Annotated in this window: 23 protein-coding genes and 1 rRNA gene; 12 read left to right on the forward strand and 12 right to left on the reverse strand. The window is 65.2% G+C overall.

From position 1 onward, the window contains the following. The coding region (locus AD664_RS26595) for a transposase (protein ID WP_157061614.1) at window positions 1-237 on the forward strand (237 nt) is incomplete at its 5' end. 121 nt (window positions 238-358) lie between these two features. On the opposite strand, the gene AD664_RS26600 is transcribed toward AD664_RS26595, so the two are convergent. Beyond that, window positions 359-1,123 carry a GntR family transcriptional regulator gene (locus AD664_RS26600; RefSeq protein ID WP_042728046.1) on the reverse strand — a complete coding sequence of 255 codons (765 nt, stop codon included), beginning with the start codon at window positions 1,121-1,123 and terminating at the stop codon, window positions 359-361. Between the two features lie 272 nt (window positions 1,124-1,395). Here AD664_RS26600 and AD664_RS26605 point away from each other — a divergent pair, with 272 nt between their 5' ends. After that, the gene (locus AD664_RS26605) at window positions 1,396-2,586 is read left to right on the forward strand and encodes a benzoate/H(+) symporter BenE family transporter (protein WP_053151585.1); all 1,191 of its coding nucleotides are present in this window, start codon (window positions 1,396-1,398) and stop codon (window positions 2,584-2,586) included. 160 nt (window positions 2,587-2,746) lie between these two features. On the opposite strand, the gene AD664_RS26610 is transcribed toward AD664_RS26605, so the two are convergent. Beyond that, on the reverse strand, window positions 2,747-3,091 hold the full coding sequence (locus AD664_RS26610; RefSeq protein WP_053151589.1) for a YggL family protein: 345 nt from the start codon (window positions 3,089-3,091) through the stop codon (window positions 2,747-2,749). Between the two features lie 232 nt (window positions 3,092-3,323). On the opposite strand from AD664_RS26610, the gene dacB reads away from it, so the two are divergent. Further along, on the forward strand, window positions 3,324-4,790 hold the full coding sequence (dacB, locus tag AD664_RS26615; RefSeq protein ID WP_053151592.1) for a D-alanyl-D-alanine carboxypeptidase/D-alanyl-D-alanine-endopeptidase: 1,467 nt from the start codon (window positions 3,324-3,326) through the stop codon (window positions 4,788-4,790). A 393-nt stretch (window positions 4,791-5,183) separates the two neighbouring features. Here dacB and AD664_RS26620 read toward each other — a convergent pair whose 3' ends face one another. From AD664_RS26620 to AD664_RS26635, 4 genes are all read right to left on the reverse strand, one after another. Beyond that, window positions 5,184-6,134, reverse strand: a complete 951-nt coding sequence (locus AD664_RS26620; protein ID WP_053151595.1) for an alpha/beta hydrolase — start codon at window positions 6,132-6,134, stop codon at window positions 5,184-5,186. Window positions 6,135-6,184: 50 nt separating this feature from the next. Continuing rightward, the gene (locus AD664_RS26625; RefSeq protein WP_083454270.1) at window positions 6,185-21,232 is read right to left on the reverse strand and encodes a non-ribosomal peptide synthetase; all 15,048 of its coding nucleotides are present in this window, start codon (window positions 21,230-21,232) and stop codon (window positions 6,185-6,187) included. Continuing rightward, window positions 21,232-33,585: a non-ribosomal peptide synthase/polyketide synthase gene (locus AD664_RS26630; protein ID WP_053151598.1), complete on the reverse strand. Its 12,354-nt coding sequence runs from the start codon at window positions 33,583-33,585 to the stop codon at window positions 21,232-21,234. The genes AD664_RS26625 and AD664_RS26630 overlap by 1 nt, the downstream gene beginning before the upstream one ends. A 248-nt stretch (window positions 33,586-33,833) precedes the next feature. Then, on the reverse strand, window positions 33,834-34,568 hold the full coding sequence (locus AD664_RS26635; RefSeq protein ID WP_042731904.1) for a thioesterase II family protein: 735 nt from the start codon (window positions 34,566-34,568) through the stop codon (window positions 33,834-33,836). 145 nt (window positions 34,569-34,713) lie between these two features. On the opposite strand from AD664_RS26635, the gene tam reads away from it, so the two are divergent. Both tam and AD664_RS26645 read left to right on the forward strand, forming a co-directional pair. Then, the gene (gene tam, locus AD664_RS26640) at window positions 34,714-35,484 is read left to right on the forward strand and encodes a trans-aconitate 2-methyltransferase (RefSeq protein ID WP_053151600.1); all 771 of its coding nucleotides are present in this window, start codon (window positions 34,714-34,716) and stop codon (window positions 35,482-35,484) included. Between the two features lie 80 nt (window positions 35,485-35,564). Further along, window positions 35,565-36,698: a cupin-like domain-containing protein gene (locus AD664_RS26645; protein WP_053151603.1), complete on the forward strand. Its 1,134-nt coding sequence runs from the start codon at window positions 35,565-35,567 to the stop codon at window positions 36,696-36,698. A gap of 31 nt (window positions 36,699-36,729) precedes the next feature. Here the strand turns inward: AD664_RS26645 and AD664_RS26650 are convergent, their stop codons facing one another. After that, complete coding sequence (locus AD664_RS26650; protein WP_053151607.1) at window positions 36,730-37,905, reverse strand: MFS transporter; 1,176 nt, start codon at window positions 37,903-37,905, stop codon at window positions 36,730-36,732. Window positions 37,906-38,064: 159 nt separating this feature from the next. Between AD664_RS26650 and AD664_RS26655 the strand changes: the two genes are divergently transcribed. Together AD664_RS26655 and AD664_RS26660 are read left to right on the forward strand one after the other, a co-directional pair. Further along, complete coding sequence (locus tag AD664_RS26655; protein ID WP_053151610.1) at window positions 38,065-38,865, forward strand: glucose 1-dehydrogenase; 801 nt, start codon at window positions 38,065-38,067, stop codon at window positions 38,863-38,865. Next, complete coding sequence (locus AD664_RS26660; protein ID WP_053151613.1) at window positions 38,858-40,681, forward strand: glycoside hydrolase family 15 protein; 1,824 nt, start codon at window positions 38,858-38,860, stop codon at window positions 40,679-40,681. Before AD664_RS26655 ends, AD664_RS26660 begins: the two co-directional genes overlap by 8 nt. A 135-nt stretch (window positions 40,682-40,816) precedes the next feature. Here the strand turns inward: AD664_RS26660 and AD664_RS26665 are convergent, their stop codons facing one another. Then, entirely contained in the window at window positions 40,817-41,176 is a 360-nt protein-coding gene (locus AD664_RS26665) for a DUF6124 family protein (protein ID WP_053151616.1), read from the reverse strand. Window positions 41,177-41,706: 530 nt separating this feature from the next. Between AD664_RS26665 and AD664_RS26670 the strand changes: the two genes are divergently transcribed. Beyond that, window positions 41,707-42,084, forward strand: coding sequence for a hypothetical protein (locus tag AD664_RS26670; protein WP_053151619.1), 378 nt, complete (start codon window positions 41,707-41,709; stop codon window positions 42,082-42,084). 28 nt (window positions 42,085-42,112) lie between these two features. Beyond that, the gene (locus AD664_RS26675; protein WP_053151622.1) at window positions 42,113-43,015 is read left to right on the forward strand and encodes an alpha/beta fold hydrolase; all 903 of its coding nucleotides are present in this window, start codon (window positions 42,113-42,115) and stop codon (window positions 43,013-43,015) included. Here the strand turns inward: AD664_RS26675 and AD664_RS26680 are convergent. After that, window positions 42,984-43,976: a GlxA family transcriptional regulator gene (locus AD664_RS26680; RefSeq protein ID WP_053151625.1), complete on the reverse strand. Its 993-nt coding sequence runs from the start codon at window positions 43,974-43,976 to the stop codon at window positions 42,984-42,986. The two genes, AD664_RS26675 and AD664_RS26680, sit on opposite strands and share 32 nt — an antisense overlap. Window positions 43,977-44,075: 99 nt before the next feature. Here AD664_RS26680 and inhA point away from each other — a divergent pair, with 99 nt between their 5' ends. After that, window positions 44,076-44,765, forward strand: a complete 690-nt coding sequence (inhA, locus tag AD664_RS26685) for an isonitrile hydratase (protein WP_053151630.1) — start codon at window positions 44,076-44,078, stop codon at window positions 44,763-44,765. A gap of 46 nt (window positions 44,766-44,811) precedes the next feature. Here the strand turns inward: inhA and AD664_RS26690 are convergent, their stop codons facing one another. After that, window positions 44,812-45,549, reverse strand: coding sequence for an SDR family oxidoreductase (locus tag AD664_RS26690; protein ID WP_053151633.1), 738 nt, complete (start codon window positions 45,547-45,549; stop codon window positions 44,812-44,814). Window positions 45,550-45,923: 374 nt separating this feature from the next. Here AD664_RS26690 and AD664_RS26695 point away from each other — a divergent pair, with 374 nt between their 5' ends. After that, window positions 45,924-46,868 (forward strand): AraC family transcriptional regulator, encoded by a 945-nt coding sequence (locus tag AD664_RS26695; RefSeq protein ID WP_053151636.1) that lies wholly within the window; start codon window positions 45,924-45,926, stop codon window positions 46,866-46,868. 486 nt (window positions 46,869-47,354) lie between these two features. On the opposite strand, the gene AD664_RS26700 is transcribed toward AD664_RS26695, so the two are convergent. Then, complete coding sequence (locus tag AD664_RS26700) at window positions 47,355-47,813, reverse strand: SRPBCC family protein (RefSeq protein ID WP_053151639.1); 459 nt, start codon at window positions 47,811-47,813, stop codon at window positions 47,355-47,357. A gap of 141 nt (window positions 47,814-47,954) precedes the next feature. Between AD664_RS26700 and AD664_RS26705 the strand changes: the two genes are divergently transcribed. Next, entirely contained in the window at window positions 47,955-48,356 is a 402-nt protein-coding gene (locus AD664_RS26705; protein ID WP_053151642.1) for a lysozyme inhibitor LprI family protein, read from the forward strand. 117 nt (window positions 48,357-48,473) lie between these two features. On the opposite strand, the gene rrf is transcribed toward AD664_RS26705, so the two are convergent. Next, window positions 48,474-48,589 (reverse strand): 5S ribosomal RNA (gene rrf / locus AD664_RS26710). Window positions 48,590-48,708 lie beyond the last annotated feature (119 nt).

Consider the following 48,708-nt stretch of genomic DNA (forward strand, 5'->3'; position numbering starts at 1 on the left):
AACGACGACAGTGGCAATCACAGCGGCAAACGTCAGATTTACGGAGGAAGAGCGCGGGTCAGACGTGCGCTTTATATGTCGTGCTGGGTTGTCATCCGCTATCACGCCGACTTCAAGGCCCGGTACGAAGCACTTCGAGGGCGAGGCAAGAGCGCGAAAGTCGCGCTCATCGCCTGCATGCGAATATTGCTAATCAGACTGAATGCCATGCTTCGAGACGGCACTGAATGGCGGTGACGGGTGACAGAGGTAAGACAGTTGCTCCCACATTTGATCCGCGTATGTCATGACAACACGGTCGAATGTGGGAGCGGGCTTGCTCGCAAAGGGGGGACTCGGTGCCGCTGACTCAACTCAATCAGAGCTTGGCCGTCGACCGTCCTGGCTTCTTGCTCTGCAACAGGTGCGAGAACACCGCATGCAGGTCATCCGAGGCGCTTTCTTCGTCGAGGTTGAGCTTGCTGTCGATGTGGTCCATGTGGTGCATCATCAGGTCCACTGCCAGCGTCGCGTCGCGCGCCTCGATGGCGTCGATCAACTGGGTGTGCTCGTCATAGGAGCAGTGGGAACGGTTGCCGCTTTCGTACTGGGCAATGATCAGCGAGGTCTGGGACACCAGGCTGCGCTGGAAGCTGATCAACGGCGCATTCTTTGCCGCTTCGGCCAGCTTGAGGTGGAATTCTCCCGACAGGCGGATGCCGGCGCCGCGGTCGCCCCGGGAAAAACTGTCGCGCTCGTCGTTGACCATCTGCCGCAGCTCGGCAAGCTGCTCGGCGGTGGCATGCTGCACCGCCAGTTCGGTGATAGCCCGCTCCACCAGGCGCCGAGCCATGAACACCTGGCGAGCCTCCTCGACACTCGGGCTGGCGACCACGGCGCCGCGGTTGGGCCGCAGCAGCACCACCCCTTCATGGGCCAGGCGCGACAACGCCCGACGAATGATCGTGCGGCTGACCCCGAAAATCTCCCCCAGTGCCTCTTCGCTCAACTTTGTACCGGGCGCCAAGCGTTGTTCGAGGATGGCCTCGAAGATATGCGCATAGACGATATCGTCCTGGGTACCGCTGCGACCGGCCTTACCGGCTCGCGGTTGTTTCTTGAGGGGCTGCAACTGTTCGTTCATGGGCACTCGAGTCGGGAAAACTGCGGCGAATTGACCGTGACTGTAATACGGCACAGCCGGTCGCTGGCAAGTATCGCGTAAAAAACACCTCGATTGTACACAACCTCTGATGGCAACACGACTGTACGGCTGTTTGCGGGCCTGGCTGTATTGCAATCGCTCACGGGGTTGAGTTTAGGCTTAAACCGCAACCCTGTGGCGAGGGCGCTTGCGCCCTCGCCACAGGGTTGTTCCAGGCTTTGCCAAATTTATAACAAGGATCATCGCCCGCCATGACCGAAGTCACGACTACGCCACTTCGTCCGCTCGCCGACACATCGCCTTCGGCCGTCGTCGCCGGGTTCATTGCCATGATGACCGGCTACACCAGTTCGCTGGTGCTGATGTTCCAGGCCGGGCAGGCAGCAGGGTTGACCAGCGGGCAGATTTCATCGTGGATCTGGGCGATTTCCATCGGCATGGCCGTGTGCACCATCGGCCTTTCGCTGCGCTATCGCACGCCGATCACCATTGCCTGGTCGACACCCGGCGCGGCGCTGTTGATCACCAGCCTGGGCGGCGTGAGCTACGGCGAGGCCATCGGTGCCTACATCACCTGCGCGGTGCTGGTGACGATCTGCGGCCTGACCGGCAGTTTCGAGCGCCTGGTCAGGCGCATCCCGGCGTCCCTGGCGGCAGCCCTGCTGGCGGGCATCCTGTTCAAGATCGGCAGCGAGATCTTCGTCGCCACCCAGCATCGCACCGGCTTGGTCCTGGGGATGTTCTTCACTTACCTGGTCGTCAAGCGCCTGTCGCCGCGCTACGCGGTGTTGGCCGCGCTGCTGGTGGGCACGGCGTTGTCCGGCCTGCTCGGGCTGCTGGATTTCAGCGGGTTTGCCCTGGAAGTCGCGACACCGGTCTGGACCACGCCACACTTCTCCCTGGCCGCCACCATCAGCATCGGCATCCCCCTGTTCGTCGTGGCGATGACCTCGCAGAACATGCCCGGCATCGCCGTGCTGCGGGCCGACGGCTACAACGTTCCAGCCTCGCCGCTGATCACCAGCACCGGCATTGCCTCGCTGCTGTTGGCACCGTTCGGTTCCCATGGCATCAACCTGGCGGCCATCAGCGCCGCCATCTGCACCGGCCCGCACGCCCACGAGGATCGCGACAAGCGCTACACGGCGGCGCTCTGGTGCGGGATTTTCTACGGCATTGCCGGGGTGTTCGGCGCCACGCTGGCGGCGTTGTTCGCGGCGTTGCCCAAGGAACTGGTGCTGTCCATCGCGGCCCTGGCATTGTTCGGCTCGATCATCAATGGCTTGACCATCGCCATGAGCGAAGCCCGGGAACGGGAAGCAGCGCTGGTGACGTTCATGGTCACCGCGTCGGGGTTGACGCTGTTTTCCATCGGGTCGGCGTTCTGGGGGATCGTGGCGGGGGTATTGACCTTGCTGATCCTCAATTGGCGCAAGGCCTGATCGCCTCTGAAGGCTTCGCGAGCAAGCTCGCTCCCACAGGGGCCATGTGAGCGACACACATCCAATGTGGGCGCGGGTTTGCTCGCGAAGGCGGCCTGGCAATCACCCGATAAGCAGGCACAAAAAAGCCGGCACCCCGAAGGGTTGCCGGCTCAGATCATCACGCCTTGGCGTTGATCGGCTTTTCCGGGTACCACACGTCCATCAGCGGGCTGACTTCAACGCTGGTCAGCTCAGGACGCGCCTTGAGCCAGGCCTCGACGGCCGCACGCTGCTCTTCGGAAACCGAGCCACGCTTCTGCAGGCAAACCAGGCCGTAGTCGTCGCCGCCCACGTAACCCAGGCCATTGGCTTCCATGGCTTGTTTCAGGAAGTCGTCGAGGAAAGCGTCAATAGCCTCGTCGGCCAGATCTTCTTTGAAATCCAGGTTCAATTCGAAACCCAGCTCTTGAAATTCATCCACGCACAGTTTTTTGCGCAGACGCTGGGAACGGTTAGTCGCCATTGGAACAATCCTCTTAAGTAATAACGGCCGGCACTTTACCAGTTTGGTGCATCAATTGCCCGACTGTTCGGGGGGATCGCCCTACCGTCGGTAAAAAATAGCGCTTCGAAGGGCCAGGGTATGGGCCAAGCCGTTGCAGCTTGGGGCATAATGCCGACACTTTCATGACCGTTGAGGGCGTTCATTTTCATGTCCTCGTCTTTTCCCCCTCGCCTGTAGGGTTTTATTTCAAATGATCAAATCTTTGCGTCCACTGCTTCTGGCCAGCCTTCTTCTTCCCCTGGCCCTCCCTGTTTCCACCAGCGCCGCCACGATCAACACCGCCTTGTCACCCAACGTGCAGAAGGCCCTCAAGACCAGCAAACTGCAAGACAACGCCTTGTCCCTGGTGATGGTGCCGCTCAACGGCCCCGGCACCCCGACCGTCTACAACGCCGACGTCTCGGTCAACCCGGCGTCCACCATGAAACTGGTGACCACCTACGCGGCCCTGGAGATGCTAGGCCCCAATCATCAGTGGAAAACCGAGTTCTACACCGACGGCACCCTCAACAGCGGGATCCTCAACGGCAACCTTTACCTCAAGGGCGGCGGCGATCCCAAGCTGAACATGGAAAAACTCTGGCTGCTGATGCGCGACCTGCGGGCCAATGGCGTGCAGCAGGTCACCGGCGACCTGGTGCTGGACCGCGGTTTCTTCATCCAGCCGCAACTGCCGGAGTTCAACGACGACGGCAACGACGAGAACAAACCCTTCCTGGTCAAGCCCGACGCCCTGCTGGTCAACCTCAAGGCCCTGCGTTTCGTCGCCCGCAATGACGCCGGCCGGGTGCTGGTGTCGGTGGAACCGCCGATCGCCAGCATTCGCATCGACAACCAGGTCAAGGCCATCAATGGCAAGCAGTGCACCGGTGGCGTGCGCTACAACCCGGTGCCCCAGGCGGACGGCAGCGTGACCGTGACCGTCGGCGGCCAGCTCGGCGAGGGTTGCAGCTCCCAGACCTACCTGTCGCTGCTGGACCACGCCACCTACACTGCCGGCGCCGTGCGGGCCATCTGGAAGGAACTGGGCGGCAGCATCCAGGGCAAGGATCGCCTCGCCGCGACTCCGAGCGGTGCAAAACTGCTGGCCCGGGCCTTCTCGCCGGACCTCGCGGAAATAATCCGCGACATCAACAAATACAGTAACAACACCATGGCCCAGCAGTTGTTCCTGAGCCTCGGCGCGCAGTTTCGCAATGAAGCCGACGGTGACGACGCCAAGGCCGCTCAGCGGGTCGTGCGCCAGTGGCTGGCCAAGAAAGGCATCACCGCGCCACACCTGGTGATGGAGAACGGCTCCGGCCTGTCCCGCGCCGAACGTGTCAGCGCCCGGGAAATGGCGGCGATGCTGCAAGCCGCCTGGCGCAGCCCTTATGCCGCCGAGTACATCAGCTCGATGCCGATCGCCGGCACCGACGGCACCATGCGCAAGCGCCTCAAGACCACCGCCATGGCCGGCGAAGCCCACGTCAAGACCGGCACCCTGAACACCGTCCGCGCCATTGCCGGCTTCAGCCGTGACATCAACGGCAACACTTGGGCCGTGGTCGCCATCCTCAACGACCCAAAACCCTGGGGCGCTTCGTCCGTACTGGACCAGGTCCTGCTGGACCTGTACCGCCAACCGAAACTGCCACAGACCGCCTCGGTACTCTGACCGGGGACCTTGACCGCCCCCGGCTGCCAATGGGTAGCCGGGGGCACGAAAAATCCGGAACTCACCCCAATCCAATGGTGGGTGGGCTTGCTCGCGAAAGAGGTCTGCCTGTGCCGGTGATGTTGGCTGGGCCGGCGCCTTCGCGGGCAAGCCCGCTCCCACAGGGATCTTTGCCAGGCACAGGTTTTATGGACATCCACCATTTAATGGTGGAGCGGGCTTGCTCGCGAAAGCGGTCTGTCTGTGCCGGTGATGGTGGCTGAGCCGGCGCCTTCGCGGGCAAGCCCGCTCCCACAGGGATCTTTGCCAGGCACAGGTTTTATGGACATCCACCATTTAATGGTGGGAGCGGGCTTGCTCGCGAAAGCGGTCTGTCTGTTCGGGTGATATTTGTCAGTGAGCAAACACTGCCATCAGCCGTTGGGCGATGTGTTGCTGGGCCTCTTCGGCGTCGTCGATGATGGCGCCCATGCGGATGAAGTCATGGGTCATGCCGGCATACACCTTGAGCTCAACCGCCACCCCGGCCTGTTGCAGGTGCTGCGCATACACCACGCCTTCGTCATGCAGAGGGTCGCATTCGGCGAGGATCAGCAGCACCGGCGGCAGGTTCGGCGGGATCTCGCCCAGCAGCGGTGAGAAGCGCGGGTCGTGGCGGTCGGTGGCGTCGCGTTGGTAATGGTTGTAGAACCATTCCAACGACGCCTTTTCCAGCAAATGACCTTCACCGTAGCGCTCGATGGACGGCCTGCTGCGACTGGCATCCGTCACCGGATAGATCAGCACCTGCAACAGCGGCGCAGTGTCCAGCGGTTGCGTCGCCAGCACCGTGGCCAGGCTGCCGCCGACGCTGTCGCCGCCCACCGCCAGGCGCCGAGTATCGATGCCGAGCCTGTCCGATTCGGCCACCAGCCACGTCCAGGCGTCCAGGGCATCCTCGACAGCGGTGGGAAAACGAAACTCCGGCGCCCGTCGATAAGCCACCGACACCACCACACAGTCGGCCATCGCCGCCAGGTTGCGGCACAGTGAATCATGGGAATCGAGGCTGCCGACCACATAGCCGCCCCCATGGAAATACATTAGCGCCGGCCGGGCCAGCCCTTGCTTCAGCGGCCGACTGCTGTACAGCCGGGCTGCGAGACGGTCACCGTCGCGGGTTGCAATGTGCAGGGGCTCGACCACCTCCAGCGCCTCACCACCGGCATCCATCAACTGCGACGACTGATCGAATTGTTCACGGGCCTGGTCCGGGCTCATCTGGTGCATGGGCACGCGCTTGCCACTGGCGCGGCCATTGCCCACCAGTTCCAGGAATGCAGCGATATCAGGGTTCAACGACATTGAGCACACTCTCCACGCCGACCGGGCACAACGCCCGGCCGGCCACAGGTTCAGGACAAGACTTCTGATTCAACGATCTCGGCAAGGATTTCTTCAGCCCTGGCCAGGAACCGTTCATCCCGGGGAATCTGGAAGTGACCGCAGTCGATCCGCTCACCCAGCACCGGCTGCCCCACCTGCGCAGCCAGTTCCAGCCCTTCGGCTTCGCGCCCCGGCGTCCACCAGCACGTCGGTTCCACCGCCACCGTCGGGCACCGGTCCAGTTGCAGCGACAGGTGCTTGAGGTGGCGGGCGACGCAAAAGACATGGGCCAGCTCATCGGCACCCAAAGCCAGGTAGGTGGAGGCAACGCCCTCGCCGGCCATCGCCGTCGCCAGCAACGCGCGCAGGTTCGTCACCGTTTCCTCGCCCTCGATCAACTGCGGCAACCTGGCGTCGAGCAACGTCACCCGCACGAAATCCCGCAGGTCGGCGCGCCAGTCATCCACTGCGTGGCGATCCACCGCGGCCGAAGGCACGAAGCTGTCGACCAGGCCGACAAACTCGACCTGCTGCCCTTCGCGCTCCAATTGCGCGGCCATCAACAAGGCCAGGGTGCCGCCCAGGGACCACCCCAGCAGCGAATACGGCCCTTGCGGTTGCCGTGCGCGAATCTGGGCCACGTAGGCGCTGGCCATCGCCGGCAGCGATGCGTCGCGCCACGCCGGATCCAGCAGCATCGCCGACTGCACTGCCAGCACCTGGCGCACACCGCTCAAGCGCCGCGCCAGCGGTTCATAGTCGAACACCGTGCCAAACCCGGCATGGATGCAGAACAGCGGTGCCGTGCCCCGCACCTCGGCGTTCATCGCCAACACAGTGGAAGGCGTCGAGGCTTGGCCCTGCAAACCCGCCACCAACTGGGCGATGGTCGGTTTCTGCATCAGGTCGCGCAGCTTAAGGTTCAAGCCCTGGGCCTTGAGCCCCCGACTGCGGGCCACCACTTGCAGGCTGAGGATCGAGTCACCGCCCAGTTCGAAGAAGTGATCGGTCACCCCGACCCGCTCGACTTTCAGCACGTCCTGCCAGATGTCCACCAAGGCTTTTTCAAGCGCGCTGTCCGGTGCCACGTAGCCCTGGCGCGCCGGATCGGCACCCGGCGCCGGCAGTGCCTTGCGGTCGAGCTTGCCGTTGGGTGTCAGCGGCAGGCGTTCGAGCAGCATCAGGTGGGCCGGCACCATGTAGTCCGGCAGGCTCGCCTTGAGCTGTTCGCGCAGACCCTCGCACCACTCCCCGGTCGATGTCGAATCGACGGGCAGCACGTAGCCGACCAATTGCTTGCCGCTGGCGCCGTCGCGCGCCACCACCGCCGCGTCACGCACCCCTGGCAGTTGCTTGAGGCGGGCCTCGATTTCCCCCGGCTCGATGCGGAAACCCCGGATCTTCACCTGCTGGTCGATACGGCCCAGGTAGTCAAGGGTGCCATCCTCGCGTTGTCGCACCAGGTCGCCGGTGCGGTACAGGCGGGCACCGGCGCCGCCGAATGGATCGGCGACAAAGCGTTCGGCCGTGCCGCCGGCACGCCCCAGGTAACCCCGGGCCAACGCCCCGCCCAGGTACAACTCGCCCGCCACGCCGACCGGCAGGCGATTGAGGTCGTGGTCCAGCACGTAGCCACAACGCTGGCCGACGAGCGTGCCGATGGGCGCATACGCCGCGCCGCACGTCTGCTCGGCGCCCGCCTTCCAGATCAGCGGCGTGACCACGGTTTCGGTCGGGCCGTAGCCGTTGATGATGTAGCGCGGCTTGAGGGCGCGCCTGGCCAGCTCGAAACTCGCTTGCGGCACGGCATCGCCGCCGAAGCAGTAGACCCGCACCGGCGGCGGGTTGCCCTGTTGCTCGGCGTGCTCGGCCAGTTGCTGCAAGTACACCGGCGGGAACGCCGCCACCGTCACGCCATGCTCATGCAAGGCGTTGAAGGTCTGCTCGGCAGTCCAGAGGTTGTCGTCGCGGATCAGCAACCGCGCACCATGGGTCAACGGGGTCAGCCAGCGCTCATGGGCACCGTCGAAGGCGAACGACATGAAGTGCAACTCGCAATCGGCCGTGCTCATTTCATAACGCTGGCCGATGGCCTGGCAGTGCATCGCCAGGGCACCATGGGCCACGCCCACGCCCTTGGGCAAACCGGTGGAGCCGGAGGTGTAGATCACGTAGGCAAGGTTTTCCGGCTGCACCGTCACCTGGGGCGCCGTGTCCGGCAGGTCGTCGAGGTCCAGACGGTCCAGCGTCAGTACATGAAGATTGGCCCGGGTCGGCAACACCGCGTCCAGGCGCGAGTCGCTGAGCAACAGGGCAATGCCCGAATCGTCCATCAGGTAACTCAGGCGCTCCCGTGGATAAGTGGCGTCCAGCGGCACGTAGGCACCACCCGCCTTGAGCACCGCCAGCAAGGCGACGATCATTTGCTCGCTGCGGGGCAAGGCCACGCCGACCCGCACCTCCGGCCCGACCCCTTCGGCTATCAAGGCGTGGGCCAGGCGATTGGCCCGGGCCTCGATCTGGCCGTAGCTGAACCGCTGGCCGTCGAAGATGACCGCCGTCTGCTCACTGTCGCGGGCAGCCCATTGGCCGATGCGCACGTGCACCGGCACTGGCGCCGACGATGGCTCGGCCGCCGGGGCCGCCAGTGCCTGCCCGGTGACCAGGCCGAGACGGCCCAGGGGCCGCGCGGCGTCCTCGCACAGCGCCGCCAGCAACCCTTCCATGTTGGCGCGGATGCCTTCCACCGTGGCCCGGTCGAAATGCTCGCGCAGGAACATGTATTCGATCACCAGCCCGTCTTCGAGGGTGACCATCAGGTCCATCGGGAAGTTGGTCAGGCCGGCGGCGCTGCTCTCGCCAAACTTCAGCGAGTCATCGCGCCACTCGCGCAGCGCCTGGTCGATGGGGTGGTTCTCGAACACAATGATGCTGTCGAACAGCGATTGCCCGGCGCGCCCGGCCCAGCGCTGGACGTCGGTCAGCGGCGTGTATTCGCGCTCGCGCATGTCCAGGTTGTAGTCCTGCAGGTCACGCAACCACGGCCCCACCGGTTGCTCGGCGCACACCTGCTTGATCACCGGCAGGGTGTTGATGAACAACCCCAGGATCGATTCCGACGCCGGCAGGCTGGCGGGACGGCCGGCCACCGTGGCGCCGAACGCCACGCAACGCTGGCCGCTGTAGCGACTGAGTAACACCAGCCAGGCGCCTTGCACCAAGGTGTTGAGGGTGACTTGCTGGTCCCTGGCAAACGCCTTGAGCTGTTCGGTCCGGGCTTCGCCCAGGCGGCTGTAGAGCGCTTCATGCCCCCTGCCCTGCCCCTCATCCTTGCGCGGCACGGCGTCGGCCAGGTAGGTCGGTTCGTCGAGTTCGGCCAGGTGCCGGCGCCAGAAGCGTTCCCCGCCGCTGGCATCCTGTTGGGCGAGCCAATTGATGTAGCGACGGTACGGCACCGCCTCGGGCAGATCGCGCCCCGAGTAGTGGCTGAGCACCTCACCGATCAACTGCGAACTGCTCCAGCCGTCGATCAGGATGTGGTGGTAGGTCCAGATCAGCTGATAGCTGTCCGCACCGATCCGCACCAGCAACAGGCGCTGCAACGGTGGGCGATCCAGGTCGAAGCCCCGGGCCCGTTCACGGTCGGCCAAATCTTGCAGGGCCTGGGCTGAAACGTCCTGCTCGCGCCAGTCCAGCAGGCTGATGGGCAACGGCGCATCGGCGAGGACGAATTGCAATGGCTCGGCCATGTCCTGCCAGAGGAAACCGCTGCGCAGGATGTCATGGCGCCGGCTCACCGCCTCCCAGGCAGCCTGGAAACGCGCCGGCTCCAGGCCCTGGACCGGGATGCTCAACTGGTTGATGTACAGGTCGGCTTCCGGCGAATTCAAGCCGAGGAACAACATGCCCTGTTGCATCGGGGACAGACGGTACAACCCGTCCAACCGCCCTTGCGGCAGCGGCAACTGGCGCACCTGCTGCTCGGTCAGGCCGTGCAGCGGCATGTCCACCAGGGCGCTGGCCGCCGAAGTGACAGGTTCCGCCGACATGACCCGCTCGGCCAGTTGGCGGACGGTGGGGTGTTGGAAGATGTCTTTCGGGCTCAGGTCGATGCCCTGTTCACGGGCGCGGCTGACCACCTGGATCGAGATGATCGAGTCAGCGCCCAGGTTGAAGAAATTATCCGTGACGCCAACGGATTCGACGCCCAACACGCCCTGCCAGATCTGCACCAGCGTGCGCTCGGTGGCATTGGCCGGCGCCACGTGCTCTGCGGCGGCCAGCTCCAGGGCCGGCAGGCGCTTGCGGTCGAGCTTGCCGTTGGGGCTCAGCGGCATCTGCGCCAGCCATACGCGGTGTGCCGGGACCATGTAGTCCGGCAGGCTTTCCCCCAGCCAGGCGTCGAGTTGCCCATTGAGCGGGGGATGGCGTGACGGTTCGTCCGGATCGACGGCCACCAGGTAGGCCACCAGTTGCTGGCTGCCCGCCACGTCACACGCCACGACGACCGCTTCACGCACTGCCGCATGGGCCATCAGCCGCGCCTCGATTTCCCCCAGCTCGATGCGCAGGCCACGCAACTTGACCTGGTGGTCGATGCGACCGACGTACTCGATCACCCCGTCGGCGCGATACCGCGCCAGGTCACCGGTGCGGTACAGGCGCTGGCCGTCGCCCAAGGGGCTGGCGACGAAACGCTCGGCGCTCAGGCCCGGGCGACGGTGGTAACCCCGGGCCAGGCCCACGCCGCCCAGGTACAACTCGCCGGCCACGCCGACCGGCAACGGGTTCAGGCCGCTGTCGAGGATATGCGTCGACAAGTTGGCGATCGGCTGGCCGATGGGCACGCTGTCGCGGCCTTCGTCGCGGCAGGTCCAATGGGTGACGTCGATGGCCGCCTCGGTCGGGCCGTACAGGTTGTACAACCCGGCCCCCGGCAGCTTGGCGAACACCTGCACCTGCACCTGCACCGGCAGTGCCTCACCGCTGCAAACGATGCGCGTCAGGCTGGTGCAACGCTGGACGTCGGCATCCTGCAAGAACGCCTGGAGCATCGACGGCACGAAGTGCAGCGTGCTGACCTGCTCGCGCTCGATCAGCTCGATCAGCCGCGCCGGGTCCCGATGAGCGCCGGGCGCCGCGACCACCAGCCGCGCACCGACCATCAGCGGCCAGAAGAACTCCCACACCGACACGTCGAAACTGAACGGGGTCTTCTGCAAGACCGTGTCCGCCGGCGTCAGCCCGTAGGCCTGTTGCATCCACACCAACCGATTGACCAGTGCCCGGTGGGCATTGCCGGCGCCCTTGGGCTGGCCGGTGGAACCGGAGGTGTAGATCACGTAGGCCAGGTTCTCCGGCTGCACCGCCACCTCAGGGTTCGCCCTCGGGTAGGCGTCGAAGGCCTCGCCCGCGGGAGTCAGGCACAGGCTCGGCAAGCCCTGGGGCAGCGGCAAGGCGTCGAGCACCTGCGGCTGGGTCAGCAGCAGGCCGATGCCGCTGTCCTGGATCATGTAGCCGAGCCGTTCACGCGGGTACTCCGGGTCCAGCGGCACATAGGCACCGCCGGCCTTGAGGATCGCCAGCAGGCCGACCACCATTTCCAGGCTGCGCTCCATCGCGATGCCGACCAACGTGTCCGGCCCGACCTGACGCTCGATCAGCGCGTGGGCCAGTTGGTTGGCCCGTTCGTTGAGCTGGCGGTAGCCCAGTGCCTGGTCGCCGAACACCACGGCAACGGCGTCGGGCGTGCGCAGGGCCTGGGCCTCGATCAGACGGTGCACGCCCTGGTCCAGGGCGAACGGCTGGGCAGTGGCGTTCCACTGTTCGATCACTTGCACCTGCGCGCTATCCAGCAACGCCAGTTCGCCCAGGGTCGTCTCGGCCGACTGGGTCATCTGCCGCAGCAGGTTACCCAACAGGCTGCTCAACTGCTCGACCACGCCCTCGGCGAACGCTTCGCGTCGATAGCTGTACTGCAACGCCAGGGTCTCACCGGCATTGACCACCACGGTCAGCGGGTAGTTGGTCTGTTCGTGATTCTGGATGTGGCTGAAGCGCAGTTGCCCAGGGGCACCCTGCTCCAGCGCCTGGGACACCGGGTAGTTCTCGAACACCAGGATGTTGTCGAACAACGCCTCACCGTTCTGGCCGGCCCAGCGCTGGATGTCGAACAACGGCGTGTGCTCATGTTCACGCAGCGCCAGGTTCTGCGCCTGGACACTCTGCAACCACTGGCCCATGGTCTGCGCCGGCAGCGGGCTGGCGATCACCGGCAAGGTGTTGATGAACAGGCCAATCTGCTGCTCGACCCCGGCCAGTTCGGTCGGACGGCCGGCCACGGTGGCACCGAACGCCACGGTCTGCTGCCCGGTCAGGCGTTGCAGCAACAACAGCCACGCGGCCTGGACCAAGGTGTTGAGGGTGACCTTCTGCTGGCGGGCGAACTCACTCAACAGGCGCGTCTGCAGCGCATCGATCAGTTGATGACACTCGCCATGGCCGTGGCGCGGCTGATCGTCGGCGGGCCGCTGGATCGCGTGGGCCAGGCGTGTCGGCTCTTGCAGGTCGGCCAGTTGGCTGGCCCACCAGGCCTGGCTGAGCTGCGGATCCTGGCGCTGCAACCAGTCGATGTAGTCGCGATAGCGCCCCGCCGTGGCCGGCACCGGCTGGCCGGCGTAGCGCTGCAACACTTCGCCCAGCAGCTGCGAGTTGCTCCAACCGTCCATCAGGATGTGGTGGTTGGTGTAGATCAGGTGGCAACGCCGCTCATCCAGTTGCACCACCGTCATGCGCAGCAACGGCCCCTGGGTCAGGTCGAAGCCCCGGGCCTGTTCGGTCTCGGCCAGTGCGTCGAGGCCGGCGTGGGTGTCGCCGCGCTCACGCCAGTCGAGCACGGTGAACGGCATCGCCAGTTGCTTGTGCACCACTTGCACGGCCCGCTCCAGTCCTTGCAAGACGAAGCTGGTGCGCAGGATGTCGTGACCCTCCACGGCGGCCTGCCAGGCCTGCTGGAAGCGTTGCGGGTCCAGGCCTTCGACGTCGAGGCGCACCTGGTTGATGTAGTCGCCGGCGGCGTGTTCATAGAGGCTGTGGAACAGCATGCCCTGCTGCATCGCCGACAGCGGGTAGACATCGACTACCTGCCGCGCCGGCATCGGCAGCCCGTCGAGCTGCGCCTGGGTCAGGCCGGCCAGGGGGAAGTCCGACGGCGTCAGGCCGACGCTGCCGGGCTCCACGCAATGACCAATCAACAGCGCCAGCTCTTGGGCGTACTCGTCCGCCAGGCGTTCGAGGGTCGCGGGGTGGAAGCGCTCGCGGCTGAAGTTCCAGGCAATGCTCAGTTCGCCGCCATACACCTGGCCGTTGAGGGTCAGCCAGTTGCCCATCGGCGCATCGGCGCTCTGGTCGAGGCCGGCGTTTTCCTGGGCCGGGGTGAACAACGCGCCGTCATCGCCAGCGAAACTGCCGTCGAACTGGCCGAGGTAGTTGAAGGTGATGCGCGGCGTGGGCAGGTTGGCGAAAGCTTGCCGGGTGGACGCATCGCCGAAGTGGCGCAGTACGCCAAAGCCGATGCCCTTGTTCGGGATCGAGCGCAACTGTTCCTTGATCTGCTTGATCGATTCACCCGGCCCGTCCAGCGGGGTCAGGCGCACCGGGAACACGCTGGTGAACCAGCCCACCGTGCGCGTCAGGTCGATGTCGTCGAACAGCGCTTCGCGGCCGTGGCCCTCCAGTTGGATCAGCACCGAAGGTTGCCCGGTCCAGCGCCCGATCACCCGCGCCAGCGCGGTCAGCAACAGGTCGTTGACCTGGGTGCGGTAGGCGCTCGGCGCCTCTTGCAGCAGTTGGCGGGTCAGGTTCGCATCGAGGCGAGTCATGACCGTGGCTTGCAGCCGGTTCTGCTGGCCGGCGTCGTAACGCTCGCACGGCAGGTCGTTGCCACAGGCACCCAGGCCGTCCAGCCAGTACGCCCGCTCCTGCTGCAATGCCGGGCTGGCGGCGTAGCGCTGCAACCGTTCGCTCCAGTCCTTGAAGGCATGGGTCTTGACCGGCAGTTTCAAGGCATGACCCTGGTACACCTGTTGATAAGCGTTTTGCAGGTCTTCCAGCAGAATGCGCCAGGACACGCCGTCCACCACCAGGTGATGAATCACCAGCAACAGACGCTGGCTGCCGTCGGCAAGGTTGGCCAGCACCGCCCGCAGCAGCGGGCCGTCTTGCAGGTCAAGGCTGCGCTGGGCCCGGTTGCCCAACGTTTCCAGTTCCGCGCTGTCGGCCACGTCGGCCACGTCGGCCTGCCACAGCCAATCGTCGGATGGCCGCTCAAGGGGTCGATACGCCGCCACCCAGCCGGATGGCTGCTGGGTAAAGCCCAGGCGCAGCGCGTCGTGGTGATTGACCAGGGCACGCAGCACCCGTTCGAGCTTGTCCGCCTCCAGGGCGATGCGAGGCTTGAGCAGCACCGACTGGTTCCAGTGGTGGCGCGTGGGGATCGCCTCGTCGAAGAACTGCTGCTGGATCGGCAGCAGCAACGCCGGTCCCTCGACCGGTTGTTGGTCAATCCCGGCCGGGTCGTCCTCCAACGTCGCCACCAGGGCCAGGCGCCGCACGCTCTGGTGCTGGAACAGGTCTTTGGGGCTGAGGCGAATACCGGCCTGGCGGGCACGGCTGACCACCTGGATCGAGATGATCGAGTCGCCGCCCAGCTCGAAGAAGTTGTCGTCCAGGCCCACTTGCGGCCGTTTCAACACCTCTTGCCAGAGGCTTGCCAGACGCTGCTCCAGCTCGCTTTGCGGGGCCTGGTAAGCCTGCGTCACGGTGCCGGTGTCCGGCGACGGCAGCGCATTGCGGTTGAGCTTGCCGTTGGCGGTCAGCGGCAGTTGCTCCAGCAGCACCAGGTGCGCCGGCAGCATGTGCTCGGGCAAGGTCGCCCGGAGTTCGGCGCGCACTGCATCGCGCCACTGGCCTTGGCGCGACGGGTCGCCCGCCAAGGTGGCGTCGGTCGGCACCAGGTAGGCCACCAACTGCGGCCCGCTCAGGCGGGGCACCGCCAGCACGGCCGCGGCGCGGATCGACGCCAGCGCCAGGAGCCGGGCTTCGATTTCCCCCAGCTCGATGCGGAAGCCGCGGATCTTCACCTGATGGTCGATGCGCCCGACGTATTCGATCACGCCATCGGCGCGGCAGCGCGCCAGGTCGCCGGTGCGGTACAACCGGCCGCCCTCGCCGCCGAACGGGTCGGGGATAAAGCGCAGGCAAGTCAGGTCGGCACGGTTCAGGTAGCCCCGCGCCAGGCCCGCGCGGCCGATGTACAACTCGCCGATGCACCCGGCGGCCACCGGGTTCAGGTCACCGTCGAGCAGGTACCACGACAGGTCGCCAATCGGCTCGCCGATCGGGCTGCTGACGTCGCGCTGCAAATCGGCTTCGCCCAGCGGACGGTAGGTCACGTGGACCGTGGTCTCGGTGATGCCGTACATGTTGATCAGTCGCGGCGCGCGGTCGCCGAAGCGCTCGAACCATGGCCGCAGGTGCTTGACGTCCAGCGCCTCGCCGCCGAACACCACATAACGCAGCGCCAGGGCTTGCGCATCCGTGGTTGACGCGCAAGCCACCTGCATCAGCGGCTTGAACGCCGACGGGGTCTGGTTCAGCACGGTGACGCCTTCGCGACAGAGCAAGGCATGAAACTCTTCCGGCGAACGGCTGGTGTCGTACGGCACCACCACCAACCGGCCGCCGTACAGCAACGCTCCGAAGATTTCCCAGACCGAGAAGTCGAACGCAAAGGAATGGAACAGGGTCCAGACGTCGTGTGCGCCAAACTCGAACCACTGCGTGGTGGCCTCGAACAGCCGCAGCACATTGTGATGGGCCAGCAACGTGCCCTTCGGCTGCCCGGTGGAGCCGGAGGTGTAGATCACGTAGGCCAGGTTGTCCGCAGACATGGCCACGCCCGGGTTGGCGTCGCTGTAGCCGAGCAGGTCCTCATCCACCAGCAGGCTGCGCACGCCGTCGGGCACCGGCAGACGGTCGAGAACCTGGGCCTGGGTCACCAGCAGCCCGATCCCGCTGTCGGCGATCATGTAGGCCAGGCGTTCCTCGGGGTAGCTGGGGTCCAGCGGCACATAGGCGCCGCCGGCCTTGAGGATGGCCAGCAGGCCCACCACCAGCTCCAGGCCGCGCGCCATGCCCAGCCCGACGCGCACGTCCGGCCCCACACCGGCTTCGATCAGTCGATGGGCCAGGCGATTGGCCCGGGCGTTGAGCTGGTGATAGCTCAGGTGCTGGTCCAGATGACTCAGCGCAATGGCGTCGGGGGCTCGCAGGGCCTGGGCCTCGATCCGCTGGTGCAGGCATTCATGGCTCGGGAAATCCGCCCGTTGCGGGTTCCACAGGCCCAGCATGGCCTGCTGTTCGGCGGTATCGAGCAGCGGCACCTGGCTGATACGTTGTCCACAATCGGCGACCAGCGCCTGGAGCAGGTTCGTCCAGTGCCGGCCCATGCGTTCGATGGTCGCGGCCTCGAACAGGTCGGTGGCGTAGGTCAGTTCGGCCCAGAGCTGGTCCGCCGATTCGTAGGTGTCCAGGGTCAGGTCGAACTTGGCGGTGTCGCTGGCCCAGGTCAGGGCCTGGACATCGACGTGCGCCAATTGCGCCACCGAACCGCGGGGCTGGCGCGCCTGGTGGTTGTGCAGCACCTGGAACAACGGGCTGTGGCTGAGGCTGCGCTCCGGTTGCAGCGCGTCCACCAGTTGTTCGAACGGCAGGTCCTGGTGGGCCTGGGCCCCGAGCACGTTGTCGCGCACCTGCTGCAACAGGCTACGCAGGCTTTGCTGGCTGTCGATGTCGGCCTTGAGCACCTGGGTGTTGACGAAGAAGCCGATCAGCCCTTCGGTTTCGACCCGGTTACGGTTGGCCACGGGCACGCCAACGCGAATGTCGACCTGGCCGCTGTAGCGATGCAACAGGGTCTGGAACGCCGCCAGCAACACCACGAACAAGGTGACGTTTTCCCGCTGGGCCAACTGCTTGAGGTCGGCGGCCAGGGAGGCACTCAAGGGCACTTGCAGGCGTGCACCGCGATGGCTTTGTTCGGCCGGTCGCGGCCGGTCGGTGGGCAACTCCAGCAACGGTGGGTTATCACCCAGGCGCTGGGTCCAGTAGCTCAACTGACGCTCGCGCTCACCGGCGTCCATCCAGTGTCGCTGCCAGGCGGCGTAGTCGGCGTACTGCACCGCCAGCGCTGCCGAAGCCGGTGCCTGGCCGGTGCTGAAGGCAGCGTAGGTGTCCATCAGTTCATCGACCATGACCTGCATCGACCAGCCATCGGAGACGATGTGGTGCTGGGTCAGCACCAGCACGTGGTCCTCAGCCGCCAGGCGCATCAGCGTGACCCGCATCAGCGGGCCCTGGTGCAGATCGAACAGGCCGCGGGTTTCTTCCGCCACCCGCATCAAGAGCGCCGCGTCGTCGAGGTCGGCGGGCAACGCCTGCACAGCGATGTCCAGCGAAGCAACCGGGTCGACGGTCTGCCACGCCTGCCCATCGTGCTCGACGAAGCGCGTGCGCAAGGATTCGTGACGGGCCAGCAGCGCATCGAAACTGCGCTGCAACGCCGGCAGGTCCAGCGCCCCGCGCAGGCGCAACGCCGCCGGGATGTGATAGGCGGTGCTGGTGGGCTCCAGTTGCCAGAGAAACCACTGGCGCTCCTGGGCATACGACAACGGCATCAACGACTGTCGCGGCAACGCCACCAGCGGCGGCTCCCGATGCGCTTGCTCCACGCCCAGGGCCGCGACGAAATCCCTGAGCACGCTGTGTTCGAACAAGGTGCGCAGCGGCACCTGGACCTTCAACGCCTGGCGCACCCGGGTCATCACCTGGGTGACCAGCAACGAGTGGCCACCGAGTTCGAAGAAGTGGTCGTCCAAGCCCACCCGCTCAAGCTTGAGCACGTCTTGCCAGATGCCGGCCACGATGTGCTGGGTGGCGCTGCGGGGGGCCGCGTAAGTGCCTTGCGACGGGCTGGCTTGCGGGGCCGGCAGCGCCTTGCGATCGACCTTGCCGTTGGGGGTCAACGGCAGGTTCGCGAGGAACACCAGGTGCGCCGGGACCATGTACTCCGGCAACTGCGCCTTCAACGCGGCCTTGATGTCGTTGCGCAGCGCCTGCTGGTTTTGCGCATCCGGCATGGCCTGGGCACGGGGCACCACATAGCCCACCAGTTGCGCACCGGTCGCCCCTTCGTGGGCCACCACCACGCTTTCACGCACTTGGGCGAGGGCCAGCAGCGCCGCCTCGATTTCGCCCAGCTCGATGCGCAGACCACGGATCTTCACCTGGTGGTCGATGCGGCCGATGTACTCGACTACGCCTTCGGCCCGATAACGGGTCAGGTCACCGGTGCGGTACAGGCGCGCGCCGGTGCGGGAGAACGGGTCCGGCACGAAGCGCTCCGCCGTCAGGGCCGGGCGCTGGAAATAGCCCCGGGCCAGGCCGTCGCCGCCGATCAGCAACTCACCGGGAGCGCCGGGCGGGTTGAGCGCCAGGTCGCTGCCGACGACATACAGCGCGGTGTTGTCCAGGGGGGTGCCGAGGAACGGCCGGCTGTTGTCCAGGCTCAGCGGGTGCACGGCCGACCAGATCGTGGTCTCGGTCGGGCCGTAGAGGTTCCAGACCTTCGGCGACAGGGCCAGCAGCCGTTGCGCCAACGCCAGCGGCAAGGCTTCACCGCCGCACAGCAAGGTGCGTCCGGCCAGTCGCGCCGCGTGTTCATGGTCCAGCAACATGCGCCAGCTCGATGGCGTGGCTTGCAGCACCGTCACAGCGTGGCGCTCGACCAAGGCCAGCACCGCTTGCGGGTCCTGGTGAACGTGCTGCCCGGTCAACACGACGCAGGCCCCGGCGGACAACGGCCCGTAGATTTCCAGGCCAAAGATATCGAACGAAAACGTCGTCAGCGACAGCATACGGTCGCTGGCGTCCAGGCCCGGCCGGGCGATCATGCTGCTGATGAAGTTGCCCAGCGCGCCATGGCGCACCATCACGCCCTTGGGCTTGCCGGTGGAACCGGAGGTGTAGATCACGTAGGCCAGGTGTTCGGCATTCAGCGACACCGCCGGACAGGTGTGCGGGGCCTGCTGCAACGCCGCGTCGGGCTGGTCGAGCAACAGCGTCGGCAAGCCGGGCGGAATCGGCAGCACGTCTTGCAGGCGGGCCTGGGTCAACAGCAACCGCAGGCCACTGTCCTCGATCATGTAGGCCAGGCGATCCTCGGGGTAAGCAGGGTCCAGGGGCACGTAGGCGCCCCCGGCCTTGAGGATCGCCAGCAGGCCGACAATCATCTCGGCGCTGCGCTCCACCGCGATGCCCACCGGCTGGTCGGGCATCACGCCCAGCGCAATCAGCCGATGGGCGAGCTGGTTGGCGCGCGCCTCCAGTTGACCGTAGGTCAGGACCTGCTCTTCGACGATCAGGGCGACCGCCTCCGGCGTGCGGCGTGCCTGTTCGGCGATGCGCTGGTGCACGCAGGCCGCGTCGCCATGCTCGACCGTGCGCAACCAGTCCTGCCGGCCCGCTTGCTGCTGGGTCGCATCGAGCAACGGCAGTTCGCCGATGCGTTGCTGCGGTGCCTCGACGATGCCGTGCAACAGGTTCAGCCAGTGCCCGGCCAGGCGCTCGATGGTCCGGGCGTCGAACAGGTCGGTGGCATAGGTCAGTTCGGCGGCAACGCCCTGCTCGGTTTCATAGGTGCCCAGGGTCAGGTCGAACTGAGCGGTGCGCCCTTCCCACACCAGGTCCTCGATGCTCAGTTGCGGCAGTTGCCGTTGCCGGGCCTGTTCTGCGCTGGCGCTCTGGTGGTTGAACATGACCTGGAAGATCGGGCTGTGGCTGAGGCTGCGCTCCGGTTGCAGGGCTTCGATCAACTGCTCGAACGGCAGGTCCTGGTGCGCCTGGGCGGCCAGGGCCGACTGCTTGACCTGGTCGAGCAGCCGGTCGAACGGCAACTGCCCGTCGACCTCGGCACTGAGCACCTGGGTGTTGACGAAGAAACCGATCAGGCCTTCGGTCTCGACCCGGTTGCGGTTGGCCACCGGCACGCCGACGCGAATCTGCGACTGGCCGCTGTAGCGGTGCAGCAGTGCCTGGAACGAGGCCAGCAGCACCATGAACAGGCTGGCCCCTTCACGCTGGGCCAACTGCTTGAGGGCCGCGCCCAGCGCGGGTGGCAGGTCCAGGTCCAGGCGGGCGCCGTGAAAGCTTTGCACGGGCGGGCGTGGCCGATCGAGTGGCAGCTCCAGTACAGGTTGTTCACCACCCAGGGTCTCGACCCAGTAGGCCAACTGCCGCTCACGTTCACCGGCCTCGAGCCAGTGCCGCTGCCAGATTGCGTAGTCGGCGTATTGCACCGGCAGTTCCGGCAACGCCAGGGCCGCATCGGCACCGTCGACAGCCGTCAGGAACGCATAGTGGCGCACCAGTTCATCCACCAGCACCTGCATCGACCAGCCATCGGAAATGATGTGGTGCTGGATCAATACCAGCACATGGTCGTCCTCGCCGATTTCCAACAGCGACACCCGCAGCAAAGGCCCCTGGCGCAGATCGAAGGGGCGCGCGGTTTCATCTTCGACGAATGCCTTGATGCGCTCGTCCTCGCTGGCCGGCCCACCGCCCGCCAATGACTCGATCGCAATGCGCAGCGACAGGTGCGGGTGGATCACCTGCACGGTCTGCTCGCCGTGTTCGATGAAGGTGGTGCGCAGGCTCTCGTGGCGCTCGACCACGGCGTTGAAGCTGCGCTCCAGGGCCGGCACGTCGAGGCGGCCCTTGAGGCGCAAGGCCGTGGGGATGTGATACGCCGGGCTGTGGGGGTCCATCTGCCACAGGAACCACTGGCGCTCCTGGGCGTAGGACAGCGCGATGTGCTCGAACCCGGAACGCACCTCGGGAATCGGCAGATTGGCCGGCGAGACGCCCTCTTCAAGCATCTTCTCCAGGTACAGCCTGCGTTTGTCCAGCGGCAGAGTGATAAAGCGCTTGGCAATCCTCAAAGCAACACTCTTGTCCATCAGACTTCCTCCATTTCATCAAGCAGGGCTTCCAGCTTGTTCAGTTTCTGTTCATTGATTGGCCCGTCCGCGGTGTCCAGTTGCGCGACAAACGCCTTGAGGACGGGGTGCTGGAAAATCAGTTGGGGGGTCAGGCTCAGCCCCAGTTCGAGGGCCATGCGCGAGACGGCATTGACCGCCAGCAGCGAATGGCCGCCCAGCTCGAAGAAGTGGTCGTCGCGGCCGACACGCTCCACCGTGAGCACCTGGGCCCAGATCGCGGCCACCTGCTGTTCGAGTGCGCTGGCCGGCGCGACATAACCGGCCTGGGACAGGCCAGCGTCCACCGCCGGCAACGCCTTGCGGTCGAGCTTGCCGTTGGGGGTCAGGGGCAATTGGTCGAGGAACAGCAGGTGGGCCGGGATCATGTAGTCGGGCAAATGGGCCTTGAGGCCGGCCTTGAGTTGATCGCGCAAGCCACGCGCCTGCTCGCTGGCGTCCCGGTCGAGTGCCGGGACGACCACGTAGGCCACCAGTTGCGAGCCGCCCGGAGCGTCCTGGGCCAATACCGCCACTTCGCGCACCTGGGGCTGCTGCAACAGCCGCGCTTCGATTTCCCCCAGCTCGATGCGGAACCCGCGGATCTTCACCTGATGGTCGATACGGCCCTGGTATTCGAGCACGCCATCGACGCGATAACGACACAGGTCACCGGTGCGGTACAGCCGCTCGCCCGTGGTGGAAAACGGGTTGGGCACGTACTTCTCGGCGGTCAGCGCCGCCCGCCCCAGGTAACCCCGGGTGATGCCTGCGCCGCTGAGGTACAGTTCCGCCGAAACGCCTTGGGGCACCGCTTGCAGGTCGGCATCCAGCAGGTAACTGGCGGTGTGCTTGAGCGGTCGGCCGATGTTCGCCGTGCCACCGACAGTGCGCCGGGTCCAGGTGGAATAGGTGGTGTCCTCAGAGGGGCCATAGAGGTCGTAGACATGCTCAAGGGTCGGCGACTCATACAGTGTCTCCACCAGGCTTTGCTTCAGCGGCTCTCCCGCCAGGTTGATGATCCGCACACTGGTCGGAATTTCACCGCTGCGCTGCAACGCGGCGATGGCCGAGGGCACCGTGTTGATCAAACGCACCTGATCCCGGGCCGGCAGTTGCGGCAGCTCCAGCGCATTGCGGGCGATGATCAGCGAACCGCCGTTGGCCAGGGTCACGAACAGCTCCCACACCGACAAGTCGAAGCACACCGAGGTGGACGCCAGCACGCCCTGGATATCTTCGCGGCGATACACCGAGCGCGACCAATCGATCAGCGCCAGCACATTGCGATGGGCAATCGCCACGCCTTTGGGCAGGCCGGTGGAGCCGCTGGTGTAGATCACATAGGCCAGGTTGTCCGGGGTCACGCCGGTGTGGGGTGCAGCAAGGGAATAACCGGCCAGGTCGAGGCGATCGAGCATCAACACCGCCGTCGCCTCAGGCACCGACAAGGTCGCCGCCACTGCCTGTTCGGTCAGCAGCACCCGCGCACGGCTGTCGTCGAGCATGTAGGCCACCCGCTCAGCCGGGTAATCCGGATCGAGAGGCACATAAGCACCGCCGGCCTTGAGCACCGCCAGCAAGGCGATCAGCAACTGCTCGGAACGCGGCATCGCCACGCCGACTCGGACTTCCGGGCCAACGCCCAATTCGATGAGCTTGTGGGCCAGGCGATTGGCACGGCCATCCAGTTCGCTGTAGCTCAGTGTCGTGTGGGCGAAGGTCACGGCCAAGGCATCCGGCGTGGCTGCCGCTTGACGGGCGATCACCTGGTGAATGCACAGGCTGTGCTCGAACGACCCGTCGACCGGGTTCCAGTCGTGGATCAGGCGCTGGTACTCGTCGGCTTCGAGCAGTGTCAGCTCAGCCAGCCGGCGCTCGCCGCCATCGACCATCTGCGCCAACAGTTGCGCCAGGTGCGCGGCCAGTCGCGTGACGGCGGCCGGCTCGAAACTCGAGCGCTGGTAACTCAGGTGCACCGACAGTTGCCGCTCCAGGCTCACCAACAGCGTCAACGGGTAGCTGGTTTGCTCCCGGGTGGCCGCCGGGCCGAAGCGCAAGCCGTCCGGCGCGCCCTGTTCCAGTGCCTGGGCAATCGGATAGTTCTCGAACACCAGCAGGCTGTCGAACAACGCTTCACCGCCCTGCCCGGCCCAGCGCTGGATGTCCAGCAACGCAGTGTGCTCGAATTCGCGCAGGGCCAGGTTCTGCTCTTGCACCGCGTGCAGCCAACTGTCCAGGGTCTGCTCGGCCCGTGGGCTGGCGATCACTGGCAGGGTGTTGATGAACAGGCCGATCTGCTGCTCGATGCCGGGCAACTGCGCCGCACGCCCGGCCACGGTGGCGCCGAAGGCCACGGTGTCCTTGCCGGTGTAACGCTGCAACAGCAGCAGCCAGGCGGCCTGCACCAGTGTGTTGACGGTGACTTTCGAGGCGCGGGCAAAGGCCTCCAGGCGCCGGGTCAGCGCTTCGTCCAGGCCATGCACGTGATCGCCATACCCCGTCTCATCCATCGCCGGTTTTGCCAGCACCTCGGCCAGCCGGGTCGGCGTCTCCAGGCGGCGCAGGGCCGGCGTCCAGAACGCCTCGCTGGCCGTCACGGCCTGGCGTTGCAGCCAGGCGATGTAATCGCGGTAGCGGCTGATCGGCACGGGCACGTCCTGGCCGCTGTAGCGTTGCAGCACTTCGCCGAGCAATTGCGAGTTGCTCCAGCCGTCCATGAGGATGTGGTGATGGCTGTAGATCAGGTGATAGCGCTGTGCGTCGAGGCGCACGATCGCCAGCCGCAGCAGCGCCGGCGCGCCCAGGTCCAGTTGCCGGCGTTCCGCCTCGGCCAGGGCCACCACGGTTTCATCGCGCTGCGGGTCGTTGCGCAGGTCGTGCAGGCAGTAAGGCAATGCCAGGTGCTTGCTGACCACCTGCACCGGATCGGGCAGGTCGCCTTGCCAGACGAAACGCGTGCGCAGGATGTCATGGGCGTCCACTGCCGCCTGCCATGCCTGGTGGAAGCGGTCCGGGTCCAGGCCTTCGACGTCCAGGCGCAACTGGTTGATGTAGGCGCCGCTGGCCTGACCATAGACGCTGTGGAACAGCATGCCCTGTTGCATCGGCGACAACGGGTAGAGGTCGGCGATCTGCGCCGCCGCCATCGGCAGGCCGTCCAGTTGACGCTGGTCCAGGCGAGCCAGCGGGAAGTCCGACGGCGTGACGCCGCCGTGGGCGCCGTCACAGCAATGCTCGATCAGCCCTTGCAGCTCCCGGGCGTAGTCATCGGCCAGGGCCTGCACGGTGGCCGCGTCGAACTGCTCGCGGCTGAAGGTCCAGCCCAGGTTCAGTTCGCCGCCGAACATCTGGCCGTTAAGGGCAAGGGTGTTGGACAACGGCGCATCGGCGTGCAACTCGTCGCCGGCACCTTCGCTGGCCGGCACGAACAAGGCGCCGTGCGCCCCATCGAAACTGGCGTCGAACTGGCCCAGGTAATTGAAGGTCAGGCCCGGCGTGGGCAGCCCGGTCAGGCAGGCTTGCGCCGTGGCGTCGCCCAGTTGAGCCAGCGCCCCGAAGCCCAGGCCCTTGTTCGGGATCGAGCGCAGTTGCTCCTTGACCTGTTTCAGTGAATCCCCCAGGTCCGTCGTCGGCGTCAGCCGGGCCGGGTACAGGCTGGTGAACCAGCCGACGGTACGGGTCAGGTCGACGTCGGCGAACACCGCTTCGCGGCCATGGCCTTCGAGCTGGATCAATGCGCTGTCGGTGCCGGTCCAGCGCACCATGACCCGGGCCAACGCGGTCAGCAGCAGATCGTTGACCTGGGTGCGATACGCCTTGGGCGCGTCCTGCAGCAATTGGCGGGTCAGCGCTGCGTCAAGGCGAGTACGCACGGTGAGGGCGTGGCGGTTCTGCCGTCCGCCCTGGGGATTGTCCAGCGGCAACCGGCCGTCAGCACCGTCAAGGTGCGCCTGCCAGAACACCAGTTCCTCCTGTAATGCGGCACTGCGGGCGTAGCCTTGCAAACGGTCGGCCCAGGCTTGTGCCGAGGTGGTTTTCGCCGGCAGTTGCAGCGCCTGGCCGGCAGAGAACTGACGGTAGGCGCTCTGCAGGTCTTCCAGCAAAATCCGCCACGACACACCGTCCACCACCAGGTGATGGATCGCCAGCAGCAGGCGCTGGGTGCCATCGGTGAGGGTCGTCAGCGCGGCCCGCAACAACGGCCCGGCTTGCAGGTCCAGGCTGCGTTGCACTTCGTTGGCCAGGTGTTCCAACGCCGCGGCATCGGCCACCTCCGCCACCCACAGCAGACCCTCGGGCTGCTGGGCCAGCGACCGATAGCTGGCCTGCCAACCTTTGCCGTCATCGGCAAAGCTCAAGCGCAGGCCGTCGTGATGCACCACCAGGGCGTCCAGGGCCTGCTCCAGCGCACGGGCGTCCAGAAGCTGCGTCGGCTTGAGCAACACCGACTGGTTCCAGTGCTGGCGCTCGGGGATCGACTCCTGGAAAAACAGCCGCTGCACCGGCAGCAGCGTCAGCTCGCCGGTCACCGGTCCCTGGTCGACCCCTTGCGTGGTTTCGCCCTGGCGCGCCATCGCGGCCAACGCTTCGATGGTCTGGTGCTGGAACAAATCCTTGGGCGTGAAGTGAATCCCGAGCTGGCGGGCGCGGCTGACCACCTGGATCGAAACGATGGAATCGCCACCCAGCTCGAAGAAATTGTCCCGCAGGCCCACCTGCCCCAGCTTGAGCACGTCCTGCCAGATGGACGCCAATTGCTGTTCCAGCAGGCTGCGCGGCGCCACGTAGGCGTGTTGCAGTTGGCTGACGTCGGGCTTGGGCAGGTTCTTGCGATCGAGCTTGCCGTTGGGGGTCAGCGGCAGGCGTTCGAGCACCAGCAGATAGGCCGGGACCATGTGCGCCGGCAGGCTCGCCTTGAGCTGCGCGCGCAGATGTTCGGCGAACGCTTCGTCCCGAGGGGCTGGCGCGTCGGCGACCACGTAGGCGACCAGGCGCTTGCCGCTGCCGGCGGTGCCTTCCTGGGCCACCACGACCGCCTCGCGCACGCCGGCCAACGCTTGCAGGCGGGCTTCGACCTCGCCCAGCTCGATACGGAAGCCGCGGATCTTCACCTGGTTGTCGATGCGATCGAGGTAATCGAAGGACCCGTCGGCGCGCTGGCGCACCAGGTCACCGGTGCGGTACAGCAGGCCGCCGCGGCCACCAAACGGATCGGCGACAAAGCGCTCGGCGGTCAGGCCCGGACGGTTCAGGTAACCCCGAGCCAGCCCGCTGCCGCCCAGGTACAGCTCACCGGCCAGGCCTTGGGGCAACAGGTTCAGGTCGGCGTCCAGCACGTAGGCGCTGCGATCGCCGATACGGCTGCCGATAGGCGCATAAGCAGCGCCACAGCTCACCTCGCGTCCGGCCTTCCAGATCAGCGGCGTGACCACGGTTTCGGTCGGGCCGTAGCCGTTGATGATGCAATCCGGGTCCAGGGCGCGCTTGACCCGCTCGAAACTGGCGTTGGGCACCGCGTCGCCGCCAAAGCAGTAGATGCGCACCTTCGGTGGGTTGCCTTCGCGCTCGGCGTGTTCGGCCAACTGTTGCAGGTACACCGGCGGGAACGCCACCACCGTCACGCCGTGTTCACGCATGGCGTTGTAGGTCTGCTCCGGGGTCCACAGGCTGTCGTCGCGAACCAGCAGCGAAGCGCCGTGGGTCAGGCTGGTGAGCCAGCGTTCATGGGCGCCGTCGAAGGCGAAGGACATGAAGTGGAACTCGCAATCGCTGGCCTGCATCTCATAGCGCTCGCCGATGGCCTGGCAGTGCATCGCCAGCGGACCATGGGCCACGCTCACCCCTTTGGGGTTGCCGGTGGAACCGGAGGTGTAGATCACGTAGGCAAGGCTTTGCGGATCGATGGACACGACAGGGGCGTCCATCGGTTGCCGGCTCAGGTCGAGGCCATCGAGTTCCAGCACCTGGGCGACGCCTTCGAGGGGCAGTTGCGCCGACACCCGGGAATCGGTGAGCAACAGCGCCAGCCCGCAATCCTCGATCAGGTAGGCCAGGCGCTCACGGGGATAACCGGTGTCCAGCGGCACATAGGCAGCGCCGGCCTTGAGCACCGCCAGCAGTGCGACGATCACCCCTTCGCTGCGCGGCAAGGCAACGCCGACCCGGCTTTCCGGGCCGACGCCACGAGCTATCAGGGCATGGGCCAATTGGTTCGCCCGGCGATCGATGTCGCCGTAGCTGAACGATTCGCCGTCGAACTTCACCGCCGTACGCTGCGGGCTCAACGCGGCCCACTGGGCGATGCGCTGGTGCACGGCGACGTCGGTCGGGTAAAGCTGTGGCGCGTTGGCCGCCAGTTGCCGGGCCTGCTCTTCGGCGCTGACCAGGGCAATGTCCCCCAGTTGACACGCGGCCGACTCGGTGAAGCGTTCCAGCAGATGCACCAGTTGGGCGGCGATGCCCTCGATGGCGGCCAGGCTGAACTGTATGCGGTCGAAACACAGGTGCAACGCCAGCGTCTGGCCGAGGGTCACGGCCACGCTCAACGGATAATGGGTCTGCTCCAGGTGGCTGACCTCGCCGAACACCACACCTGCTCCGGCACCTTGTTGCAGGGCCTGGGCAATCGGGTAGTTCTCGAACACCAGGATGTTGTCGAACAGTGCCTCGCCGCCCTGCCCGGCCCAGCGCTGGAGATCGGCCAGGGGCGTGTGCTCGTATTCACGCAGGCTCAGGTTCTGCGCCTGCACGGCTTGCAACCAGGCCGCGACCGACTGGTCCGGGCGCGGCGCGGCGATCACCGGCACAGTGTTGATGAACAGGCCGACCTGTTGCTCGATGCCCGGCAGGTCCATCGGACGCCCCGCCACGGTGGCGCCGAAGGCCACGCTGGCATGTCCGGTGTAGCGCTGCAGCAGCAACAGCCACGCCGCCTGCACCAGGGTATTGAGGGTGACTTTCTGCGTGCGGGCGAACTGTTCCAGGGCCTGGGTTCGCGGGGCATCCAGGGTCAGGTAATGATCGCCATGGCCGCTCTCGGCTTCAGCACCGGGCAACACCCGCGCCAACCGCGTCGGCTCTTGCAAGGTGGCCAGTTGCGCGGTCCAGAACGCTTCGCTCTGGTGCGCGTCCTGGCGTTGCAGCCAGGCGATGTAGTCGCGATAGCGTCCGCCACTGGCCACGACTGGGCGAGCGCTGTAGCGCTGAAACACTTCACCCAGCAATTGGGCGTTGCTCCAGCCGTCCATCAGGATGTGGTGATGGGTGTAGATCAGGTGCCAACGATCGGCAGCGGTCTGCACCAGCACCAGGCGCAGCAACGGCGCCTGGGCCAGGTCGAAACCCTCCCTGCGTTCGGCTTCGGCGCGTTCATCCAGGGCATCGGCCAACCGCTCGTGCCCGCGCCAGTCGAGGTGCGTGAACGGCAATTGGACCTGGCGCAGGACGATCTGCACCGGCTGTTCGAGGTCACCCTGCCAGGCAAAGCCGCTGCGCAGGATGTCGTGGGCCTGGAGCGTGGCCTGCCAGGCCTGGCGAAACCGTTGCGGGTCGATGCCGTGCACGTCCACTCGCAACTGGTTGATGTACGCCCCCGCCGTCTGCTCGTACAGGCTGTGGAACAACAAGCCCTGCTGCATCGGCGAGAGCGGGTAGAGATCGTCCAGTTGCCCGGCGTCCACCGGCAGGCTGTCGAGCTGCGCCTGGGTGAGGCGCGCCAGGGGGAAGTCCGACGGGGTCGCTTGCGGCGCTTGCAGGCCGCAGCAATGTTCGATCAGCGCGCTCAGCTCGGCGCGATACGCCGCCGCCAGGGTTTCGATGGTCTGGTGCTTGAACATTCGCTCGCTGAAGCCCCAGTTCAGCGTCAGCTCGCCGCCGTAGACCTGGCCTTCGACCGTCAGCCAGTTCGCCAGCGGCGCCCGGGCATCCTGGGCGGCGCCGCTGCCTTCGCTGGACGGCACGAACAGCGCGCCGTCGTCGAACTGACGGTCGAACTGGCCCAGGTAGTTGAAGGTAATGCGCGGCGCCGGCAAGGCCGCCAGCTCGGCGCGCACCGCCGGTTCGCCCAGATAGCGCAGCACGCCATAACCCAGGCCCTTGTCCGGCACGGCGCGCAGTTGCTCCTTGATGGCCTTGAGCGAGGCGCCCAGTTCGGCGGCCGGTCGCAGGCCGACCGGGAACAGGCTGGTGAACCAGCCGACGGTGCGGGTCAGGTCAACACCGTCGAACAGGTCTTCGCGGCCATGCCCTTCCAGCTGGATCAGTGCGTGATCCTGGCCGGTCCAACGGCACAGGGTGCGCGCCAGGGCCGTCAGCAACAGGTCGTTGACCTGAGTGCGGTAGGCCTTGGGAGCCTGTTGCAGCAGTTGCCGCGTCTGTTCGGCGTCCAGCTTCACCTGGACCTTGCGCTCGTCGCGAGCCTGCTGGGCCACCTGCGGGTAGTCACACGGCAAGTCATTGCCGGTGCCCGCCTGGGCACGCCAGTAGTCGAGGCTGTGCATGAATCGGTCGAGGTCCCCGTGCAGCCGGCTCGACCACGCCCCGTAGGCGCTGGTCCTCGCGGGCGCCTGGAGCGGCTGGCCGGCATGTAGCTGGCCGTAGACACGTTGCAGGTCGTCCAACAGCACGCGCCAGGAAACACCGTCCACCACCAGGTGATGGATCGCCAGCAACAAGCGCTGGCTGCCGTCGGCCATGTCCACCAGCAACGCCCGCATCAATGGCCCGTGTTCCAGGTCCAGGCTGCGCTGGGCGTCGTCACACAGGGCGTTGAGCTGTTCCACCGAGCTCGCCTGGCGTTGCCACAACAGGCTGGTCGCCGACGGTTCGACATAGGCCTGCTGCCACTGGCCATTCACCTGGGTGAAACGCAGGCGCAAGGCGTCGTGATGCCCGGCCAGGTGAGTCAGGGCCATGTCCAGTGCAGGTGCGTCGAGCCATTGGCTCGGCACCAGCAACAGTGACTGATTCCAGTGTTGGCGTTCGGGGATGTCACGCTCGAAGAACCAATGCTGCACCGGGGTCAACGGCACCACGCCCGTGGCCGGGCCCTGCTCGACCACCTGCTGGTCGCCCGCGCCTGCCACCTGCGCCAGGCTGCGCAGGGTCTGGTGTTGGAACAGCGCCTTGGGGTTGAGCGTGATCCCGGCTTGCCGCGCGCGGCTGACCACTTGCATAGAGACGATAGAGTCGCCGCCCAACTCGAAGAAGTTGTCGTCCAGGCCGATGTCGGCGAGGTTCAGCACCGCCTGCCAGATCGCCGCCAGGGTTTTCTCAACGGGGCTGCGCGGCGCCACGAACGCGCGCTGCTGCTCGCTGCCGTCCACGGCTGGCAACGCCTTGCGGTCGAGTTTGCCGTTGGGGGTCAGGGGCAGGCGCTCCAGGAACACCAGGTACGTCGGCACCATGTAGTCCGGCAAGTGTTCGCGCAAGGCAACCTTGAGGGTTTCGCGCAGGTGCACCTGGGCTTCGGCCTGGGTCAGCACGGCAGCGTCGCTCGGCACGATGAACGCCGCCAGTTGCTGGCCCTGCTCGCTGTCCTGGGCCAACACCGCCAGCTCGCGCACCTGGGGCTGCTGCAACAGCCGCGCTTCGATTTCCCCCAGCTCGATGCGGAACCCGCGGATCTTCACCTGATGGTCGATACGGCCCTGGTATTCGAGCACGCCATCGACACGATAACGGCACAGATCGCCGGTGCGGTACAGCCGCTCGCCCGTGGTGGAAAACGGGTTGGGCACGTACTTCTCGGCGGTCAGCGCCGCCCGACCCAGGTACCCCCGGGTGATGCCTGCACCGCTGAGGTACAGTTCCGCCGAAACACTTTGGGGCACCGCTTGCAGGTCGGCATCGAGCAGGTAACTGGCGGTGTGCTTGAGCGGTCGGCCAATGTTCGCGGTGCCACCGACGGTGCGCCGGGTCCAGGTGGAATAGGTGGTGTCTTCGGAAGGACCGTACAGGTCGTAGACATGCTCAAGAGTCGGCGACTCATACAGCGCCTCCACCAGGCTTTGCTTCAGCGGCTCTCCCGCCAGGTTGATGATCCGCACACTGGCCGGAATCTCACCGCTGCGCTGCAACGCGGCGATGGCCGAGGGCACCGTGTTGATCAGGCGCACTTGATCCCTGGTCGGCAGTTGCGGCAGCTCCAGCGCATTGCGGGCGATGATCAGCGAACCACCGTTGGCCAGGGTCACGAACAGCTCCCACACCGACAAGTCGAAGCACACCGAGGTGGACGCCAGCACGCCCTGGATATCTTCGCGGCGATACACCGAGCGCGACCAATCGATCAGCGCCAGCACGTTGCGATGGGCAATCGCCACGCCTTTGGGCAGGCCGGTGGAGCCGCTGGTGTAGATCACATAGGCCAGGTTGTCCGGGGTCACGCCGGTGTGGGGTGCAGCAAAGGAATAACCGCCCAGGTCGAGGCGGTCGAGCATCAGTACCGCCGTGGCCTCAGGCACCGACAAAGTCGCCGCCACTGCCTGTTCGGTCAGCAGCACCCGCGCACGGCTGTCGTCGAGCATGTAGGCCACCCGCTCGGCCGGGTAATCCGGATCGAGAGGCACATAAGCACCGCCGGCCTTGAGCACCGCCAGCAAGGCAATCAGCAACTGCTCGGAACGCGGCATCGCCACGCCGACGCGGACTTCCGGGCCAACGCCCAATTCGATGAGTTTGTGGGCCAGGCGATTGGCACGGCCATCCAGCTCGCTGTAGCTCAGTGTCGTGTGGGCGAAGGTCACGGCCAAGGCATCCGGCGTGGCTGCCGCCTGGCGGGCGATCACCTGATGAATGCACAGGCTGTGCTCGAACGACCCGTCGACCGGGTTCCAGTCGTGGATCAGGCGCTGGTACTCGTCGGCTTCGAGCAGCGGCAGTTCACCGATGAGCGCGCGGCTGTCGGCCACCATGCCTTGCAACAAGCGCGTCCAGTGGCGCGCCATGCGGGCGATGGTGGCGGCGTCGAACAGGTCATCGGCGTAGGTCAGCGCCGCGTGCAGCTTGCCGGCCTTTTCCCAGGTGTCGAGGGTCAGGTCGAACTGGGTGGTGCGGCTCTGCCACGCCAGCATCGACAGCTCCAGGCCCGACGCGGTCTGCAGGCTGGCGATGTCGGCCACTTGCGGCTGGTGGTTGTACATCACCTGGAACAGCGGCGTGTGGCTGAGGCTGCGCTCCACGTTGAGCGCTTCCACCAGCCGCTCGAAGGGCAGGTCCTGATGGGCCTGGGCGCCCAGCGCCGCGTCCTTGACCGCGCGCAGCAGCTCATCGACACGGGTCTGGCCGCCCAGCTCGGTGCGCAACACCTGGGTGTTGACGAAGAAGCCGATCAGCCCTTCGGTCTCGGCCCGGTTGCGGTTGGCGATGGGCACGCCGACGCGGATGTCGGTGTGGCCGGTGTACCGATGCAACAGCACGTTGAATGCGCCGAGCAGGAGCATGAACAACGTGATGTTGTGCTGCTGGGCGGTGGCGCGCAACTGCTCGGCCAGGGCCGGTTCCACGTCGAACGTGTAGCGGGTGCCACGGTAGCTGGGCATCGCCGGGCGCGGATGATCGAGGGGCAACGCCAGCACGGGCTGCTCGTCGCCCAACCGGGCCTGCCAATACGCCAGTTGTCGCGCCTGCTCGCCGGCCTCCAGCCAGCGCCGCTGCCAGAGGGCGTAGTCGCTGTACTGGATCGGCAACTCGGCCAGTTGCGGCGCGGTGCCTGCCTCGAAGGCGTCGTAGCTGCGGATGAACTCGTCGATCAGCACGTTCATCGACCAGCCATCGGAGACGATGTGGTGCAAGGTCAGCAGCAGCACGTGCTCGTGGTCTTGGAGCGCGAGCAGTTCGACGCGCAGCAAGGGCCCTGTGGACAAGTCGAAGGGACGCATCGATTGCGCCTCGGCCGCACGGCGCACCGCGTGCTCGCGCTCGGCGGCTGGCAAGGCTCGCAGGTCCTGCCGCTCGATCGCCAGGGCGGCGCTGGCAGGCACTTGCACCAGGCTGTCGTCGGCCTGGCGCTGGAACACCGTGCGCAGGGTTTCATGGCGCGCCACCAGACTGGCGAACGCCTGCTCCAGCGCCGACAGGCTCAACGCGCCCTTGAGGCGCACCGCGCCGGGCAGGTTATAGGCACCGCTTGCCGGCTCCAGCTGCCAGAGAAACCACATGCGCTGCTGGGCATAGGACAGGGCCTGGCGGTCTTCGGCCTCGACGCCCCGAGGGATGGGAAAGCCGCTGAACGCCACGCCCTCCTTGTCCAGCGCCGCCAGGAACGTACGGCGCTTTTCCAGGGGCAACCCGATAAACCGGCGAGCAAGTTTCAAGGCGTCTTCAGCATTCATTTGAGGGGTATCCGGAATCAGTGGGCACAAGGCACAGAGGCAAGTCGTCCCTATAAAACGAATGCAGACCGGAAAAATTAGCGTTTGAGAATAGGTATCAGGAAGGGCTTAAAACGAGGGGCACGGATTGATGGACAGGTGCAAGCGAGCCTGCTCGCGAAAGCACGGGGTCAGCCAGGGAGGCGGTGACTCAGAGATGCTTTCGCGAGCAAGCTCGCACCCACAGAAGAGGGTGCCGGGAATAATGATCAGGCGCTGATTGCCAGCCCGTGTCGGCGATGATGCACGCTCAGTTGATCCTTGATCAGCCGCAGCACCCTGGCCTCGTGCTCATGAATAAAGAAGTGCCCGCCGGCCAGCATGTCCACCGAGAAACTGCCGGACGTCTCGCGGCTCCAGCCGATCAGTTGTTCGGTGCTGGCCCGGTCGGTGGTGCCGCCGAGCACGTGCACCGGGCAAGTGAGCGGTGGGCGCACCCGCGGCTGGAAACGCCCGCACAGCAGGAAGTCTGCGCGCAACACCGGCAGGGTCAGGGCCATCAACTCTTCGTTGGCCAGCACCTCCTCACTGGTGCCGTTGAGGGTGCGCAACTGGTCGATCAGTTCGGCGTCGGTTTTCGGCTCGGCGAACCCCCGGTCGTAGTCGGCTCGCATCGTTGGCGCCGCGGTGCCCGAGGCAAACAAGGCCACCGGCTCGGGACAACCGAGCTCGCGCAAGGCATGGGCCATCTCGCACGCCAGCAGCGCCCCCAGGCTGTGGCCGAACAACGCATAAGGCGCCTGGAGGGTCGGGCGCAGTTCCCGCGCCAGCTGCATCGCCAGCGGCCCCATCTCGGTGTGCAGCGGCTCACCGAAACGCGCCCCGCGCCCCGGCAACTCCACTGGCTGCACGCCCAGCCATTGCGGCAACTTGCGCCGCCAGCGGCTGTAAACCATCGCGCTGGCGCCGGAATAAGGCAGGCACAGCAGGGTCAGTTGGGTCACTGCGGTTTTCTCCGATCGGTCATGTCTAGAAAATAACGAAGCAACATGACAAAAAATTAGTCACCCGCCAAGCGCTCGCGCCATCGCCTTCGCACCCCCTTATACTGACGACCCTGAACTCACGCCGACCTTGAAGGAGAACGCCATGAGCTGGTCCGCCAGACAGTACGTCACGTTTGAACAGGAACGCACCCGCCCGGCCCGGGACCTGCTGGCCGCCATTGCGACCCGCGAGGCACGCTCGGTGATCGACCTGGGCTGCGGCCCCGGCAACTCCACCGAACTGCTGGTGGAACACTTCCCCGGCGCAACGGTGCGCGGACTGGACAGCTCCGGCGACATGATCGAGGCCGCTCGCCGCCGCTTGCCCGCCGTGACCTTTGATATCGCCGACATCGGCCAATGGCATGAGCCCGGACCGTTCGACGTGATCTTCGCCAACGCCGCGCTGCAATGGCTGCCCGACCATGCCACGCTGCTGCCCGCCCTGGTGAACAAACTCGCCCCCGGCGGCAGCCTGGCGATCCAGATGCCCGACACCCTGCACCAGCCTTCCCATCGCCTGATGCGCGATATCGCGGCGAACGGTCCCTGGGCCAGCCAGCTGGCGCAGGCCGCGCAAAGCCGCACCGAAGTCGAAAACCCCAGCACCTATTATTCGATCCTCAAGCCCCACTGCGCCCGCGTCGACGTCTGGCGCACGGTCTACCATCACCCGCTGGCCGACGGCGCGGCGGGCGTGGTGGAGTGGTTCAAGGGCAGTGGCCTGCGACCGTTTCTCGCCCCTCTGGATGAGCCGCAGCGCGAGCAGTATCTGGCCCAGTACCTCAAAGCCGTCGAACAGGCTTACCCGACCCTGGACGATGGCTCGGTGTTGCTGCCGTTTCCCCGCGTGTTCATGGTGGCGACGCGTTGAAGCAAAGGTCGGCGACGGACTAAATTCCTGCGCCAGGCGCTCGTCCTCTGCTAGGACCCAAACCCACAAGAGTGAGCGCCGTGGACCTGCAAACCATCCTGGGCAAACTGTTCGCCAACGCCGGCGCCGTCGGTATCGAGGGCGTCTTCCAATTCGTGTTCGGCCCGCACCAGGCGTACTGGTCCGAGGTCAAGGCCGGCAGCCGCACCGAGGCCGGTCGGCACACCAGCCCCGACGTGACCATCGACGTGGCAGAGAAGGACTTTCTCGCAATCATGGGCGGCATGGCCAACGTCGAAGAGCTGTTCGCCAGCGGGCGCCTGAAGATCGGCGGCAACATGGGCCTGGCGACGTTGCTGCCGCAGATCATCGACCATGCCCGGCATGGGGGTGGCGTGGTAGAAAAAGTCGACATGAACAAGCGCTACCCGACCCCAGCGCGTTTCAGCGAAAAGCTCACCGCCAGCCTGCCGGTCCAACGCAGCGTGGAGCGTCGGCCGCGCAGCGGTTTGTCGGTGCAGGAGTTTCGCGCTCGCTATCTGCCCCACGGCATCCCGCTGGTGATCAGCGATGCCTTGCAGGACTGGCCGTTGTTCCAGCTCAGCCGCGAGGAGTCCCTGGTGCACTTTGCGCAACTGCAAGGCATCACCCGCCATGGCGACTACGTGAAGAAAACCTTCTCCACCGAGCGGGATTTCCGCTCCACCTCCATGGCCGACTTCATCGCCTCCCTCGACAGCCCCGCGACCAAGAGCGCCGACGGTGAGCCGCCGGCGTACATGGGCAACAACATCCTGCCCGCGCAATTGCTGGAGCAGATCAAGTACCCGCCCTACTTCGACCCGGCGCTGTTCATTCCGCCGCGCATCTGGATCGGCCCCAAGGGCACGCTGACACCGCTGCACCGCGACGACACCGACAACCTGTTCGCCCAGGTCTGGGGCCAGAAAACCTTCACCCTCGCCGCGCCCCATCACCGCGAAGCCCTCGGCACTTGGTCCACCGCGCCCCAGGGCGGGCTCGACGGTTGCGACTTCAACCCCGACGCGCCGGACTACCAGCGCTTCCCCCACGCCCGGGACGTCACGTTCATGCGGGTGACACTGGAGGCCGGGGACTTGCTGTTCCTGCCTGAAGGCTGGTTCCACCAGGTAGAGTCGGTGTCGACTTCGTTGTCGGTGAATTTCTGGGTGAATTCGGGGCGGGGTTGGTAACGGCAGATACCTCGCCACAGGTTGGGGCTGATCACTCTTTCAACCGCCGATAACTCTGCACCGCCGCGCCCAACACCACCGCGCCGGCCAATATCGCCAGCCAGAAACCACTGCGCGCGCCAAAGGTGTCCACCAGCCAGCCGGAGCCGGCCGCACCGATTGCCACGCCGATGCTCAGGCCGGTCACAAGCCAGGTCAGGCCTTCGGTGAGCCTGGCCGGCGGCACGAGACGCTCCACCAGGGCCATGGCGACGATCAGCGTCGGCGCAAAGGACAGCCCAGCGATGAACATCGCCACCGACAACCCGGTGATATTGGACGCCAGCAACAACGGCAGCGTCGTCAACCCCGTCCCTGCCCCACCGTACAAAAACAGCAGCGGCAAGGGCAGCTTTGAACGAAGCGCACCGAAGGCCAGTCCCGCCAGGCACGAACCGAAGGCATACACCGACAGCACGATACTCGCCGCCGCCGGTTGCCCCTGTTGTTGGGCGAACGCCACGCTGACCACGTCCACCACGCCGACGATGGTGCCCATGGCCATCATCAACAGCAGCAACAGCAACACGTCACCCGAAGCGATGATCGAGCCCTGGTGCTGGGCCTGATGCGGGTGCACCGGTGGCTCGGTGCCGCGCTGCAAGACAAACGCCGTCACCCCAAGCGCCAGCGCCAGCACCGACGCCAGCGGCCCCGCCTCCGGAAACGCCACCACGCACAGACCCACCGACAGCGGCGGCCCGACGATGAAACACACTTCATCGAGCACCGACTCCAACGCATAGGCGGTGCGCAATTGCGGCTGGCCGCGGTACAACTCGGTCCAGCGCGCCCGCACCATGGCCGACATGCTCGGCATGCAACCGGCCAGGGCGGCGAACACGAACAGCGTCCATTGAGGCGCCTGCAAGCGCGTGCACAGCAACAGCAGCGCCAGCGCCCCGCCACCGAGCAGCGCGGCGATCGGCAAGACACGTCCCTGGCCGAAACGGTCCACCAGGCGCGACACCTGCGGTGCACAGAACGCAGTCGCCAAGGCAAACGTCGCCGCCACTGCGCCGGCCAGGCCATAGCCACCCTGCAATTGCGAGAGCATGGTGATCAGGCCGATGCCCGTCATGGAGATCGGCATGCGCGCCACCATGCCGGCCAGCACGAACCCCAGGCTGCCGGGGGCGTTGAACAGTTCGCGATAGGGGTTTGCCATGGGCTACGGGCCTTAACGGGGGCCTGCAACTTGCCACAAAGGACGACCACGGGGGAAGCGCCCAAATGTGGTGAGAATGTGAAGACTGTCTGGCACGAGTGAACTCTCCAGGCCTCACGTCAGTCAGCCTATAAAGCCGTCCAGTGAAGGTGCCCATTCATGCAGATTTCCCTCGCCCAACAAGTCGCCCTCGTCACCGGCGCCAGTTCCGGCATTGGCGCCGGTGCCGCCAGGGCGTTGGCGGACGCCGGTGCCGCCGTGGTGCTCAACTACCATTCCAGCGCCGGCCCGGCCGAAGACCTGGCCCGCGAGATCAATGACAACGGCGGGCGCGCACTGGCCGTGGGGGCTGATGTCTCCCGGGAAGAGGACGTCGAACGGCTGTTCGCCAAGACCCTGGAGGCCTTTGGCACGCTGGATATCCTGGTGGCCAACTCCGGCCTGCAAAAAGATGCGGCCGCCGTCGACATGAGCCTGCAAGACTGGAACACCGTGATCGGCACCAACCTCACCGGCCAGTTCCTGTGCGCCCGCGCCGCCCTGCGCATCTTCACTCGCCAGGGCATTCGCCAGGGCGTGTCCCGGGCAGCGGGCAAGATCATCCACATGAGCTCGGTGCACCAGCGCATTCCCTGGGCCGGCCACGTCAACTACGCGGCCTCCAAGGGCGGTGTCGACCTGTTGATGCAAAGCCTGGCCCAGGAAACCAGCCACCAGCGTATCCGCATCAACAGCATCGCCCCCGGCGCCATCAGCACGGCCATCAACCGCGACGTCGTCGAGGGCGAACAGCGGCAGAAACTGTTGGACCTGATCCCCTACGGTCGCGTCGGAGATGTGGAGGACGTTGCCAACGCAGTGGTGTGGCTGGCGTCGGACCTGTCTGACTATGTCGTGGGCACGACCTTGTTCATCGACGGCGGGATGAGCCTTTATCCGGGGTTTCGCGGCAATGGCTGATCATGACGAACCGCAAAGCCCCATCGAGAACCACGGCATCATCGGCGACATGCGCACCGCCGCATTGGTCAACGACCGCGGCAGTGTCGATTTTTTCTGCTGGCCGGAATTCGACAGTCCGTCGATCTTCTGCTCGCTGCTGGACACCCCGGCGGCAGGCATCTTCCAACTCGCGCCAGACCTGCCGGATGCGCGTCGCCAGCAAATCTACCTACCCGACACCAACGTGCTGCAAACCCGTTGGCTGAGTGACGGCGCCGTGGTGGAAATCACCGATCTGCTGCCCATCGGCGACACCGAGGATGACCTGCCCGTACTGATGCGCAAGGTGCACATGACCGTGGGCAGCGCGACGTTTCGCATGCGCTGCGCGGTGCGCCACGACTATGCCCGCGCCGCCACCCAAGCGCGCCAGGACCAGGCCCATGTCTGCTTCGAGGCGCCGGGGCAACCGAGCCTGCGCTTGTGTTCCGATCAGGCCATGACCCTGGACGGCGACGCGGCAGTGGCCGAATTTACCCTCGAACAAGGCCAGAGCGCCGAGTTCCTCTTGGGCGGCATCGACGATCCGCGGCTTCAGGACGACGTCAGCGGCATCTGCCTGGAACGGACCCTGGCGTTCTGGCGTGGCTGGATTGGCCAGTCCAACTATCGCGGGCGCTGGCGGGAAATGGTCAACCGCTCGGCCCTGGCCTTGAAGCTGCTGACCTCGCGCAAACACGGCGCCATCCTCGCCGCCGCCACCTTCGGCCTGCCGGAAACCCGCGGAGGCGAACGCAACTGGGATTACCGCTACACCTGGATCCGCGACGCCTCCTTTACCGTCTATGCGTTCATGCGCCTGGGCTTCGTCGAAGAAGCCAACGCCTACATGCGCTGGTTACGGGGCCGGGTCAGCGACTGTTGCGAACAGCCGACCAAACTCAACATCCTGTATGGCCTGGACGGCCGGCTGGAGCTGCCCGAAAGCGAATTGCCGCACCTGAGCGGCTTCGGCAATGCGCAGCCGGTGCGCATCGGCAACCTGGCCTACCAGCAGATCCAGTTGGATATCTTCGGCGAACTGATGGACGCGGTGTACCTGGTCAACAAGTACGGCGAGGCCATTTCGCACCAAGGCTGGAAACACACGGTCGAGGTGATCGACCAGGTCTGCGAGGTCTGGCAGGACGCCGATGTCGGCATCTGGGAAATGCGCGGCGAGAAACAGCATTTCCTGCATTCGCGGCTGATGTGCTGGGTCGCCGTCGACCGCGCCATCCGCCTCGCCGAAAAACGCTCCCTTCCCGCCCCGTTCGCCCGTTGGGATGAGACCCGCCAGGCGATCTACGAAGACATCTGGACAAACTTCTGGAACGACGAACACCAGCATTTCGTCCAGCGCCTGGGCAGCACCGCCCTCGACGGCTCGATGTTGCTGATGCCTTTGGTCCGCTTCGTCAGCGCCCGCGATCCGCGCTGGCTCTCCACCCTGGACGCCATTGAAAAGAGCCTGGTGCGCGACGGCATGGTGTACCGCTACCGCAACGACGACAGCCCCATCGACGGCCTCAGCGGCACCGAAGGCTCCTTCGCCGCCTGCTCGTTCTGGTACGTCGAATGCCTCGCCCGCGCCGGCCGCGTGGAAAAAGCCCAGTTGGAGTTCGAACAACTGCTGCGCTACGCCAACCCCCTGGGGCTGTACGCCGAAGAATTCGACAGCCACGGCTACCACCTGGGCAACACCCCCCAGGCCCTGACTCACCTGGCACTGATCAGCGCGGCGAGTTTCCTGGATCGCAAGTTGAGCGGGGAGAAAAATCATTGGCAGCCGTGAGCTGCCGATCCGTTGAACTGTTGGTCCGTGGCGAGGGAGCTTGCTCCCGCTCGACTGCGCAGCAGGCGCAAGATGCCTGGGGCCGCTGCGCAGCCCAACGGGAGCAAGCTCCCTCGCCACGGGACGGCGGGTCAGTTAACGGGGCAGCTCCACATCATCCAGCGCCCGGTCAGCCAGCAACGCACCCAACTCGATCAACTGCAAAATCCCCAGTGCCACATGCCGTCGCGAGCCCTCCAGTTCGAATGCAAGGTCACTGACCATGGCGTTGGCCGAGGCCAAGGTTTCGCTGAGGCTGGTCAGCACCGATTCGGTATTGAGGCCCGGGACCACTGAAAATACCTGCCCATCTTGGGTGTCGGGTTTGGCCGGGGTCGCGGCAGACAAATGCGCGTCCAACGCCCGGTCGGCGGCTTCGCGGAGTTTTGGGGTATTGAAGGTGGTGTAGGCGGAAAGGTTTCCGGCTTTTGGAGGGTTGGGGGTGATCTTGACCATGACATGAATCTCCATTCAACGGTGGAGTTCGCCATTCCGCGACCAAGCAGAGGGTGGCGAACTGTACGCAGGTTGGTCGACCAGGGAATGGAAACCCGGCAGGGCCCAAAGCCCTCCCACGCACAGTCAGCCATAAAGCAGACAACCGCTCACGCGGCATCGTGCGCCATTCTAAACCCGGGCGACCAAACCCGGTCGCTGATTTTGCAGCGACCATCACAGCCTATCCCCGGTATTTCCTAACCGACAACCGCCGCGACTCGTCAGAAAATTCCTTTCCACCTAATTTTTTGTAGGACACCCACCCGTGGCGAGGGAGCTTGCTCCCGCTCGACTGCGCAGCAGGCGCAAGATGCCTGGGGCCGCTGCGCAGCCTGAACGGGAACAAGCGTCCTCGCCACAGGTGCAGTACCTCGGTTGTGCGGGTCACTTTATCCGCGACAAGGTTGCGAGCCCCCCAAACCCCTCCTAAGATCGATGCACCCATGGGTGCAGCGGAGCTGCCCGACAACCCGACTCAAGGATCCGACATGTCCCGTATACAACGCCCCATCACCACAGCGCCCCGAACAGGCCTGACCCGCGCAGACCTCTGGGAAGGCCAGGACCGGGGGCTGATCAAATGCTGGGAAATCGGTCGCGAACGCGCGACGCGGTTTCCCGAACTGGCCCAACGCTGCCTGGCCGGCGAGTTGCCGGTGCTGGGTTGGAAAGGCGGCGTGAGCCGCAGCCTGAAGAAGAACGAAAAGTTCGGCTGCCTCAAGTACCTCGCCCAATGGCAAGGGCTGCGGGGCGAAGACCTGGACATCGACTTGTCCCAGGAACATACGCTGACGTGCTCCAGCACGAACATGATCGTGACATTCACGCCGGATCGGACCAAATACGTGAACCAGGAACCCGCCTGAGCACCGCCAGGCGCTGCCGGAGACCGATATGAACCTAGCGCCAACCGTCAGCTACGCGGTGACACCGCTGCTGCGCATCGCCTACGAGGAACACGGGTCGGCCAGCGGCGAGCCGGTCATCCTGCTGCACGGCTTCCCCTACGACCCCAGGGCCTTCGATGACGTCGCCCCGGCGTTGGCCCAGCGCGGCTATCGAGTCCTCGTGCCCTACCTGCGCGGCTATGGCCCGACCCGGTTCAACAACCCGGCGATCATGCGCTCCGGCCAACAGGCGGCGCTGGCCCAGGACCTGCTGGACCTGATGGACGTGCTGGGCATCGGCCAGGCGACGTTGTGCGGTTATGACTGGGGCGGCCGGGCGGCATGCATCGTCGCCGCGTTGTGGCCGGAGCGCGTGCGCGGCCTGGTGACCGGCGATGGCTACAACCTGCAGGACATCCCCCACTCGACGCAACCGCTGGCCCCGGAAACCGAATATCGCCTGTGGTACCAGTATTATTTCCACACCGCACGGGGCGTCGAAGGGCTGACGAAAAATCGCCGTGAGTTGTGCGAATTGCTCTGGCGCCTGTGGTCACCCACCTGGGCCCGAGGCGCGCAATGCTATCCCCTCAGCGCCCCGTCGTTCGACAACCCGGACTTCGTCGAGGTGGTGATTCATTCCTACCGCCATCGCTTCATGTATGCGCCGGGGGACCCGACCCTGGAATGGATGGAGGAACGGCTCGCCGCACAACCGTTAATCAGCGTGCCGAGCATTTCCCTCTGCGGCGCCGACGACGGCGTGGGCCCCGCCACTGAACAAGATGAGGACGCGGCACATTTCAGCGGTGCTTATGAACGGCGGGTGCTGGCCGGCGTGGGCCACAACATTCCCCAGGAAGCGCCCGAAGCCACGCTCAAGGCATTGCTTGATCTGCTTGAAGGCTGACCGAAAACCGCTCGCGATACGCCTGGGGCGTCACCCCCATGGCCCGCAGGAAGCTGCGGCGCAGGGTTTCTTCGCTGCCAAAGCCGCACTGCATCGCCACCCGCTTGATCGGCACCACGGTATCGGCGAGCAGGCGGCGCGCGGTTTCCACACGAATCAATTCGACGGCCCGCGCCGGGGTCTGGCCGGTGTCGGCGCGGTAGTGACGCACGAAACTGCGCTCGCTCATGCCCACCTCGGCGGCCAGGCTCGGCAAACCCAGGTCACAGGTCAGATGCTCGGCGATCCAGGCATGCAGTTCATCAAACCGGCCGCCGTTTTTCTGCAGTGACAGGGTCACGCTGAACTGCGACTGCCCGCCCGGCCGCTTGAGGAACACCACCAGGTGCCGGGCGACCTCCAGGGCCACCGCGCGCCCCAGGTCATCCTCAACCAGGGCCAGGGCCAGGTCGATACCGGCCGTGACACCCGCCGAGGTCCAGACCGGGCCATCGTTGATGAAGATCGGGTTGGGTTCGACTTTGAGTTGCGGGTGCTGTTCGGCCAGTTGTTCGCAGCGGGTCCAGTGGGTGACCACGCGCCGCCCGTCCAGCCATCCGCTGGCGGCCAGCAGGAACGCGCCGGTGCACACGGACGCCACCCGCCGAGAACGCGTGCCGTGATCCTTGACCCAAGCCACCAGCGCCGGATCCTTCGCCGCCTCGTACACGCCCCAGCCGCCGGCAATCAGCAGCGTGTCGCTGCGCTCGGTCGGCAGCGGTTCGGCCATCAGCGCCAACCCGGCAGAAGACATCACCGCTCCGCCGCCTACGGCGACCACCGTTGGCGCATAAGGCAACGGCAGGCCTTGCTGGCGAGCCAGGTCATTGGCCGATGCGAACACCTGCAACGGCCCGGTGACATCGAGCACTTGCACGTTGGCGAAGGCCAGGACATGAACGGATTTAGGGGTGTTGGGCATATTGGCGTGATTCGTGGGGTTATTGGCGTATTCGCCAGAGCCTAAGGGCCTAAAGTGAAATCGTCCAGCCCCCGGGCATTACTCAAGGAGAAAAGCATCATGACGCTGCACATCGGTTTACTGCTGTTTCCCCAAGTCCAGCAGTTGGACCTGACCGGACCGTATGACGTGCTGGCCTCGCTGCCGGACGTGAAAGTGCACCTGATCTGGAAAGACTTGGCGCCAGTCACCTCCAGCACCGGCCTGGTGCTGCTGCCAACGACCACATTCCAAGACTGCCCGAAGCTCGACGCGATCTGCGTCCCGGGTGGCACCGGTGTCGGGGCATTAATGGAGGATGAGCAGGTCCTGGACTTCATCAGGCAACAGGCTAGCCATGCGCGGTACATCACCTCGGTGTGCACCGGTTCGCTGGTGCTCGGTGCCGCTGGCTTGCTGCAAGGGAAACGAGCCACCACCCACTGGGCCTATCACAGCTTACTGCAAACCCTGGGTGCGACCCCGGTCAAGGAGCGCGTGGTGCGTGACGGCAACCTGATCACCGGCGGTGGCATCACGGCGGGCATCGACTTCGCGTTGACCCTGGCAGCCGAGCTGTTCGACCAGCCCACGGCCGAGTTGGTCCAGTTGCAATTGGAATACGCTCCGGCGCCGCCGTTCGATGCCGGCAGCCCCGAGACCGCACCGGTGTCAATCCTGGAGGAAGCGCACCGGCGCACGGCGGAATCGTTCCGGGTACGCTCGCAGATTACCCAACGCGCCGCCGCACGATTGTCCATCACCGCCTAGTGACCGGTGGCGAGCGGAGCAGTCCGCTCGCCACCGAAGGCCACGCTCAGTAAGGGCTGGCGGTAGGCCGCACGATCAACTCGCTGACGTCCACATCCGCCGGTTGCTCGATAGCATAGGCAATCGCCCGCGCGATGGCTTCGGCGGGGATGGCAATCCGCCGGAATTCGCGCATCTCCGCGCGTCCCCCTTCATCGGAAATGCTCTCGGCCAGTTCCGACTCCGTTACGCCGGGAGAAATCACCGTCACCCGCACATCGCCGCCCACTTCCTGGCGCAAGCCTTCGGAAATCGCCCGCACCGCGTACTTGGTGGCGCAGTAAACAGCGGCGGTCGGGCTGACCGCGTAGGCACCAATCGAAGCGATGTTGATGAACTGGCCACTGCGCTGACGCTGCATCAGCGGCAAGCCGGCGGCGATGCCGTGGAGTACGCCGCGAATGTTGACGTCGATCATGCGATCCCACTCCTCGACTTTCAGTGCTTCGAGCTTGGAGAGCGGCATGACGCCAGCGTTGTTGATGATCACGTCAACCGTGCCGAAACGTTCGACGGCGAAATCAATCAGGTTCTGGACCTCTTCACGGCGGGTCACGTCCACGGTCTTGCAAACGGCTTGTTGGTCGGCGGCTTCGAGTTCCTGCACCAACGCCTGCAAGCGGTCGATACGTCGGGCGCCAAGCACCACACGGGCGCCACGGGCGGCCAACAGTCGTGCGGCGGCTTCACCAATCCCGCTGCTGGCACCGGTGATCACCACTACTTTGTTTTGAATATCGGACATGATGGTTTCCTCGTCTGGGTGTGTTGGCTCCCGGTAGGAGCGCTCTGACAAATCCAGATTAGGGAAACGACAAGGGTTGGGGTTAGCCGAATCCTCCTGTGCACTTGCACGATCCTGTAGCGATCACACCACCCCTGGCCGCCCGCCGCGCAATCGGTTTTACTAGGCTCTGTTTGAAAAGTCTTGAGACGAAGGTCAGGCAAGGCGAAAACCGGCGAGGAACGGCCGGGGTCGCGCTCGACTTTACTGGAGTAAATGAGCATTCCGATCGGACTCGCGCACGAGCCGGTTTTCAACGCAGCATGAACGAGTATCAAGGTTTTTCAGACAGAGCCTAGCGCAGTTCACTCATTGGGTCAGGGAGATTGATCAGCATGTCGGTATCGCCCATGCACAGTGCGCCAGACGACGGCGTCAACCAACGCCGCGCTGAACTGGCGGAGCTGATGAAACGCTTCGCTCCGCAAGACGGGGTCTACGCCACCGCCATCGACACCTTGAACATTGTTCGCTGTGACCAGCCCACCGATGCCCTGCACGTGGTGCACAAGCCGGGCTTGTGCGTAATCGTCGAGGGCCGCAAGGAGGTGCGCCTGGCGGACGAACGCTACGTGTACGACCCGCTCAATTACCTGGTGGTCTCCGTCACCCTACCGCTGGCCGGGCAAGTGGTCGAAGCCTCTCCAGAGCGCCCTTACTTGTGCGTTCGCCTCGACATCGATCCGGCGCAGATCTGTCGCCTGATCGCCGACGCCAGTGCCATCGGCGTACCGCCTCCGAAAACCGGGCGCGGCCTGTTCCTGGACCGCATCGACTCGCCCTTGCTGGACGCCGTATTACGTCTGTTGCGGCTGCTGGACAGCCCGGACGATATCGCCACTCTGGCGCCCCTGGCTCAGCAGGAGATTTTCTACCGGCTGCTGCGTGGCACCCAAGGCCAGCGCCTACAAGAAATTGCCATCCCCGATACCCAGACCCACCGCATCAGCCGCGCCATCGAATGGCTCAACACTCATTACGCCGAGCCGTTGAGCATCGACAGCCTCGCGCAAATGATCAACCTCAGCCCTTCGGCATTGCATCACCGCTTCAAAGCCGTAACAGCCATGAGCCCGCTGCAATACCAGAAGCAGCTACGCTTGCAGGAGGCCCGGCGATTGCTGTTGGCGGATAACAGCGACGTCTCGTCAATTGGCTACAAGATGGGGTATGAGAGCCCGTCGCAATTCAGCCGGGAGTACAGCCGCCTGTTCGGTGCTTCGCCGAGCAAAGACATTGCCCGGCTGCGGGCCCAGGCGTTGCAGGTCGACAGCGCTTGAAGCCAGGCCGGCGGATCGGCACTTTTCCACAGGCGAAAAAAAACCCGCCGAAGCGGGTTTTTTGAGGACCAATTTGACTTCCTGTCTGGCATTCCTTGCCTGGTCCCATCATCCATGACCCCAAGCACTCCCTGTACTCAGTGGATGGACACAGATTAGGCCCACCGGTGATTCGAAAAAAGACGAGAAAGCAGCAGCGGCGTGTAAGCAATTCGCTATACCCGCTCTTTCTGACTTTTTGATGGACGAAAAAAAACCCGCCGAAGCGGGTTTTTCCAAGACCATTACGACTCCCTGTCGATAGCTATCCTTGCAAGGTCGATCGTCCCTGATCCTGAGCACATCCTGTGCTTCAGTGGATGGGGCCAGATTACGCTTCGGATCCAAAGTGCAATAGACGAAATAGCTACTATTGCGTGTAAGACATTCGCTATACCGGTATCCTCCAAAACCTTGCATCTGGTCAGGCATGACAGCCAAGTCCGCTCAGGACTTGCCCAGGAACGCCTCGATATTGGCCATTTGCTCGTCCCAGCCACGGCTGTCCATACGAAAAGCCTTGAGCCGACGCGCCTCGGGAATGGCGTTGAAGCCGGACTCCACCACCTTCAGCAAGGTGCCGCCGTTCATGTCTTCGAGTTCGAATTGCACCCGTGTCTCGGGCTCCTGGGAGTAATCCACGTCGGGCTCGATGGCGTAGGGATGCCAACGAAACGAGAACACCCGCTCGGGCTCCACCCGCTCCACCGCCACGTCCCAGATGAGGTGTTGGTAACCTGGATAAGTGATTTGCCCCTGGGTACGCTCACCCGCCACGAACCGCTTCCCCTCAAGCGCGACACCGAACCACTGCCCAAAAGCTTCGGCATTGGCCAAGGCTCGCCAGACTTGAGCCCGCGGGACCTTGAGCAGGATCTTTCTTTCAATGCGATCGGATGAATGCATGGGTCACCTCCTGTGTTCAACAGTAGGCTTGTAAGACCACAAGGCCAACCGGAAAGTTGTATCAGGTCGTTGTTTCCAGCCCGGTGCCCCTGACCGATGTAAACTCCCCCAGCCATTTCACCTCTCAAGGAGAGACCCGGTATGTCCCCACGCCTGCTTCTGGCCCTGACACCTCTGCTATTCATCAGCCCTGCCCAAGCCGACGACTGCGCCAATGCCATGACTCAAGGCGATATGAACCAATGCTCGGCCCAAGAGTACAAGGCGGCCGACAAAGAGCTGAATGACCTTTACAAGCAGATCACGGGACGCCTGAAGGACAATCCCGAGGCCAAGCAGATGCTGGTCAAGGCACAGCGCGCCTGGATCGCTTTCCGTGACGCCGAATGCGACTTCTCCGCCTCCGGGGTCGAAGGCGGCAGCGTTTATCCACTGATCTACAGTACCTGCATGACCACGCAGACCAAGACACGGGTTGAAGCATTCAAGGCCTACCTCAACTGCAAGGAAGGCGACTTGAGCTGTCCAGTGCCCGAGGCTTAAGCGCCCTGCCAACAAAAAGGATGGCCTCTTCTACAGGTCATCCTTTTTTGGGGCTGACTTTTTTCAGCGCAAAAACAAAACCCCAACTGCTTTCGCAATTGGGGTTTCGGAATTCAATCTTGACGATGACCTACTCTCACATGGGGAAACCCCACACTACCATCGGCGATGCATCGTTTCACTTCTGAGTTCGGGATGGGATCAGGTGGTTCCAATGCTCTATGGTCGTCAAGAAATTCTTGAGCCAGCGCGCTTTTCAGCGTTCCAGCGAATCGGGTATGTGATCGGGTGTGAGCCGCAAACTTTCGGTTCGTTTCGTCTTCACCACACCGCAATCTGGCTTTCTAAGCGC

It is taken from the genome of Pseudomonas sp. P97.38 (assembly GCF_001269745.1).
Lineage (GTDB): Bacteria > Pseudomonadota > Gammaproteobacteria > Pseudomonadales > Pseudomonadaceae > Aquipseudomonas > Aquipseudomonas chlororaphis_E.

Excerpts from the sequence above, each read along its gene's own strand:
- AD664_RS26650 (WP_053151607.1), bottom strand. The coding sequence starts at position 37,905 with ATGGCAAACCCCTATCGCGAACTGTTCAACGCCCCCGGCAGCCTGGGG.
- AD664_RS26690 (WP_053151633.1), bottom strand. The coding sequence starts at position 45,549 with ATGTCCGATATTCAAAACAAAGTAGTGGTGATCACCGGTGCCAGCAGC.
- AD664_RS26675 (WP_053151622.1), top strand. The coding sequence starts at position 42,113 with ATGAACCTAGCGCCAACCGTCAGCTACGCGGTGACACCGCTGCTGCGC.
- AD664_RS26670 (WP_053151619.1), top strand. The coding sequence starts at position 41,707 with ATGTCCCGTATACAACGCCCCATCACCACAGCGCCCCGAACAGGCCTG.
- AD664_RS26700 (WP_053151639.1), bottom strand. The coding sequence starts at position 47,813 with ATGCATTCATCCGATCGCATTGAAAGAAAGATCCTGCTCAAGGTCCCG.
- AD664_RS26680 (WP_053151625.1), bottom strand. The coding sequence starts at position 43,976 with ATGCCCAACACCCCTAAATCCGTTCATGTCCTGGCCTTCGCCAACGTG.
- AD664_RS26705 (WP_053151642.1), top strand. The coding sequence starts at position 47,955 with ATGTCCCCACGCCTGCTTCTGGCCCTGACACCTCTGCTATTCATCAGC.
- AD664_RS26625 (WP_083454270.1), bottom strand. The coding sequence starts at position 21,232 with ATGGACAAGAGTGTTGCTTTGAGGATTGCCAAGCGCTTTATCACTCTG.
- dacB (WP_053151592.1), top strand. The coding sequence starts at position 3,324 with ATGATCAAATCTTTGCGTCCACTGCTTCTGGCCAGCCTTCTTCTTCCC.
- tam (WP_053151600.1), top strand. The coding sequence starts at position 34,714 with ATGAGCTGGTCCGCCAGACAGTACGTCACGTTTGAACAGGAACGCACC.
- AD664_RS26655 (WP_053151610.1), top strand. The coding sequence starts at position 38,065 with ATGCAGATTTCCCTCGCCCAACAAGTCGCCCTCGTCACCGGCGCCAGT.
- AD664_RS26665 (WP_053151616.1), bottom strand. The coding sequence starts at position 41,176 with ATGGTCAAGATCACCCCCAACCCTCCAAAAGCCGGAAACCTTTCCGCC.
- AD664_RS26660 (WP_053151613.1), top strand. The coding sequence starts at position 38,858 with ATGGCTGATCATGACGAACCGCAAAGCCCCATCGAGAACCACGGCATC.
- AD664_RS26600 (WP_042728046.1), bottom strand. The coding sequence starts at position 1,123 with ATGAACGAACAGTTGCAGCCCCTCAAGAAACAACCGCGAGCCGGTAAG.
- AD664_RS26630 (WP_053151598.1), bottom strand. The coding sequence starts at position 33,585 with ATGAATGCTGAAGACGCCTTGAAACTTGCTCGCCGGTTTATCGGGTTG.
- AD664_RS26620 (WP_053151595.1), bottom strand. The coding sequence starts at position 6,134 with ATGTCGTTGAACCCTGATATCGCTGCATTCCTGGAACTGGTGGGCAAT.
- AD664_RS26605 (WP_053151585.1), top strand. The coding sequence starts at position 1,396 with ATGACCGAAGTCACGACTACGCCACTTCGTCCGCTCGCCGACACATCG.
- AD664_RS26695 (WP_053151636.1), top strand. The coding sequence starts at position 45,924 with ATGTCGGTATCGCCCATGCACAGTGCGCCAGACGACGGCGTCAACCAA.
- AD664_RS26610 (WP_053151589.1), bottom strand. The coding sequence starts at position 3,091 with ATGGCGACTAACCGTTCCCAGCGTCTGCGCAAAAAACTGTGCGTGGAT.
- inhA (WP_053151630.1), top strand. The coding sequence starts at position 44,076 with ATGACGCTGCACATCGGTTTACTGCTGTTTCCCCAAGTCCAGCAGTTG.